The 57,401-nt window shown below is 60.4% G+C and carries 53 protein-coding genes and 1 pseudogene (1 of these 54 running past the window's edge); 24 read left to right on the top strand and 30 right to left on the bottom strand.

Going from position 1 to position 57,401, the window contains the following annotated elements; all coding sequences use genetic code 11:
- Positions 1-439, top strand: the 3' portion of a protein-coding gene (locus HX830_RS19980; RefSeq protein ID WP_177102113.1) for a DUF3108 domain-containing protein. It extends 275 nt beyond the left edge of the window; 439 of the gene's 714 nt are visible here — the last part of the coding sequence; its start codon lies beyond the left edge, outside the window; the stop codon is at positions 437-439.
- 463 nt (positions 440-902) lie between these two features.
- Positions 903-1,091, top strand: coding sequence for a hypothetical protein (locus HX830_RS19975; RefSeq protein ID WP_100940982.1), 189 nt, complete (start codon positions 903-905; stop codon positions 1,089-1,091).
- Positions 1,092-1,184: 93 nt separating this feature from the next.
- On the opposite strand, the gene HX830_RS19970 is transcribed toward HX830_RS19975, so the two are convergent.
- The 6 genes from HX830_RS19970 to HX830_RS19945 form a co-directional block, all read right to left on the bottom strand.
- Positions 1,185-1,730 carry a DUF2058 domain-containing protein gene (locus tag HX830_RS19970; RefSeq protein WP_152741510.1) on the bottom strand — a complete coding sequence of 182 codons (546 nt, stop codon included), beginning with the start codon at positions 1,728-1,730 and terminating at the stop codon, positions 1,185-1,187.
- A 25-nt stretch (positions 1,731-1,755) separates the two neighbouring features.
- Positions 1,756-2,589 carry a nucleoside triphosphate pyrophosphohydrolase gene (gene mazG, locus HX830_RS19965; protein WP_177102111.1) on the bottom strand — a complete coding sequence of 278 codons (834 nt, stop codon included), beginning with the start codon at positions 2,587-2,589 and terminating at the stop codon, positions 1,756-1,758.
- A 164-nt stretch (positions 2,590-2,753) separates the two neighbouring features.
- Positions 2,754-4,997, bottom strand: coding sequence for a GTP diphosphokinase (relA, locus tag HX830_RS19960; RefSeq protein WP_103497273.1), 2,244 nt, complete (start codon positions 4,995-4,997; stop codon positions 2,754-2,756).
- 119 nt (positions 4,998-5,116) lie between these two features.
- Positions 5,117-6,469, bottom strand: coding sequence for a 23S rRNA (uracil(1939)-C(5))-methyltransferase RlmD (gene rlmD / locus HX830_RS19955; protein WP_152741512.1), 1,353 nt, complete (start codon positions 6,467-6,469; stop codon positions 5,117-5,119).
- Positions 6,469-7,371 (bottom strand): cysteine synthase CysM, encoded by a 903-nt coding sequence (gene cysM, locus HX830_RS19950; RefSeq protein ID WP_100944188.1) that lies wholly within the window; start codon positions 7,369-7,371, stop codon positions 6,469-6,471. Before cysM ends, rlmD begins: the two co-directional genes overlap by 1 nt.
- 197 nt (positions 7,372-7,568) lie before the next feature.
- The gene (locus tag HX830_RS19945; RefSeq protein ID WP_177102109.1) at positions 7,569-7,961 is read right to left on the bottom strand and encodes a hypothetical protein; all 393 of its coding nucleotides are present in this window, start codon (positions 7,959-7,961) and stop codon (positions 7,569-7,571) included.
- A gap of 329 nt (positions 7,962-8,290) precedes the next feature.
- Here HX830_RS19945 and HX830_RS19940 point away from each other — a divergent pair, with 329 nt between their 5' ends.
- The 3 genes from HX830_RS19940 (at position 8,291) to HX830_RS19930 (ending at position 12,018) form a co-directional block, all read left to right on the top strand.
- Entirely contained in the window at positions 8,291-11,044 is a 2,754-nt protein-coding gene (locus HX830_RS19940) for a response regulator (RefSeq protein ID WP_103497271.1), read from the top strand.
- 135 nt (positions 11,045-11,179) lie between these two features.
- Positions 11,180-11,614, top strand: coding sequence for a hypothetical protein (locus HX830_RS19935; RefSeq protein WP_103497270.1), 435 nt, complete (start codon positions 11,180-11,182; stop codon positions 11,612-11,614).
- Entirely contained in the window at positions 11,614-12,018 is a 405-nt protein-coding gene (locus tag HX830_RS19930; protein ID WP_103497269.1) for an META domain-containing protein, read from the top strand. Before HX830_RS19935 ends, HX830_RS19930 begins: the two co-directional genes overlap by 1 nt.
- A gap of 3 nt (positions 12,019-12,021) precedes the next feature.
- Here the strand turns inward: HX830_RS19930 and HX830_RS19925 are convergent, their stop codons facing one another.
- On the bottom strand, positions 12,022-12,483 hold the full coding sequence (locus tag HX830_RS19925) for a TlpA family protein disulfide reductase (protein ID WP_152741514.1): 462 nt from the start codon (positions 12,481-12,483) through the stop codon (positions 12,022-12,024).
- A gap of 115 nt (positions 12,484-12,598) precedes the next feature.
- On the opposite strand from HX830_RS19925, the gene arsC reads away from it, so the two are divergent.
- The 3 genes from arsC to HX830_RS19910 are packed head-to-tail and all read left to right on the top strand — an operon-like array spanning position 12,599 to position 13,972.
- Positions 12,599-12,952, top strand: a complete 354-nt coding sequence (arsC, locus tag HX830_RS19920) for an arsenate reductase (glutaredoxin) (protein WP_177102107.1) — start codon at positions 12,599-12,601, stop codon at positions 12,950-12,952.
- A complete protein-coding gene (gene wrbA / locus HX830_RS19915; RefSeq protein ID WP_177102105.1) occupies positions 12,949-13,554 on the top strand; it encodes an NAD(P)H:quinone oxidoreductase in 606 nt (201 codons plus the stop codon). Before arsC ends, wrbA begins: the two co-directional genes overlap by 4 nt.
- On the top strand, positions 13,547-13,972 hold the full coding sequence (locus HX830_RS19910) for a DUF2069 domain-containing protein (RefSeq protein WP_177102103.1): 426 nt from the start codon (positions 13,547-13,549) through the stop codon (positions 13,970-13,972). Before wrbA ends, HX830_RS19910 begins: the two co-directional genes overlap by 8 nt.
- 148 nt (positions 13,973-14,120) lie before the next feature.
- Here HX830_RS19910 and HX830_RS19905 read toward each other — a convergent pair whose 3' ends face one another.
- Both HX830_RS19905 and ttcA read right to left on the bottom strand, forming a co-directional pair.
- Entirely contained in the window at positions 14,121-14,792 is a 672-nt protein-coding gene (locus HX830_RS19905; protein WP_152741516.1) for a DNA-3-methyladenine glycosylase I, read from the bottom strand.
- On the bottom strand, positions 14,793-15,617 hold the full coding sequence (gene ttcA, locus HX830_RS19900; protein ID WP_100944198.1) for a tRNA 2-thiocytidine(32) synthetase TtcA: 825 nt from the start codon (positions 15,615-15,617) through the stop codon (positions 14,793-14,795). It lies immediately after the preceding gene.
- A 376-nt stretch (positions 15,618-15,993) separates the two neighbouring features.
- Between ttcA and HX830_RS19895 the strand changes: the two genes are divergently transcribed.
- Positions 15,994-16,596 carry a Yip1 family protein gene (locus tag HX830_RS19895; RefSeq protein WP_100944199.1) on the top strand — a complete coding sequence of 201 codons (603 nt, stop codon included), beginning with the start codon at positions 15,994-15,996 and terminating at the stop codon, positions 16,594-16,596.
- Positions 16,597-16,731: 135 nt separating this feature from the next.
- A complete protein-coding gene (locus HX830_RS19890; protein WP_177102101.1) occupies positions 16,732-17,226 on the top strand; it encodes a SprT family zinc-dependent metalloprotease in 495 nt (164 codons plus the stop codon).
- A 148-nt stretch (positions 17,227-17,374) separates the two neighbouring features.
- On the opposite strand, the gene HX830_RS19885 is transcribed toward HX830_RS19890, so the two are convergent.
- Both HX830_RS19885 and HX830_RS19880 read right to left on the bottom strand, forming a co-directional pair.
- Positions 17,375-18,556, bottom strand: coding sequence for a CaiB/BaiF CoA transferase family protein (locus HX830_RS19885; RefSeq protein ID WP_177102099.1), 1,182 nt, complete (start codon positions 18,554-18,556; stop codon positions 17,375-17,377).
- A 149-nt stretch (positions 18,557-18,705) separates the two neighbouring features.
- Positions 18,706-20,037 (bottom strand): dicarboxylate/amino acid:cation symporter, encoded by a 1,332-nt coding sequence (locus HX830_RS19880; protein ID WP_177102097.1) that lies wholly within the window; start codon positions 20,035-20,037, stop codon positions 18,706-18,708.
- Between the two features lie 333 nt (positions 20,038-20,370).
- On the opposite strand from HX830_RS19880, the gene HX830_RS19875 reads away from it, so the two are divergent.
- Positions 20,371-21,369 (top strand): AraC family transcriptional regulator, encoded by a 999-nt coding sequence (locus HX830_RS19875; protein WP_103497259.1) that lies wholly within the window; start codon positions 20,371-20,373, stop codon positions 21,367-21,369.
- A gap of 15 nt (positions 21,370-21,384) precedes the next feature.
- On the opposite strand, the gene HX830_RS19870 is transcribed toward HX830_RS19875, so the two are convergent.
- Complete coding sequence (locus HX830_RS19870; RefSeq protein WP_177102095.1) at positions 21,385-22,731, bottom strand: ATP-binding protein; 1,347 nt, start codon at positions 22,729-22,731, stop codon at positions 21,385-21,387.
- The gene (locus tag HX830_RS19865; RefSeq protein ID WP_100944205.1) at positions 22,728-23,405 is read right to left on the bottom strand and encodes a response regulator; all 678 of its coding nucleotides are present in this window, start codon (positions 23,403-23,405) and stop codon (positions 22,728-22,730) included. Before HX830_RS19865 ends, HX830_RS19870 begins: the two co-directional genes overlap by 4 nt.
- A gap of 218 nt (positions 23,406-23,623) precedes the next feature.
- Here HX830_RS19865 and HX830_RS19860 point away from each other — a divergent pair, with 218 nt between their 5' ends.
- Positions 23,624-24,349, top strand: a complete 726-nt coding sequence (locus HX830_RS19860) for a 4'-phosphopantetheinyl transferase family protein (protein WP_218171336.1) — start codon at positions 23,624-23,626, stop codon at positions 24,347-24,349.
- A 9-nt stretch (positions 24,350-24,358) separates the two neighbouring features.
- On the opposite strand, the gene HX830_RS19855 is transcribed toward HX830_RS19860, so the two are convergent.
- Positions 24,359-25,969: an ATP-binding protein gene (locus HX830_RS19855; protein WP_177102091.1), complete on the bottom strand. Its 1,611-nt coding sequence runs from the start codon at positions 25,967-25,969 to the stop codon at positions 24,359-24,361.
- Entirely contained in the window at positions 25,966-26,688 is a 723-nt protein-coding gene (locus HX830_RS19850) for a response regulator (protein ID WP_177102089.1), read from the bottom strand. The genes HX830_RS19855 and HX830_RS19850 overlap by 4 nt, the downstream gene beginning before the upstream one ends.
- A 144-nt stretch (positions 26,689-26,832) precedes the next feature.
- On the opposite strand from HX830_RS19850, the gene HX830_RS19845 reads away from it, so the two are divergent.
- Positions 26,833-27,405, top strand: a complete 573-nt coding sequence (locus HX830_RS19845; RefSeq protein WP_177102087.1) for a hypothetical protein — start codon at positions 26,833-26,835, stop codon at positions 27,403-27,405.
- Positions 27,406-27,422: 17 nt separating this feature from the next.
- The gene (locus HX830_RS19840) at positions 27,423-30,323 is read left to right on the top strand and encodes a ribonucleoside-diphosphate reductase subunit alpha (protein WP_177102085.1); all 2,901 of its coding nucleotides are present in this window, start codon (positions 27,423-27,425) and stop codon (positions 30,321-30,323) included.
- A gap of 190 nt (positions 30,324-30,513) precedes the next feature.
- Here the strand turns inward: HX830_RS19840 and HX830_RS19835 are convergent, their stop codons facing one another.
- The 9 genes from HX830_RS19835 to HX830_RS19795 form a co-directional block, all read right to left on the bottom strand.
- Positions 30,514-33,735 (bottom strand): beta strand repeat-containing protein, encoded by a 3,222-nt coding sequence (locus HX830_RS19835; RefSeq protein ID WP_177102083.1) that lies wholly within the window; start codon positions 33,733-33,735, stop codon positions 30,514-30,516.
- A gap of 54 nt (positions 33,736-33,789) precedes the next feature.
- The gene (locus HX830_RS19830) at positions 33,790-35,100 is read right to left on the bottom strand and encodes an HlyD family type I secretion periplasmic adaptor subunit (RefSeq protein WP_177102081.1); all 1,311 of its coding nucleotides are present in this window, start codon (positions 35,098-35,100) and stop codon (positions 33,790-33,792) included.
- Entirely contained in the window at positions 35,100-36,839 is a 1,740-nt protein-coding gene (locus HX830_RS19825; RefSeq protein ID WP_177102079.1) for a type I secretion system permease/ATPase, read from the bottom strand. Before HX830_RS19825 ends, HX830_RS19830 begins: the two co-directional genes overlap by 1 nt.
- A 242-nt stretch (positions 36,840-37,081) precedes the next feature.
- On the bottom strand, positions 37,082-38,395 hold the full coding sequence (flgE, locus tag HX830_RS19820) for a flagellar hook protein FlgE (protein ID WP_177102070.1): 1,314 nt from the start codon (positions 38,393-38,395) through the stop codon (positions 37,082-37,084).
- Between the two features lie 31 nt (positions 38,396-38,426).
- Positions 38,427-39,155, bottom strand: coding sequence for a flagellar hook assembly protein FlgD (gene flgD, locus HX830_RS19815; RefSeq protein WP_177102068.1), 729 nt, complete (start codon positions 39,153-39,155; stop codon positions 38,427-38,429).
- Positions 39,156-39,170: 15 nt separating this feature from the next.
- A complete protein-coding gene (flgC, locus tag HX830_RS19810) occupies positions 39,171-39,614 on the bottom strand; it encodes a flagellar basal body rod protein FlgC (protein ID WP_103497251.1) in 444 nt (147 codons plus the stop codon).
- 3 nt (positions 39,615-39,617) lie between these two features.
- Positions 39,618-40,025, bottom strand: coding sequence for a flagellar basal body rod protein FlgB (gene flgB, locus HX830_RS19805; protein WP_177102066.1), 408 nt, complete (start codon positions 40,023-40,025; stop codon positions 39,618-39,620).
- Between the two features lie 240 nt (positions 40,026-40,265).
- Complete coding sequence (cheR, locus tag HX830_RS19800) at positions 40,266-41,093, bottom strand: protein-glutamate O-methyltransferase CheR (RefSeq protein ID WP_152741524.1); 828 nt, start codon at positions 41,091-41,093, stop codon at positions 40,266-40,268.
- 54 nt (positions 41,094-41,147) lie between these two features.
- Positions 41,148-42,074, bottom strand: a complete 927-nt coding sequence (locus tag HX830_RS19795; RefSeq protein ID WP_103497248.1) for a chemotaxis protein CheV — start codon at positions 42,072-42,074, stop codon at positions 41,148-41,150.
- An 80-nt stretch (positions 42,075-42,154) separates the two neighbouring features.
- On the opposite strand from HX830_RS19795, the gene flgA reads away from it, so the two are divergent.
- The 4 genes from flgA to HX830_RS19775 all read left to right on the top strand — a co-directional run bounded on the left by flgA (position 42,155) and on the right by HX830_RS19775 (position 44,744).
- A complete protein-coding gene (gene flgA, locus HX830_RS19790; RefSeq protein ID WP_177102064.1) occupies positions 42,155-42,916 on the top strand; it encodes a flagellar basal body P-ring formation chaperone FlgA in 762 nt (253 codons plus the stop codon).
- 152 nt (positions 42,917-43,068) lie between these two features.
- On the top strand, positions 43,069-43,389 hold the full coding sequence (gene flgM, locus HX830_RS19785) for a flagellar biosynthesis anti-sigma factor FlgM (protein WP_103497246.1): 321 nt from the start codon (positions 43,069-43,071) through the stop codon (positions 43,387-43,389).
- 48 nt (positions 43,390-43,437) lie between these two features.
- On the top strand, positions 43,438-43,905 hold the full coding sequence (locus HX830_RS19780; protein WP_177102062.1) for a flagella synthesis protein FlgN: 468 nt from the start codon (positions 43,438-43,440) through the stop codon (positions 43,903-43,905).
- A 95-nt stretch (positions 43,906-44,000) separates the two neighbouring features.
- Positions 44,001-44,744 carry a flagellar brake protein gene (locus HX830_RS19775; RefSeq protein WP_177102059.1) on the top strand — a complete coding sequence of 248 codons (744 nt, stop codon included), beginning with the start codon at positions 44,001-44,003 and terminating at the stop codon, positions 44,742-44,744.
- A 65-nt stretch (positions 44,745-44,809) separates the two neighbouring features.
- Here the strand turns inward: HX830_RS19775 and HX830_RS19770 are convergent, their stop codons facing one another.
- From HX830_RS19770 to HX830_RS19745, 6 genes are all read right to left on the bottom strand, one after another.
- Positions 44,810-46,150 (bottom strand): MFS transporter, encoded by a 1,341-nt coding sequence (locus HX830_RS19770; RefSeq protein WP_103497243.1) that lies wholly within the window; start codon positions 46,148-46,150, stop codon positions 44,810-44,812.
- A 72-nt stretch (positions 46,151-46,222) separates the two neighbouring features.
- Positions 46,223-47,464 carry a glutamine synthetase family protein gene (locus tag HX830_RS19765; protein ID WP_177102185.1) on the bottom strand — a complete coding sequence of 414 codons (1,242 nt, stop codon included), beginning with the start codon at positions 47,462-47,464 and terminating at the stop codon, positions 46,223-46,225.
- Positions 47,465-47,697: 233 nt separating this feature from the next.
- On the bottom strand, positions 47,698-48,390 hold the full coding sequence (locus HX830_RS19760; protein ID WP_100944222.1) for a sensor histidine kinase: 693 nt from the start codon (positions 48,388-48,390) through the stop codon (positions 47,698-47,700).
- Positions 48,387-49,991 (bottom strand): tetratricopeptide repeat-containing response regulator, encoded by a 1,605-nt coding sequence (locus HX830_RS19755; protein ID WP_177102051.1) that lies wholly within the window; start codon positions 49,989-49,991, stop codon positions 48,387-48,389. The genes HX830_RS19760 and HX830_RS19755 overlap by 4 nt, the downstream gene beginning before the upstream one ends.
- Before the next feature lie 331 nt (positions 49,992-50,322).
- On the bottom strand, positions 50,323-50,745 hold the full coding sequence (locus HX830_RS19750; protein ID WP_177102049.1) for a DUF6691 family protein: 423 nt from the start codon (positions 50,743-50,745) through the stop codon (positions 50,323-50,325).
- Complete coding sequence (locus tag HX830_RS19745) at positions 50,742-51,182, bottom strand: YeeE/YedE family protein (protein WP_177102047.1); 441 nt, start codon at positions 51,180-51,182, stop codon at positions 50,742-50,744. The genes HX830_RS19750 and HX830_RS19745 overlap by 4 nt, the downstream gene beginning before the upstream one ends.
- Before the next feature lie 201 nt (positions 51,183-51,383).
- Here HX830_RS19745 and HX830_RS32565 point away from each other — a divergent pair.
- The 6 genes and pseudogenes from HX830_RS32565 to pstB all read left to right on the top strand — a co-directional run.
- Positions 51,384-52,205 (top strand): annotated as a pseudogene (locus HX830_RS32565) (cache domain-containing protein); the annotation flags it as partial.
- A gap of 15 nt (positions 52,206-52,220) precedes the next feature.
- A complete protein-coding gene (locus tag HX830_RS32560) occupies positions 52,221-53,063 on the top strand; it encodes a methyl-accepting chemotaxis protein (protein WP_370868298.1) in 843 nt (280 codons plus the stop codon).
- Between the two features lie 185 nt (positions 53,064-53,248).
- Positions 53,249-54,265, top strand: a complete 1,017-nt coding sequence (gene pstS, locus HX830_RS19735) for a phosphate ABC transporter substrate-binding protein PstS (RefSeq protein WP_177102045.1) — start codon at positions 53,249-53,251, stop codon at positions 54,263-54,265.
- A gap of 103 nt (positions 54,266-54,368) precedes the next feature.
- Entirely contained in the window at positions 54,369-55,337 is a 969-nt protein-coding gene (gene pstC / locus HX830_RS19730; protein WP_370868299.1) for a phosphate ABC transporter permease subunit PstC, read from the top strand.
- The gene (pstA, locus tag HX830_RS19725) at positions 55,334-56,206 is read left to right on the top strand and encodes a phosphate ABC transporter permease PstA (protein WP_103497235.1); all 873 of its coding nucleotides are present in this window, start codon (positions 55,334-55,336) and stop codon (positions 56,204-56,206) included. Before pstC ends, pstA begins: the two co-directional genes overlap by 4 nt.
- Positions 56,206-56,985: a phosphate ABC transporter ATP-binding protein PstB gene (gene pstB, locus HX830_RS19720; protein WP_100944227.1), complete on the top strand. Its 780-nt coding sequence runs from the start codon at positions 56,206-56,208 to the stop codon at positions 56,983-56,985. Before pstA ends, pstB begins: the two co-directional genes overlap by 1 nt.
- Positions 56,986-57,401: the final 416 nt, after the last annotated feature.

Genomic DNA, 57,401 nt, shown 5'->3' with positions numbered 1-57,401 from the left:
GGGCAAGGCGAAGAAGATCAACCTGGACTTCGACTGGGCGTCGAAGATGGTCACCGGCAGCGATCGCGGTGATCCGGTCAAGGTGCCTCTGAACAGCGGCATGCTCGACAAGTCGACTTATCAGTTGGCCCTGCAACGTGATGTCGCGGCCGGCAAGAAAAGCATGAGCTACCAGGTGGTCGAAGGTACCGACACCGACACCTACGACTTCCGGGTCCTGGGCGCGGAAAAAGTCAGCACCAAGGCCGGCTCGGTCGATGCGATCAAGGTCGAGCGCGTGCGCGACCCGACACAGAACAAGCGCACCACCGTGATGTGGTTCGCCAAGGACTGGGACTACCTGCTGGTCCGCCTGCAACAGGTGGAAACCGACGGCAAGGAGTACAACATCATGCTCCAGGAAGGCACCGTGGCCGGCAAAGAGGTCAAGGGCAGCTGATTCAAGCGGCCAGAAAGAGCCCCGCGAACGCGGGGCTTTTTTATGCCTGCTCGCTGCTGCATGCAAGCGGATGTTGCAAGGCTCAAGGGCCTCTTCGCGGCGGTGCGGCGTCCCGACAAGCCCTGCTCCTACAGTCTCGTGTCCTATATAAAACCAGTGAACGACACAAGACTGTAGGAGCAGGGCTTGCCCGCGAAAGCTATCTCACATTCACCGCCACCCTCTTGCATAACCACGCTTGCAAGCGTCTGGGACGCTGTTTTGCAGCATAGCCAAGATGAAACTTTTGTCAGAAAACTTTCGCTCGAAAAGCGCAAACCCAAGCAATCCGGGCCTTCGGCCATTATTGCGTTTCTCGCAAGAATAAATTCCGTCCGTTACCGATTTACGTAGGAGGCTAATGAATCATATAACAGAGGCCTGCGACGCGTTGCCGCAGTTCAACAGAGACTGGAGCTTGCAGATGACCGTAAAAGTAACCGAACGCGATGATGCACACATGTCCCATGAAGGCGTTGCCCACGGCATTCGAATCTGGGATGTACACCAGCAGGACCTCCTGGTAGGCATGTTTCACAACGAGACCGACGCTCATAATTATAAGAACGAGCTGGAAACCCTCGAGAAGAAACGCGAGATGCAGGCGTCCTGAACGCCTGGCAGTGACAGACTTGTAAAACGACAAACCCCGCTGCCTGGCGGGGTTTGTCGTTTCTGGCCGTCTCCTTTCAGCAGGACTGGCGGGTTACCACATCAGATCGTCAGGGATCTGGTAGGCCGCGTACGGATCATCCTCGTCCGGCACCTGGGCTTCGCTCAGGATGTTGAGCTGGACGATACATTCAGGCGCCCGCTCCTGGATCTTCAGCGCCGCTTCACGGGGGATCACCTCATAACCGCCACCGTGATGGACGATCGCCAGGGAGCCATTGCTCAGCTTGTTGCGCATCAAGGTGTTGACCGACAGGCGCTTGACCTTCTTGTCGTCGACGAAGTTGTAGTAGTCCTCGGTGGTCAGCTTGGGCAGGCGCGAGGTTTCGATCAATTGCTTGACCTGGGCCGCGCGGGCCTTGGCCTCGACCTTTTCCTGCTGCTGGCGGTTCAGCTCCTGGTCGCGCTTGACCTTCTCGGCCTGCGCTTCCTGGGCCAGGCGCGACTGGGTGTCGTCAGCCTCGATCTGGCCCTTGTGGACCAGGCGCTGCTGCTTCTGTTTCTCTTTGCCGACCTGTTTGGCCTGCTTCTGGTTGACCAGTCCTGCTTTGAGCAACTGGTCGCGAAGGGAAAGACTCATGGTGCTTACTCACTTGGGCAACGGCTCAGCCGCAGCTGGGCCTATTCTTTTCCTGACGTTTGGCTTCGCCCCACAAGGCGTCCAACTCTTCGAGGGTGCAATCTTCCATGGGACGGTGGGTGTCGCGCAATGCCTGTTCGATAAAACGGAAACGTCTGTCGAATTTGCCATTGGCGCCCCGCAAGGCATTTTCCGGGTCGACCTTGAGGTGCCGGGCCAGGTTGACCACCGCAAACAGCAGGTCGCCGACTTCATCGGTGATCGCCGCCGGGTCGTTGTCGGCCATGGCTTCGAGCACTTCGTCGAGCTCTTCGCGAATCTTGTCCACCACCGGCAAGGCGTCCGACCAGTCGAAACCGACCGTGGCTGCGCGCTTCTGCAACTTCGCCGCCCGGGACAAGGCCGGCAAGGCGGCCGGTACGTCGTCGAGCAGGGAAAGCTGTTCGGGCGCGCGGTGGTTCTCCGCACGCTCCTGGGCCTTGATCTCGTCCCAGCGCAACTTGACCTGCTCCTCGCTCAAGCGCGGCAGGTCCACGGGTGCGTAGAGATCGCCGGTGGGAAAGACGTGGGGGTGACGACGGATCAGCTTGCGGGTGATGCTGTCGACCACGCCGTCGAATTCGAAGCGTCCCTCTTCCCGCGCCAGCTGGCTGTAATAGACCACCTGGAACAACAAGTCGCCCAGTTCTCCCTGCAGGTGCTCGAAGTCGCTGCGCTCGATGGCGTCGGCGACTTCGTAAGCCTCCTCCAGGGTGTAGGGGACAATCGTCGCGTAGGTCTGCTTGATGTCCCAGGGGCAGCCGTATTGCGGGTCGCGCAGACGGGCCATGAGGTGGAGCAGGTCTTGAAGGCTGTACATCGGTGATCTCATTCGGTTTTGTCACTACCCGGAACACACCGCGAACCTTGTAGGAGCGGCCGGTCGACGCTCGATTGCCCGCGAAGCTTTTGGCGCCCTCAAGGACGCCTTCGCGGGCAAGCCCTGCTCCTACAGTTTTACGGCGTATTCAAGGCCGCGGATGATCAAGGGGTGCGATTGCGCCGGGTTTCGATAATGTTCGGCAACTGGGAAATCCGCCCCAGCAACCGCCCCAATGCATCCAACCCCGGGATCTCGATGGTCAGGGACATCAACGCGGTGTTGTCCTCCTTGTTCGAGCGGGTGTTGACCGCCAGCACGTTGATCCGCTCGTTGAGCAGCACCTGGGACACGTCGCGCAGCAAGCCGGAACGGTCGTAGGCACGGATGATGATATCCACCGGATACGTCAGCACCGGCACCGGGCCCCAGCTGACCTGGATGATCCGCTCCGGCTCGCGCCCAGCGAGTTGCAGCACCGCGGCACAGTCCTGGCGGTGAATGCTCACGCCACGGCCCTGGGTGATATAGCCGACGATGGCATCCCCCGGCAGCGGTTGGCAGCAGCCGGCCATCTGGGTCATCAGGTTGCCGACGCCCTGGATCTGGATATCGCCACGCTTGCCCGGCTTGTAGCCGGTGGCCTTGCGCGGAATCAGTTCCAGCTGTTCGTTGCCGCGCTCCGGCTCCACCAGTTGCTGGGCGGCATTGACCAGTTGCGCCAGGCGAAGATCACCCGCGCCGAGGGCGGCGAACATGTCCTCGGCGGTTTTCATGTTGGCCTTGTCGGCCAGCTTGTCGAAATCCACCTGTGGCAGGCCAAGGCGTGCCAACTCGCGTTCGAGCAGGGTCTTGCCGGCCGCGACGTTCTGGTCGCGGGCCTGCAACTTGAACCAGTGGACGATCTTCGCCCGTGCCCGGGACGTGGTGATGTAGCCCAGGTTCGGGTTCAGCCAGTCACGGCTCGGCGTACCGTGCTTGCTGGTGATGATCTCCACCTGCTCGCCGGTCTGCAGGCTGTAGTTGAGCGGCACGATCCGCCCGTTGATCTTCGCGCCCCGGCAGTTGTGGCCGATCTCGGTGTGCACCCGGTAGGCGAAGTCCAGCGGTGTCGCGCCCTTGGGCAGGTCGATGGCATGGCCGTCAGGGGTGAAGATATAGACCCGGTCCGGCTCGATATCGACCCGCAACTGCTCGGCCAATCCACCGATATCCCCCAGCTCTTCGTGCCACTCGAGCACCTGACGCAGCCAGGAAATTTTCTCTTCGTAGTGATTGGAGCCGGATTTGACGTCGGTGCCTTTGTACTTCCAGTGCGCGCAGACCCCCAGCTCAGCCTCTTCGTGCATGGCGTGGGTGCGGATCTGCACTTCCAGGACCTTGCCTTCCGGACCGATCACCGCCGTGTGCAACGAGCGGTAGCCGTTCTCTTTCGGGTTGGCGATGTAGTCGTCGAACTCTTTCGGAATATGCCGCCACAGGGTGTGGACGATGCCGAGCGCGGTGTAGCAGTCGCGCATTTCCGGCACCAGCACACGGACCGCGCGCACGTCATAGATCTGGCTGAATTCCAGGCCCTTGCGCTGCATTTTGCGCCAGATCGAATAGATGTGCTTGGCCCGGCCGCTGATATCGGCCTTGACCCCGGTGGCCAGCAATTCGTTTTCCAGCTGGTTCATCACCTCGCTGATAAAACGCTCACGGTCCAGCCGCCGTTCGTGCAGCAACTTGGCGATCTGTTTGTACTGGTCGGGCTCCAGGTAACGGAACGACAGGTCTTCCAGTTCCCACTTGATATGGCCGATGCCCAGGCGGTGGGCCAGGGGCGCGTAGATATCGAAGACTTCGCGGGCGACACGGTTGCGCTTCTCGTCGTCGGCGGTCTTCACCGCACGGATCGCGCAGGTGCGCTCGGCCAGCTTGATCAAGGCCACGCGGACATCGTCGACCATGGCGACCAGCATCTTGCGCAGGTTTTCCACCTGGGTCTGGCTGCCCAGTACCTGGGACTGGCGTGGACTGAGGCTGGCACTGATGGCGGCCATGCGCAGCACGCCGTCGATCAGCTTGGCCACCACCGGGCCGAATTTCTGGCTGACCGCGGTCAGGGGAATCTGCCCCTCGCGCACGCAGCGATACAGCACCGCCGCCACCAGCGAATCCTGGTCCAGCTTGAGGTCGGCGAGGATCTCGGCGATCTCCAGGCCAGTGCTGAAACTGGAACCGCCTTCGGGCCAGAGGTTCTGCGCCGCGTTGGTCTGTTGTTCGGCAAGCCGTGCGTATTCGCAGGCTTGTTTCAAGGCCTCACGGTCCAGCGCCAGATCGACGCTCACCGTATGATCGAGCCATGCCTCGAGATTGATACTGCCGTCGGTGTTGATCGGCTGGTGTGCTCTCACCTGTACCATCTTGCTTACCTTCCCTACGACGCAGATTCTATGCGTCAAAATCGCTGACCTGTTGTAGCCCCCGCAGTCTGGCTGGGCTGGCAGAATACGGCGGCAGTCAGTCGGACCAGACGAGCATCCTAGCTCGCTTCAAATAACGCCATGGCCTCGACATGCGCGGTCTGCGGAAACATGTCGAGGATCCCGGCACGTTTTAACCGGTAGCCCTGCTTGATCAATTCAACCGTGTCCCGCGCCAGCGTCGCCGGATTGCAGGACACGTACACCAACCGTTCGGCCCCCAGGGCGGCGAGCTTGCCCACCACCTCGAACGCACCGTCACGGGGTGGGTCCAAGAGTACCGCAGAAAAGCCGTCTTTGGCCCAACCGGCATCACTCAAAGGCTGGGACAAATCGGCCTGAAAAAAATGCGCGTTATGCAGATTATTGCTCAAGGCATTGGCGGCGGCCCGTTCGACCATGGTCGCCACGCCTTCCACCGCCACCACTTCGCGCACCTGACGAGCCAGGGGCAACGCAAAGTTGCCGAGCCCGCAGAACAGATCCAGGACCCGCTCATCGGCTGCCGGCTTCAACCAGTCCAGCGCCTGGGCGACCATGGCCTCGTTGACCCCGGCATTGACCTGGACGAAATCCCCCGGCCGATACGCCAACTCCAGGTCCCAGGTCTCCAGGCGATAGCCCAGGGACAACGACGGGTCCACCGGCTGCGGGCCGTCTTCGCCATGCAACCAGAGTTGCGCATCATGGGTGACACAGAAATCCTGAAGGACTTGCAGGTCCTGCTCCGACAACGGCGCCATATGCCGCAACAACACCGCCACCGCCGAACCGCTGAACAATTCCACATGGCCGAGGGCCTGGGGTTTGCTCAAGCGCCGCAGCATGGCCGGCAATTCGCGCATCAGCGGTTGCAAGGCCTGTACCAGTACCGGGCAATCGTCGATGGCGACGATATCCTGACTGGAGGCGGCGCGGAAACCCACTTCCAAGGTCTTGGTCCTGGCATCCCAGCGCACGGCCACACGGGCCCGTCGCCGATAGCCGAATTCCGGACCGGTCAGGGGCGCTGCCCACTCCAGTGGTTCGACGCCCGCGACACGCGACAGTTGCTCGGCGAGCATGCTCTGTTTCAGGGCGAGCTGATCGTCGTGGGGCATATGTTGCACGCTGCAACCGCCACAACGCCCGGCATGGGCGCAGGGCGCGGGACGGCGTTGCTCGCTGGCGAGAAACACCCGCTCGGTGCGCGCCTCGACCACCTTGCCGTGGGCACCCAGCACCCGCGCTTCGACTTCTTCACCCGCAAGGGCCCCGGCGACAAACCAGGTACGGCCTTCAATAAAGGCAATGCCACGGCCGTCGTTGGACAGCCGCTCGATGGTCAGGCGCTGCTTCTTGCCGGTCGGTACCTGTGGCGCCCGGCTACCGCCAGTGGGCTGGAAGCGCAGGCCGCGTTCATGCTTGGCCATCAGTTGGGCGCGTCGTAGATGCCGGTCGACAGGTAGCGGTCGCCTCGGTCACAGATGATCGCGACCATCACCGCGTTCTCGACTTCGCGGGACAGGCGCAACATCGCCGCCACCGCACCGCCCGAGGACACACCACAGAAGATCCCTTCTTCACGGGCGAGACGACGCATCACGTCCTCCGCCTCTTCCTGGCCCATGTCGACGATACGGTCGACACGGTCGGCCTGGAAAATCTTCGGCAGGTACTCATGGGGCCAGCGGCGAATACCCGGAATCGAGGCGCCTTCCATCGGTTGCAGACCGACGATCTGCACCTCGGGGTTCTGCTCTTTCAGGTAGCGCGACACGCCCATGATGGTCCCGGTGGTGCCCATGGAGCTGACGAAATGGGTGATCGTGCCCTGGGTCTGGCGCCAGATTTCCGGGCCGGTGCTGGTGTAGTGGGCTTCGGGGTTGTCGCCATTGGCGAACTGGTCGAGCACCTTGCCACGGCCTTCGGCCTGCATGCGCTCGGCCAGGTCACGGGCGCCTTCCATCCCCTCCTCGCGAGTCACCAGGATCAACTCGGCGCCATAGGCGGTCATCGCCGCCTTGCGTTCGGCGGTGGAGTTGTCCGGCATGATCAGGATCATCTTGTAACCCTTGATCGCGGCGGCCATGGCCAGGGCGATCCCGGTGTTGCCCGAGGTGGCTTCGATCAGGGTGTCGCCGGCCTGGATCTGCCCACGCAATTCGGCGCGGGTGATCATCGACAGTGCCGGACGATCCTTGACGGAGCCCGCGGGGTTGTTCCCTTCAAGCTTGAGCAGCAGGGTATTGCTGGTGGCGCCGGGCAGGCGCTGCAAGCGGACCAGGGGCGTGTTGCCGACGCAATCGGCGATGGTAGGGTACTGCAAGGTCATGGCGTATTCGCAATCCAGACTGCGGGGGCTGACATCATACCGGCAAATGTCAGCGCTCCATATCACTCAAAATGCAGTACCTATAACTGAACGATATAACCCGAGCAAACCCAGCGCCCCGCTCGCCTGTCGTCATGACCTGCCCACACTCTTTTGAAACCCTTGGGCGACGGTATCCATTGGCGTTGCCGGCGACGTCATTTCTTCTTGATTTCAAAGGCGCCGTGTACGTGTTGCCCTGTCGAAAAAAGTACAACGTTGAAAGTGCCCTTCGCCTGCTGCCCCTCGACATAGCTTTCAAAAATAATCTCGCCGCTCTCCGCAAAATTTACAAATGGCTCACCAATACTAAAGTGAATATCAACGGGTTTTCTAAAACCGACCGCGTACTTGCCTGGACCGCTTACGTCATTGGGGTCAATAGAAACAAAATTAATATCTTTATCGAGCCCAATAAAACGATTGGTAAAATCCGAAAAATAATTAACCTCCACGGAGGAAAACTCAAACTTCGGATGACCTTCAACAATATGAGCAGTTATTGAACCTGTTGCATTACCTGGCGACTTGAAGGTTTTTTTTGCGTTCATGATCCATGACTCCTCTTGAGAAAATAGAAAAAACAAGACTGCCTTCCAAGACTAAACATCCAGAGCGTTTTGCCTACCTGTCAGAAATGACAGTCCCGACAAACGGTTCCCACCATGCAAGGACGTCCGATCGTTCAGAACCGACAGGAAAAGAATCGATCCGCGGCTCTCAACGGATCACAAGCCATCACTTGTCCAAACACAAACTTTGCGAGATTTCGCCCCCCGCAAATGGCTACACTGCGCAAGTGGAGCGGGCGCAGGATGCGCGCGCCGATAATCGAAGATGGGCGTATCTGCCGGACGCTGTATCTGACGGAGACTGTTGCGTGCTTAAAAACCTGGGCATCAAGGGCCGCGTACTGCTGCTCACCCTGCTGCCAACCACGCTGATGGCGTTGGTGCTGGGCGGCTATTTCACCTGGCTGCAACAGTCGGACCTGCAGACCCAACTGCTGCAACGCGGCGAGATGATCGCCGAACAGCTCGCGCCGCTGGTCGCGCCGGCCCTGGGCCATAACGATGTCGACCTGCTGGAGCGCATCGCCACCCAGTCCCTGGAACAGGCCGACGTGCGCGCCGTGTCCTTTCTCGGCGCCAACCGCGAGCAACTGGCCCATGCCGGTCCGAGCATGCTCAACCAGCCGCCCATCGGTAACAGCAGCCACCTGCTGCAACGCACCGGCAACGATGCCACCCGCTATCTATTGCCGGTCTTCGGCCGCCACCGCAATATTTCCGGCGACGTGATCCCGGAAGAAGCCGACCGCCTGCTGGGCTGGGTCGAACTGGAGCTGTCCCATAACAATATGTTGCTGCGCGGCTATCGCAGCCTGTTCGCCAGCCTGCTGCTGATTGCCACCGGCCTGCTCGGCACCGCCTTGCTGGCCCTGCGCATGAGCCGCACGATCAACGCGCCGCTCGGCAAGATCAAGCAAGCCGTGGCCCAACTCAAGGAAGGCAATCTGGAAACCCGCCTGCCGCCACTTGGCAGCCAGGAGCTGGATCAACTGGCCTCGGGCATCAACCGCATGGCCGAGACCCTGCAGAACGCCCAGGAAGAATTGCAGCACAGCATCGACCAGGCCACCGAGGACGTACGGCAGAACCTGGAAACCATCGAGATCCAGAACATCGAACTGGACCTGGCGCGCAAGGAGGCCCTGGAGGCCAGCCGGATCAAGTCCGAGTTCCTCGCCAATATGAGCCACGAGATCCGCACCCCGCTCAACGGCATCCTTGGTTTCACCCACCTGCTGCAGAAAAGCGAACTGACCCCGCGCCAGCTCGACTACCTGGGCACCATCGAGAAGTCCGCCGACAGCCTGTTGGGGATCATCAACGAAATTCTCGACTTCTCGAAGATCGAGGCCGGCAAGCTGGTGCTCGACAGCATTCCGTTCAATCTACGCGACCTGCTCCAGGACACCCTGACCATCCTCGCCCCGGCGGCCCACGCCAAGCAGCTGGAACTGGTCAGCCTGGTCTATCGCGACACCCCGCTGTCGCTGATCGGCGACCCGCTACGGCTCAAGCAGATCCTCACCAACCTGGTGAGCAACGCGATCAAGTTCACCCGCGAAGGCACCATCGTCGCCCGGGCCATGCTCGAGGAAGAACACGAAGACAGCGTGCAGTTGCGCATCAGCGTGCAGGACACCGGTATCGGTTTGTCGAGCCAGGATGTCCGGGCGCTGTTCCAGGCCTTCAGCCAGGCCGACAACTCGCTGTCGCGGCAACCCGGCGGCACCGGCCTGGGCCTGGTGATCTCCAAGCGCCTGATCGAACAGATGGGCGGCGAGATCGGCGTCGACAGCACTCCGGGCGAAGGCTCGGAATTCTGGATCAGCCTGAGCCTGCCCAAGACCCGCGACGATATCGAGGACCTGCCCGCCGCGCCATTGCTCGGGCGCCGCGTGGCGGTGCTGGAAAATCACGAGTTGTCACGTCAGGCTCTCCAGCACCAACTGGAGGATTGCGGCCTGGAAGTGACCCCGTTCAACAGCCTGCAAAACCTCGCCAATGGGGTGACCGGGGCGCACCAGACCGACCAGGCCATCGACCTCGCGGTCCTCGGCGTCACCGCCCAGGAAATGCCGCCGGAACGCCTGAGCCAGCATATCTGGGACCTCGAGCACCTCGGCTGCAAAGTGCTGGTGCTGTGCCCGACCACCGAACAGACGCTGTTCCAGCTCTGCGTGCCCAACCCCCACGGCCAGCTCCAGGCCAAGCCGGCCTGTACGCGCAAATTGCGTCGGGCCCTGGCGGAACTGATCACCCCGCGCCCGGCACGCCTGGAGCCCGTCGAGCCCCTCGGCAGCCGGGCACCGCGAGTGCTTTGCGTCGACGACAACCCGGCCAACCTGCTGCTGGTGCAGACCCTGCTCGAAGACATGGGCGCCTGGGTGCTGGCGGTGGACAGTGGTTACGCAGCCATCGACGCCGTGCAACGCGAAGCCTTCGACCTGGTGTTGATGGATGTGCAGATGCCCGGCATGGATGGCCGGCAAAGCACCGAGGCGATTCGCCAATGGGAGCATGAGCGGCAAAGCACCCCGCTGCCCATCGTCGCTCTCACCGCCCACGCCATGGCCAACGAAAAACGCGCCCTGCTGCAAAGTGGCATGGACGACTACCTGACCAAGCCCATCAGCGAGCGGCAACTGGCCCAGGTGGTGCTCAAATGGACCGGCCTGGCCCTGCGCAACCAGGGGCCGGAACGGGCCGGCGAACAGGGCCGCGTCGGCAGCGAGCTGCTGGTGCTCGACCCGGACGAAGGCCTGCGCCTGGCCGCCGGCAAGCCCGATCTCGCCGCCGATATGCTGGCGATGCTGCTGGCCTCCCTGGAAGCCGACCGCGAAGCGATTCGCCAGGCCCGCAACGCCAACGACCACAACGCCCTGATCGAACGGGTGCACCGCCTCCACGGCGCCACCCGCTACTGTGGCGTTCCGCAATTGCGCGCGGCCTGCCAGCGCAGCGAAACCCTACTCAAGCAAGACGCGCCCAATGCCCGCCAAGCCTTGGACGAACTGGACGTCGCCATCGCCCGACTGGCCGCCGAGGCCCGTGTCAGTGCCTGATCCATGGCAAGGGCCGGGCACGGCCCGCGTACCATGATCGTCAGCGCCCCCCCCGTCACCGGATCGAAGGTCATACACCCCTGCCATTTGCGCGGCGTCTGCGTGCTAGCATACCGGCCATAATTTGGAGGCCCCATGGTCGAACACGATTTCCGCTACAGCCTGATGAACCCGCAGCACACCCTGACCGAATGCCGCGCCCTGGTGCCGGGACGCTATCAGGTCACCGGCAACGGTGGCTCGATCCGCGCCGACGATGTCCTGCTGGTGACCCTCAAGGGCAGCAAGGACCTGTCCATGCGCCTGACCGTGGACACCGTTCGCCATCTGATCAATCCGCCCGGCCAATGGGTTGCGGTCGCCAAGGGGCCGGTCTTCGGCGAACTGGCGATCCACCAGTGGCAGGTCAACTGCGACAGTTGCGCCAAGGAACTGAACTTCGAATTCGCGGTGGACGCCAAGCTCGGCACCCCCGCGCAAAAACCAGCCGCCACGGCGCGTATCGCCGAGCTGGGCTGGAAGACACAGGGCGAGAAACATCTGTGCCCGAGATGCCAGGAGGCAAAGTAATGAAACGTGTGGTGATTCTGGGAATGTTGGGCGCCGGCCTGTACGGCTGCGCCGGCGAACAGGTGCACTTGCAGCAGGATCACAGCTACGTGCTGGAGTGGATCGGCGAACGTCCGTTGATCGACAACAGCCATCTGACCGTCACCCTCGGCGACGATGGCCGGGCCTATGGCACCGGCGGCTGCAACCACTGGTTCGCGCCCTACACCCTGGAGGGCGGGAACCTGAGCTTCGGCAAAGTCGGCAGCACTCGCAAACTCTGCGCACCGGCGTTGATGGAGCAGGAAAAACGCTTCCTCCAGGCGCTGGAGAATGTCCAGCGCTGGGATATCTCGCCCATCGAGCAGGTGCGTTTCTGGCCGCAGGAAGGCCAGCCGCTGCGGCTGTGGTCGGAAGAAGGCTGAAGCTCAGCCGCGCAAGGCCTTGAGCTTGGCCAATACGCCTGCCGCGGTCTGCTCGCCCATCAACTGCTCGCGAACCTTGCCCTTGTCATCGATGATGTAGGTCACCGGCAAGGCTTCGCTGCGCGGCAGGTCGAAGAAGTCCGCCGGATCCTGGGCCAGTACCGTGAAACGGATGCCCAGGGTTTCACCGGCCTTGCGCAGGTCATCGCCCTGCAAACCGTCGAAATTCACCCCGAACACCTCCACCGGCTGGCCCTTGAGCTGCTCGGACAAGGCGTTCAATTGCGGAATCTCGGTACGGCACGGGCCGCACCACTCTGCCCAGTAGTTGACCACCTTCCACTGTTTGTCCAGGCGCTCGGACGCGACCTTCTGGCCGTTCTGGTCGACGCCGTAATCGTTGCCGCAACCGCTCAGCAGCAACGCCCCCATCATCGCCAATGCGGCGGCCAATCGCCTTGCCATGTGCACAATCCCCCATCAAATACGTTATCGACCGCGACCCTTTACCTCACAAGGTTCAGGAGCGCTCGCCAGGCAGGTAGAATACCCGCCACCTTACGCAAGATGCGACCCGCACATGACCGATCTGACGCTTTATCACAACCCGCGCTGCTCGAAATCCCGCGGTGCGCTGGAACTGCTCCAGGGCCGTGGCCTCACGCCCACCGTCGTGCACTACCTGGAAACCCCACTGGACGCCGCGCAGCTCAAGGCGTTGCTGGGCAAGCTCGGCATCGGCGCGCGGCAATTGCTGCGCACCGGCGAGGATGAGTACAAGCAGTTGAGCCTGGCCGACAGCCAGCTCAGCGAAGAACAACTGATCGCCGCCATCGCCGCACACCCCAAGCTGATGGAGCGGCCGATCCTGGTGGTCGGTGACAAGGCGGTCATCGGTCGTCCACCGGAGAATGTGCTGGAGATCCTGCCGTGAGTGCACCTTACGTTCTGGTGTTGTTCTACAGCCGTAACGGCTCCACCCGCGAAATGGCCCGGCAGATTGCCCGCGGCGTCGAGCAGGCCGGACTGGAAGCGCGCCTGCGCACCGTACCGGCGATTTCCAGCCAGTGCGAAGCCGTGGCGCCGGAAATCCCCGAGGAAGGCGCGCTGTATGCCAGCCTCGATGATCTGAAAAACTGTGCGGCCCTGGCCCTCGGCAGCCCGACCCGCTTCGGCAATATGGCGGCGCCGCTGAAGTACTTTATCGACGGCACCAGCAACCTGTGGCTGACCGGTGCCCTGGTGGGCAAGCCGGCCGGGGTCTTTACCTCGACGTCGAGCCTGCATGGCGGCCAGGAAAGCACCTTGTTGTCGATGCTGCTGCCGCTGTTGCACCACGGCATGCTGGTCACCGGCCTGCCCTACAGCGAGTCGGCCTTGCTCGACACCCGTGGTGGTGGCACACCCTATGGCGCCAGCCACCATACCGGCGTCGACGGCAAGCGCGCGTTGGACGAACATGAAATCGCCTTGTGCCGGGCACTCGGCCTGCGTCTGGCGAAGACTGCCCTGAGCCTGGAGAACGGCCGTGGCTAGGAAGCCCAAGGTGTTGCCGCCCCAGGCCTGGCTGGAGCCGCGCGTGCGTTGGAGCCGTGGCCTGGCGCTGGCGTGCTTTCTCGGCCTGATGGCCTTTCTGAGCATCTATTACCTGATGTTCGCCGACCTGCACGGTGCGCGGCCCTGGGTGATCCTGTTGATCGAACTGGTGCCGTTGTTACTCTTGCTGCCGGGCATGTTGCTGGGTAGCGCGCGTGGACACTCGTTCACCTGCTATGTGGTGAACCTGTACTTCATCAAGGGCGCGTTGGCGGCGTTCGATCCCAATCGACAGCTGTTCGGAGTGCTGGAGATGGCCGCGAGCGTGGCGGTGTTCTGCAGCGCGATGGTCTATGTGCGCTGGTGTCATCAGTTGAATCGGCGGTTGGCCGGAGAAGGCCAGGCTCAAGCCGTGTAGCGCCTGGACTGACGTTTTCGCGGGCAAGCCCTGCTCCTACAGGATTGTGGTGGATACAAGATTTGTGTTCGACGCAGAACTGTAGGAGCAGGGCTTGCCCGCGAAGAACGATAACGCGGTCTATCGCCCGAACCGAAATCAATGTTCTTCAATGATTGGTGGTGTACGCCAACATCATCGACAGCTGGCACATCGGCCGCCCGCTCTCGGCATGCCACTGGTTGAAGGCGTCCTGCACAATCGCCAGATCCCGCAGGCTGGTGGGCACCTTGTCGACGATCTTCTGCGCATTCAGCGCCGCCACCACGTCATAGGTCGGAACGAAGGTGTCCTTGCCGACCATCCGCAGAAAACGCGGCGCCGATAGCCCGCCCAACTGATGGCCGTGCTTGGCCAGGTACTTCCACAACCCGGTGATTTCAGTGACCGGCCAATCGGCGATCAACGCGCCAAAACTGCCCTTCTCCCTGGCCACGTCCAACACCATCTGCGCATTGCGCGGCACGCTCTTGAGCTTGCCCAGGTGACGAATGATTCGCGCATCCTGCATCAGGCGCTCCAGATGCTCGGCGCCCATCAACACCACTTTTTCCGGGTCGAAGCCGAAAAACACCTGCTCGAACACCGGCCACTTGGCGTCCACCAGGCTGTGCTTGAGGCCGGCGCGAAAGACCCGCAAGGCGATCATCGACAGATAACGGTCGTCCGGCAGTTCACGCAGTTGCTGCGAACTGGCCGGCACCGGTAATTCAGCCTCCAGCGCGGCGGCCGAACCGAAGCGGTTCAGGCAGTACTCATGCAACCATTTGTAATCGCGCATTCAGAGGTTCACTACGTTGACGAAGCGCGATGCGGCGGTCTCATCGATTCGAAGGTGGGTAAAGTCGAACAGATTGCGGTCGGCCAGCTGCGATGGCACGACATTCTGCAAACCACGGAAGATGCTTTCGGTACGCCCGGGGGTCTTGCGCTCCCACTCCTGGAGCATGTCCTTGACCACCTGGCGCTGCAGGTTTTCCTGGGAGCCGCAGAGGTTGCAGGGAATGATCGGGAATTGCTTGAGGTCCGAATAGGCCTGGATGTCCTTCTCGCTGCAATAGGCCAGCGGCCGGATCACCACGTTACGTCCGTCGTCGGCCCGCAGCTTGGGCGGCATGGCCTTGAGCGAGCCGTTGTAGAACATATTGAGGAAAAAGGTTTCGACGATATCGTCGCGGTGATGCCCCAGGGCCATCTTGGTCGCGCCGATCTCGTCGGCGAAGGTGTACAGCGTGCCCCGACGCAGGCGCGAACACAGGGAGCAGGTGGTCTTGCCTTCGGGGATCAGTTCCTTGACCACCGAGTAGGTATCCTTCTCGACGATGTGATACTCCACGCCCAGCGCTTTCAGGTAGGCGGGCAGTACATGTTCGGGGAAACCGGGCTGCTTCTGGTCCATGTTCACGGCGACGATGTCGAACTTGATCGGCGCCACTTTCTGCAAGTGCATCAGAACGTCGAGCATGGTGTAGCTGTCCTTGCCGCCGGACAGGCAGACCATGACCTTGTCACCCTCTTCAATCATGTTGAAGTCGGCGATCGCCTCACCCGCTTGGCGGCGCAGGCGTTTCTGCAGTTTGTTCTGATTGACCGAAAGAGTGCCCATAGCTCTTGCCCTAACCCTTGAAATCCGCGCGAGGTGTGTCGAAAAGCCGATTATTTTACCTATAAACCCACGGCAGGCGAAGACTCCATGGCGGGAGCAGTGCTTGTGTGGGAGCGGTGCTTGCCCGCGAAGCTTTTAGCGCTCTCAAGGGCCTTTTCGCGGGCAAGCTCCGCTCCCACAGGTTCGGCTTCCATAGAAAACAAATACGACAATGCGATTACAGTCCCGCCCGACAGTTCGATTTGCTCTAAAGCGTGCGGCTCGCCCTCCCTATACTGCGATATAAGGTCGCATATAAATCCAGACCTGACTTCGGCCACTTGGCCCGCAGGCGCTCCACCGGGGGGCGATGGCAATAACAAAAGGAGTGACTGGCATGATCCATCACGTAGTCGGACTGTTCACCCACCCTGATCAGGAATGGCGACAAATCCGTGGCGACGCCGAGGAAAGCATCGGCCATATGTACCTCACCCACACCCTGATCCTCGCCGCCATCCCGGCCATTTCGGCCTTTATCGGCACCACCCGGATCGGCTGGGTCATCGGCAACCGCGCGCCAGTGATGCTGACCCAGGACAGCGCCATCTGGATGACCCTCATGTCCTATATCGCCATGCTCGGCGGTGTGGCGGTAATGGGCGCATTTATCCACTGGATGGCCCGCACCTACGACGCCAATCCGAGCCTGGCCCGTTGCGTGGCCTTCGCCACCTACACCGCCACACCGCTGTTCATCGGCGGCCTGGCGGCGCTCTACCCGCATATGTGGCTGGGGATGATCGTCGGCACGGCGGCCATCTGCTACACCGTCTATCTGCTGTACGTCGGCCTGCCGACCTTTATGAACATCCCTTCGGACGAAGGCTTCCTGTTCTCCAGCTCCGTCCTGGCTGTCGGCCTGGTGGTGCTGGTGGCGATCATGGCCTTTACCGTGATTGTCTGGGGGCTGGGCGTCGGCCCGGTGTACACCAACTGAATAAAACAAAGCCATAACTGCCAACACAGGCCGCCGCAAGGCGGCCTTTTAACGCGCCACGACCATTCGGCGCCTGGCGGATTCGGAAATCCCCGGGTTTACGGCATACTCGACGCCTCTGGAGATCCGTACAGCATGCCCGAGCAACTCAAGACCCGCGTCGAAGACTGTTTCCAACAAGCCGAATCCTTTTTCAAACGACCTTTCAAGCGTCCTGTGGTCAGCCTCAAGCTGCGTGGCCAGAAGGCTGGCGTGGCGCATTTGCATGAAAACCTGCTGCGTTTCAATCCGCAGCTGTACCGGGAAAACAGCGAAGACTTCCTCAAGCAGACCGTGGCCCACGAGGTCGCGCACCTGATCGCCCATCAGTTGTTCGGCGAACGTATCCAGCCCCATGGCGAGGAATGGCAGTTGATCATGCGCGGGGTCTACGAACTGCCGCCCAATCGTTGCCACACCTATGAGGTCCAGCGCCGCCGGGTGACGCGGTATATCTACCGCTGCCCGTGCGCTGAAAGCGACTTTGCGTTTTCGGCCCAGCGTCATCGGTTGGTGAGCGAGGGCCGGCGTTATCTGTGCCGGCGTTGTCGGCATACCCTGGTGTTCAGTGGTGAAATGCGGGTGGAGTAAATTTTACAAGTGATGGTGGCCTTACTGGCCTCTTCGCGGGCAAGCTCCGCTCCCACAAGGTTCCTGGGTGTATCCGGATTTTGTGTACGACCGAAAACCTGTGGGAGCGGTGCTTGCCCGCGAAAACGATAGAACAGGCGCAACATCATCAGGCCATGACACCGGCCTCCCGCAACACCGCTATCCGCTCTTCGCTGTACCCCAGTTCGCGCAACACCTCATCACCATGTTCACCCAACCGTGCGCCGATATGCCTCGGCGTCGGCAACCCCTGGGAAAATTTCAGCGGACAGGCCATCTGCGCCTGCGTAGTGCCATCGCCGCGGGGCACCTGCACCACCACCTCCCGGGCCTGCAACTGCGGATGCCCGACCGCCTCGCCCAAGCTGAGCACCGGCTCGACGCAAGCATCCAGCCCGGCAAACAAAGCGCACAACTCATCGAAATCACGTTGTTCAAACTCGCTCTGCAACGCCTGCTTCAACGCCTGTTGCACCTCAGGCTCGGGCGACAGCCCTTGAACCGCCAACTCCGCTCGCCCCAATGCCCCGCACAACTGCTGCATAAACGCCGGTTCCAGACTCCCTACGGCAAACCAGCGCCCTTCCCGACTACGGTAATAGTCGTAGAAACTGCCACCATTGAGCATCTGCCCCTCGGGCGCAGGTGCTACCCCGCAAGCGAGAAACCCCGCCCCGGCCATGGCATTCAGGCTGAAGGCACAGTCGGTCATGCTGACATCGACGTATTGCCCCAACCCCGTCTGCTGCCGGGCGATCACCGCCGCCAGCAAGCCGATCACCCCGTGCAACGAACCGCCCGCCACATCCGCCACCTGCATCGCCAGGGGCAGCGGCCCGTCCTCCCGGCGCCCGGTGTAGCTGGCCAACCCCGACAACGCCAGGTAGTTGATGTCATGGCCGGCGCGATCACGGTAAGGACCGGTCTGCCCGTAGCCGGTGATCGACACATAGATCAAGCGCGGATTGATCGCCTTCAGGGCTTCATAACCCAGCCCCAGCCGATCCATCACCCCGGGACGGAACTGCTCCAGGACGATGTCATGCTCGCGCACCAGGTCATGGATCACCGCCACCGCTCCGGCCTGCTTCAAATCCAGGGCCAGGCTGCGCTTGTTGCGATTGAGCCAGGCGTGGCTGGCGGAAATGTCACGGTCGTGGGGCGGCCATAGCCGCAGCAGGTCCAGGCGCGCGGGTGATTCGATGCGTAACACCTCGGCACCCATGTCCGCCAGCAACAACGAGGCGAACGGCCCCGGCAGCAATGTCGAGAAATCCAGCACCTTGAGTGACGCCAACGGACCTTGCATGGGCTTTCCATTTTCCAGATCGACGGATCTCCAGACTAGGCAGCCCACCACTCGGCGGCAAGCACCACAACGCTCAGAAAACCTGACACAAACGCCCAGGCATAAAAAAACCCATCCGAAGATGGGTTTTCTCAACTTACCGCTGAAGCTTACTTGGCGCTTGGCGCCGAGCCTTCGGCTACGCCCAGGTCGTCCAGTGCGCGTTCGTCTTCAATACCACGACCACCGGAAGCCAGTTCCGTGTGCAGTTTGTCTTCGTCCAGTTCCTTGACCCACTTGGCCACCACCAGGGTCGCCACGGCGTTGCCCACCAGGTTGGTCAGGGCACGGGCTTCGGACATGAAGCGGTCGATACCGAGGATCAGTGCCAGGCCGGCCACCGGCAGGTGACCTACGGCCGACAGGGTCGCCGCCAGTACGATGAAACCACTGCCGGTCACGCCCGCCGCGCCCTTGGAGGACAGCAGCAACACCAGCAACAGGGTGATCTGGTGGGTGATGTCCATGTGGGTGTCAGTCGCTTGAGCGATGAACACGGCCGCCATGGTCAGGTAGATCGAGGTACCGTCGAGGTTGAAGGAGTAGCCGGTTGGGATCACCAGGCCAACGACCGATTTCTTCGCGCCCAGGCGTTCCATCTTGACCAGCATGCGCGGCAGGGCCGATTCCGAAGAGGAAGTCCCCAGTACGATCAGCAGCTCTTCACGGATATAACGAACCAGTTTCAACACGCTGAAGCCGTGTGCGCGGCAGATGGCGCCCAGCACCACCACCACGAACAGGATGCAGGTGATGTAGAAGCAGATCATCAGCTGGCCCAGTTGCACCAGGGAGCTCACGCCGTAGGCACCGATAGTGAAGGCCATGGCACCCAGCGCACCGATGGGCGCCAGCTTCATGATCATGTTGATGATGTTGAACATCACGTGGGCGAAGCGATCGATGAACTCCAGCAGCGGCTTGCCATAGGCACCCAGGCGATGCAGGGCGAAACCGAAGATCACCGAGAACATCAGCACTTGCAGGATATCGCCGTTGGCGAAGGCACCGACGATGGTGTTCGGGATCACGTTGAGGATGAAGCCAACCACGCTCTGGTCTGCGCCAGCGGTGACGTAGGCCGCGACTTTCGAAGCGTCCAGGGTGGCCACGTCGATGTGCATGCCGTTACCCGGCTGGATCACGTTGACCACGACCAGGCCGATCAGCAGGGCGATGGTAGAAACCACTTCGAAGTACAGCAGCGCGTAGCCGCCGGTCTTGCCGACCGCTTTCATGCTCTGCATGCCGGCGATGCCGCTGACAACGGTGCAGAAGATGATCGGGGCGATGACCATTTTGATCAGCTTGATGAAGCCGTCACCCAGTGGCTTGAGGGCCACGGCGGTCTGTGGGTAGAAATGGCCGAGCAGGATGCCGATAGCGATGGCTACGACCACCTGGAAATACAGGGATTTGTACAGTGGCTGACGAGTCGTCATTGCAAAGTTCCTCAAGAGATCACACGCCCGTTATCCATCAGCGGCCATGGGACCTGAAGCACGAACCCTCCTGCACCGGAGGGATTTTTGTTTTTTGTCGAACTGCGTGGGCAGACCTCTTATCTCTTCGCAAAGCCCGTGCCACTTTTACAAAATCGCGGCAAAGCCTTTAGCCATCATCCCTTGCGGGGGTTATCGCGCTCCGCCCCTATAGCATAGATGGCGGATTTCCGCCCATCCACCCCAAAGCACCCGAGGTTTTGGCGGATATCCGCCTTGTCCCTGCGTCATTTCCATGACTAACATCGGCCACCCAATGGACGGAAGCGCCCCATGCGTGAACGCAGTATCGCCAGCCACTTCGCCCGCGCCGCCCTGGAAGGGGCACGTCGTCAGGGTCACGACTGCGCGCCGCTGCTGCAACGCCTGGGCATCGCCGCGCAGTGGCTCGACGAGCCGCGGGCGCGCCTGGCGCCGGAGCAGTTCACCCAGTTACTGCAAGGGCTCTGGCTGGAGCTGGACGACGAATACCTGGGGTTCGGCCAGAGCCGCTGCCGACGCGGCACCTTCGCCATGATGATGCATGCGCTGATTCATTGTCCGACGCTGGAAAAGGCCCTGGACCGTGGCCTGCGGTTCTACGGCCTGTTCCCCGACGCCCCACGCCTGCAGCTCAGCCGCGAAGGCGACTGCACGCGCCTGAGCCTGGATGCCTCGAACCTGTGGGACCCGGATCACTTTCTCAGCGAATGCCTGCTGGTGGTCTGGCACCGCCTGGGCAGTTGGCTGATCGGCCAGCGTATTCGCCTGCTTGAGGCCGACTTCGGTTACCCGAGGCCCGACCACGCCAGTGAATACGACCTGTTGTTTCCCTGTCCCCTGACCTTCGACGCCGCCAGCAGCAGCCTGCTGTTCAGCAGCCGTTACCTGGGCCTGCCGTTGCAACAGGATGAACGCACGCTCAAGCAGTTCCTCGGTCGCGCCCCCGCCGACCTGCTGGCCCGTCCCGACGACGGCGACAGCCTGAGCAGCCAACTGCGGCGCCTGCTCAGTCGGGATGCCAGTCGCTGGCCGGACCTGGAGGCGGTCGCCCAGCACCTGCATATCAGCCCGCAAACCCTGCGGCGGCACTTGCGCGAAGAAGGCACGAGTTTTCAGGAACTCAAGGATCAACTGCGGCGGGACATCGCCATCTACCACCTGGGCCGCAGCGAACTGTCATTGCAACAGATCGCCGAACAGCTGGGTTTTTCCGAGCCCTCGGCCTTTCACCGGGCCTTCAAGAAATGGACCGGCCTGACCCCCGGCGCCTATCGCGCCCAGGAACTGTAGAGGCGCGCCCGGCGGTTATTGCGGCGGGAAATGAATGCGGAACGATGCGCCCCCCAGGGTCGAATCCCCCAGGGTCATCTCGGCGTCGTAGCTCTGGATGATGTCCTGGACCACCGCCAGGCCGATGCCCTGCCCCGGGTGCTGGCGGTCCAGGCGCTCGCCACGTTGCAGAACACGCGCCCGCTGGTCGGGTGGCACCCCCGGCCCGTCGTCCTCGACATACACCTCGATGCCCTGCAAACCTCGGCGCAGGCTGACCCGCACCTTGCCCAGACACAGGCGGTAGGCGTTCTCCAACAGGTTGCCCAACAGTTCCAGCAACGCCCCCTGCTCGATCGGCACATGACTGAACTGCGGCACGTCGATGGCGACCACCACCTGTTTGTCGCGATAGACCTTGTCCAGGGTGCTGCACAGACTGTCGAGCACCGGACGCAGTTCGACCTGGTGCCGGACCAGACCGCTCTTGCGCAGGCTGGCGCGCTGCAACTGGTAGCTGATCTGCTGGTTCATCCGTTCGATCTGGCTCTGCAGGACCCTGGCCTGATCGCGATCCTGGGGCCGCTGCGCCATCCCCTCGCTGACCCCTTGCAGAACCGCCAGGGGCGTTTTCAAGCTGTGGGCCAGATCGTCCAGGGAATCGCGATAACGGCTGCGCTGTTCGCGCTCGCTGCGCAACAAGCGGTTGAGGGAACCGGTCAGGCGCAGCAGTTCCCGCGGATGCTCCTCGCTGAGGCTTTCCAGCTCGCCGTTCTCGATCTGGTCCAGTTCCTGGCTCAACCGCCGCAGCGCGCGCAGGCCCCAGGTCAGGCCGAGCCAGAGCAGCGCCAGCAGCACGGACAAGGCCGCGCCGAAGCCCAGGTAGAGTTTTTCCCGCAGGCCGGCCAGGGTCATGTTGTATTCGCGCATCGGCTGCAGGGCGACAAAGCTGTAGGCGGCGCTCTTGCCGCCGAGCAACTTGACCTCGACGTCGTAGACGAAGAACTCGTTGCCGTTGTCCTCGCGGATTTTCGCGAACTCGTTGCCGCGCCCGTCATACCGCGGACGGTAGTTGATGTGCTCTTCCTGGGTTGCCCGCGAACGCCAGACCAGGCGCCCGTCGCGGTCGAAGATATAGCCCAGCAGGCGGCTGTCGGGCAGGTTGAATCGCTCGTCGGGGAGCAGATCGGGCATCTGCAGTTTCTGCTTTTCGATGCGCGCCGCGGAAATCAGCGTGGTCACATCCGAAGCCAGGCGTTGCTCGATGGAGTCCTGCAAGGCCAGGCTGAACGCCCCCTGCATCGCCGGCAACAAGGCCAACATGAACAATATCGCCAGGATGGTGGCGGCCAGCATCAGCCGCACCCGTAGCGAACGAATCACCGGCAGCGCTCGTTGAACAGGTAGCCCAGGCCCCGCACGGTATCGATAGGTTTGAACCCGACCGGCCCTTCCAGCTTGCGCCGCAAGCGCCCGACCAGTACCTCGATCACATTCGGATCACGCTCGTCGTCGTCCGGGTACAACTGCTCCATCAGACGATCCTTGGCCACCACCTGCTGGTGGTGACGCATCAGGTATTCGAGAATCCGGTATTCGTAGGCCGTCAGCGCCAGGGGCTGGTCGTCGAGGGAGGCCTGCTTGCGATTGAGGTCCAGCAGCAGGGGGCCGGCGGTGATGGTCGACTGGGTGAAACCGCTGGAGCGCCGCAGCAAGGCATTCATCCGCGCCTCCAGTTCCTCGAACTGGAAGGGCTTGACCAGATAGTCGTCGGCACCGGCGGCCAGGCCTTCGACCTTGTCCTGCCAGTTGCCACGCGCGGTGAGGATCAGGATCGGGAAAACCTTGCCGCGCGAGCGCAGTTGGCGGATCAGGTCCAGTCCGCCCATGCCCGGCAGGCCGAGATCGATCACCGCCAGGTCATGATGGAACTGCTCGGTCTGGTACAGCGCCTCTTCGGCATTGCCCACCGCCTCGACCACATGACCACTGTCGCTCAAGCGGGTCTGCAAGTGATGGCGCAACAACGCTTCGTCTTCTACCACCAGCAATTTCATAATGCTCTCCCAACGCTACCGGCATCGCTTCGCCCATAACGGTAACTCAGTTCAGCCAAAGTGTTTCATGAAAGACACGGCCGACCGGCCAGGAGCAGATTTGCGCATCATCATTGTTACAGAGTAAACAAGTGGCCCTGAACTCCCCCTGAACACATTTGGATGGACAAGGGAATCGGCTCTGGAAAGCGCCGTTCCAACCCGGCAAAATGCCCGCCATGAACAAGCTCCCCGTCCTGCCCGTTTGCTGCACGCCCCTCGACGCCCATTGGCCGTTGCCCGAGGCTCTGGCGCATAGCGTCTTGCTCAGCACCCGATTCAACCCGTCGCAGCTCGCCGCGGACGACTTCCAGCGTAGCCGCATCGATCCGCCGGCCAGTATTCAGCGCTCGGTGGCCAAGCGCCAGGCCGAATTCCTCGCCGGGCGCCTCTGTGCCCGCGCCGCCCTGCGGCAGTTGGACGGTACCGACAGCGTTCCGGCCATCGGTGAGGACCGTGCGCCGATCTGGCCGGCCCATATCACCGGCTCCATCACCCATGGCACCGGCCGCGCCGCCGCCATCGTCGCGCCTAAATCCCACTGGCGGGGCCTGGGGATGGACCTGGAAGACCTGCTGAGCGCAGAACGAGCCGAGCGACTGGCCGGCGAAATCCTCATTCCAGCCGAAATGCAGCGCATGGCCGCAGGTTCCGCCGAGCAGATCGCCCTGCTGGTGACCCTGACCTTCTCGGTCAAGGAAAGCCTGTTCAAGGCGCTCTACCCGCTGGTGCAAAAACGCTTTTACTTCGAGCACGCCGAAGTGCTGGAGTGGGATATCAGTGGGCAGGTGCGCTTGCGCCTGCTGACCGACCTGTCCAGTGAATGGTGCCATGGCACAGAGTTGCAGGCGCAGTTCGGCCTGCATGACGGGCAATTGCTGAGCCTGGTCGCCATCCCGGCGTGAACCGCCGTGTCAGGCCTTGTCCTGATAACGCGGCCAGCTCAGGCTGAAGCACGCGCCATCAAGCAACTGGCTCTTGCCGATCAGCGCCCGGCCGTCGTGCCAGTGGATGATCCGACGCACGATGGACAACCCCAGGCCATGCCCGCCCGAAGCCCGGGTCCGGCTGTCATCCAGGCGCATGAACGGCGTGAAGATCCGCTCCCAGGCACTTTCCGGCACGCCGGGGCCGTCATCCTCGACATCCACCCGACAACGCAAGGGCCCGACCTGGTAGCTGATGCAGACCTGCGACTGCGCATGGCGCATCGCGTTGCTGACCAGGTTCTGCAAAGCCCGGTGCAGGTAACGCGGCTCGGCCTCGACCCACACCTCGTCCCCGGCGGCCAACGGAAAGCACAGCCCGCGCGTCACCCGCACCTCCACCCGCAACGGTGCCAGCTCGCCGATCACCTGGTCGACCAGGGCACTGAGGTCGATCCGCTGGAAACTCAACGCCGGGGTGCCTTGCTCCAGCCGGGCGTAGGTCAGCATCTCGTCCACCAGCCGGTCGAGGTCCTGGATATCGCCGTCCATGCCTTCCATATACTTGTGCCGCGCCTCGGGCGTCTGCGCATCGCCAATCATTTCCAGGCCGAAACGCAGGCGCGCCACCGGTGTGCGCAGTTCGTGGGACACCGCTCGCACCAATTCGCGCTGGATCATCAGCGAGCGTTGCAAGTGCTCGGCCATGCCATTAAATGCCGCGGCCAGGCGTCCGATGGAGTCCGCGCCAGCGGCCGGCACGCGGGTTTCCAGATTGCCCTGGGCCAGCCGCGTGGCCGCCGACTCCACTGCGCGCAGGCGCCGTTCCAACTGTCGCACCAGCAGGTAGACGATCAGGCCGATCAGGCTCAAGCCGAGCACGGCAATCAACACCAGCCATTGCGCCGGATAGGGGTTCATCTGGTACAGCGGACCGATTTCCAGGACCCAGGGCGTACCGGACAGGCCGGCAAACACCCGGATCGAATCGCCGCCCTTGCCCAGGGCCATGACCGTATCGCCTTCGCTGATCCGCCGGCGCTGGTCTTCATCCATATCGGCCTGGTCCGGGGTGAGCAGCTTCATGTCGAAACCAAAGCCCTTGTCACGTTTGAGCGCCGCCAGGCGTGCCGGCTGCTCGGCATCGGGGTAGCGCACCAGTTCGTCGGCCAACAGGTAGATGGTCGCCCGGGCCAACTGCTCGCTGATCTGCTGGACCTCGCCTGTTAATACCAACTGCTCCGAGCCACTGAGCAATCGATAGATCTTCGCCGCATAAGGCCCGGTCTGTTCCACCAGGGCCTGGCCGCGCAGCACCCGGGTACGCTGGCCGAGATCCAGGTGCACATCGGCCAGCGGCTGCAAGGACAGTGGAATACCCAGCAGTCGCTCCCATATCGCCAGGGCCCGACGGCGCTCGATTTCGTCCATCGGCCGCAGGTTGTCGGCCATCAGCGAGAAGGTGCCATGGGCCAGGTGCTCGCGGTATTGCTCGCCGCGCACCTGGTTGAGCAGGTGCAGGGCCAGCACCCCGAGCAACGCCACCAGCACCAGGGCGGCACACATGCCACCGTAGATGCGCAGGAAGATCGAGTTCACGACGGCAGGTCTGCGAACGCTTCAGGGACAAATAGATAGCCTTTGCTGCGAACGGTCTTGATCAGCCGCGGGTGCTCGGGGTCATCGCCGATTTTCGGGCGGATGCGCGAAATACGCACATCGATGGAGCGGTCCTGGCCGTCATAACCGATGCCGCGCAAGGCGGTGAAGATTTCTTCCCGCGAGAGGATCCGCCCGGCATTCGCCACCAGCAGCCAGAGCAGATCGAACTCGGCACTGGTCAGTTCGATCCCCGCCCCGCTCAGCCAGGCCTCGCGCAAGGCGTTGTCGATCAGCAGCGGGCCGAACTGCAGGCGCCGGACCTTTTCCTCGGCCGCGCCCTGGAGCGGCTCGCCGCGCCGCAGCAGCGCGCGGATCCGTGCCAGCAACAGGCGCGGGCGCACCGGCTTGCAGACATAATCATCGGCCCCCAGGTCCAACCCCTGGATCTGGTCGAGGTCGTCGGTGCGCGCGGTCAGCATCAGGATCACCCCGTCGTAGCGCTCGCGCACCTTGCGGCAGATGCTCAGGCCATCCTCGCCGGGCAGCATCAGGTCGAGAATCACCAGGTCGGGCTGCTCGGCGATAATCCGTGCGGCGGCCCGGGCACCGTTGCCCTCGATGGAGACCCGCAAGCCGTTGCTCTCCAGATACTCGCGAGTCAACTCGGCCAGACGCTGGTCATCCTCGACTATCAATACCTGCCAGGCTTGCTCCACGGGCGACCTCTGCGTGCAAATGTTCAGCGTTGAAAGGCTCCGCCCGTCTTTTTGTCATGATTGAGGCGGATATAGAAAGGGTAAGGCCGGCCGATTGTAGCAACGACCGGGTCATCGCACACACGTCAGGATTCGCGCTCGGTCATGGGCTTTTTTTGTGATAGGGTTCGCGCCCGCAAAAATCCACGCACGTGGTCCGCAGCGGTAAAAAACAATGACAGGCGGCGTAATCCCGGCCTGCCGCGGCCTACGCGCGGTTTCAGGCTTTCATACACAAATTACGCACAGATTTATCCACAGGCAGTACATTGCAATCATCCCCCAAAACGCATTATCTTGTATCTCGGCAGCAAAAAAACCCAACATGTAGGGTTTTCGCCCAAAATCCCCAACCACATTTCGCGTCAGGAACTCAAGCTCTTTTCTTGCATCCGCGGGGTTGAACTAAACACCGATTTGAAAGCCCAAACCGCATACGCGGATGGCAGCCGTTCTTCCTTCTTGCGTGGGAAAACGGTACGGGTGTTGCAGGACAAAACTGTCACCCATCAGGAATACCGTTTCGGGTCAGCGACCCGCAGCGTTGCAAACTTCGGCAAGGAAGCGGCGCCCGAAAGCCCTCTTCCCCTGTCCCGAAGTGGTTATGCCCGACATCGTTCGGTTGTAGTGCTTCAGGACAGAACGGTGGGCACCTTCATGGTGCCCAAACAAACATAGAGAACGTGGAGACACCCATGCAAACCGACACAACTCGCGAGAACCCGCAAGGCACCGTGCCGCAGGCCGCCGATTCGAATCTGGATCTGTCCGCCACCGCGCCGGGCCAACTGCGCGTGATCAAGCGTAACGGCACTGTCGTTCCTTATACCGATGACAAGATCACCGTCGCCATCACCAAAGCGTTCCTCGCAGTTGAAGGCGGCACCGCCGCCGCCTCGTCGCGCATCCACGACACCGTTGCCCGCTTGACCGAACAGGTCACCGCGACCTTCAAACGGCGCATGCCTTCGGGCGGCACCATCCACATCGAAGAAATCCAGGACCAGGTCGAACTGGCCCTGATGCGTGCCGGCGAGCAGAAAGTCGCCCGTGACTATGTGATCTACCGTGATTCGCGGGCCAAGGAACGCGCCATCCGCGCCCCTTCCGAAGAGCCGGTCAACGCTCACCCGTCGATCCGCATCACCCGCGCCGACGGCAGCGTCGCGCCACTGGACATGGGTCGCCTGAACACCATCGTCACTGAAGCCTGCGAAGGCCTGGAAGAAGTCGACGGCGACCTGATCCAGCGCGAAACCCTGAAGAACCTCTACGACGGCGTGGCCCTGAAAGACGTCAACACCGCCCTGGTGATGACCGCCCGGACCCTGGTGGAGCGCGAGCCGAACTACTCCTTCGTGACCGCTCGCCTGCTGATGGACACCCTGCGTGCCGAAGGCCTGAGCTTCCTCGAAGTCGCCGACAGCGCCACCCACCACGAAATGGCCGATCTGTACGCCAAGGCCCTGCCGTCCTACATCGCCAAGGGTATCGAATTCGAACTGCTGAACCCGGTCCTGGCCGAGTTCGACCTGGAAAAGCTCGGCAAGGCTATCAACCACGAGCGCGACCAGCAGTTTACCTACCTGGGCCTGCAGACCCTGTACGACCGTTACTTCATCCACAAGGACGGCGTGCGTTTCGAACTGCCACAGATCTTCTTCATGCGCGTGGCCATGGGCCTGGCGATCGAAGAGAAACAACGTGAAGAGCGTGCCATCGAGTTCTACAACCTGTTGTCGTCCTTCGACTACATGGCATCGACCCCGACCCTGTTCAACGCCGGCACCCTGCGCCCACAGCTGTCGAGCTGCTACCTGACCACCGTGCCGGACGACCTGTCGGGCATCTACCACGCGATCCACGACAACGCCATGCTGTCGAAATTCGCCGGTGGCCTGGGCAACGACTGGACGCCGGTGCGCGCACTGGGTTCGTACATCAAGGGCACCAACGGCAAATCCCAGGGCGTCGTGCCGTTCCTCAAAGTGGTCAACGACACCGCCGTAGCGGTCAACCAGGGCGGCAAGCGCAAGGGCGCGGTCTGTGCCTACCTGGAAACCTGGCACATGGACATTGAAGAGTTCATCGAGCTGCGCAAGAACACCGGTGATGATCGTCGTCGCACCCACGACATGAACACCGCCAACTGGATCCCTGACCTGTTCATGAAGCGCGTCTTCGATGACGGCAAGTGGACCCTGTTCTCGCCATCGGAAGTGCCGGACCTGCACGACCTGACCGGCAAGGCTTTCGAAGAGCGCTACGAGTACTACGAAGCCCTGACCGAGTACAACAAGATCAAGTTGTTCAAGGTCGTCCAGGCCAAGGACCTGTGGCGCAAGATGCTGTCCATGCTGTTCGAAACCGGCCACCCATGGCTGACCTTCAAGGACCCGTGCAACCTGCGCAGCCCGCAACAACACGTGGGCGTGGTGCACAGCTCGAACCTGTGCACCGAGATCACCTTGAACACCAACAAGGACGAGATCGCCGTCTGCAACCTGGGCTCGATCAACCTGCCGAACCACATCGTCAACGGCCAGCTGGACAAGGCCAAGCTGCAACGCACCGTGAACACCGCCGTGCGCATGCTCGACAACGTGATCGACATCAACTACTACTCGGTGCCGCAAGCGAAGAACTCCAACTTCAAGCACCGTCCGGTCGGCCTGGGCATCATGGGCTTCCAGGATGCGCTGTACCTGCAGCACATCCCCTACGGTTCGGATGCCGCCGTCGACTTCGCCGACAAGTCCATGGAAGCGGTCAGCTACTTCGCGATCCAGGCGTCCTGCGACCTGGCCGACGAGCGTGGCGCCTACGAGACGTTCCAGGGTTCGCTGTGGTCCAAGGGCGTCCTGCCGCTGGATTCGCAACAGATCCTGATCGAGTCCCGTGGCCAGAAGTACATCGATGTCGACCTGACCGAAAGCCTGGACTGGGCACCGGTTCGCGCCCGTGTACAGAAAGGCATTCGTAACTCCAACATCATGGCCATCGCACCGACCGCGACCATCGCCAACATCACTGGCGTTTCGCAGTCGATCGAACCGACCTACCAGAACCTGTATGTGAAATCGAACCTGTCGGGCGAATTCACCGTGATCAACCCGTACCTGGTTCGCGACCTGAAGGCTCGCGGTCTGTGGGACTCGGTCATGATCAACGACCTGAAGTACTACGACGGTTCCGTGCAGCAGATCGAACGCATTCCGCAAGAGCTCAAGGAGCTGTATGCGACCGCGTTCGAAGTGGAAACCAAGTGGATCGTCGATGCCGCCAGCCGTCGCCAGAAGTGGATCGACCAGGCGCAGTCGCTGAACCTGTACATCGCTGGTGCTTCGGGCAAGAAACTCGACGTGACCTACCGCATGGCCTGGTACCGTGGCCTGAAGACCACCTACTACCTCCGTGCCCTGGCCGCGACCAGCACCGAGAAGTCGACCATCAACACCGGCAAGCTGAACGCTGTTTCCAGCGGCGGCAACCACGGCGACGATTCGGTCCTGGCGGCACCTACCGCGCCAGCCGGCCCGGCGCCAGTGCCAAAGGCCTGTGCGATCGACGAGCCGGATTGCGAAGCTTGCCAATAAGCTGAGCCAGACCCGCGCCTTACCGCGCGGGTTGAGAAACCCCCGTCAGGCCTTGGGCCTGGCGGGGGTTTTCTTTTGCCTGCAGAAAAATCAACGCCCGAAAAAAGCGGCAAAGCCTGCTTGCGCAGTCTTTACCGCTTCCGTTGACGATAGCTTGCCTGAAGGTAGGCTGCCGATGGTTTTTCGTTGTTCAGGCTGGAATGGTGAACGTATCTCCATTAGCAGTCTGGAACGACTCGATGGTGCTGGAGCCTGCATACCAGTCCTGCAAGACCACGGCAGGATGTTCATTGCCCGCATTCAAGGCAGCGGCCGAGAAAATGTAGGAACTCGTGCCATCCGTCTTGATCACCACATCCTGAAAGCTCTGGATATTCTGGAGCTTGACCAAGTCATTGCCTGTCAGACCATCGTCCTTGATCAGTACGGTTGAGGTCGAGAGAACAATGTACGTGTCGCCGCCCTCTCCACCATAGGCATAACCACTGCCCGACAAGGTCAACTGGTCAGCGCCGGCACCACCGAACAACTGGTAGTCACTCCCCGTACCGGTCAACTTATCGTTACCCTCGTCACCGTAAGCCGTGCCGTGATAGACAGTAATGCTATCGTCGCCAGCATCACCGTGAATAACGGTCCCGGTGTCATTATTAGCGCTCAGGATCGTGTCGTTGCCATTACCACCAAACAGTTGGTCTGCTTCCGCCGGCCCATCATGGCTGGGTCCATTGAGGCTGGCAGGCTCATACTTCCCGCCCACGATAAAATCATCACCGTCCCCGCCATAGACCCAATCATTACCTCCGCCCCCGTAGAGCTGGTTGCTACCGGAGCTGCCGGCCAGCGTGTCATCGAACTCCGAGCCATGCAGGCTTTCGATATTGACCAGCACATCACCTGTCGCATCGCCGCCATTTGCCGTCCCGGCCTGCAAATCCAACTGCACTGCAGCCGAGCTGGTCGTGTAGGAAGCCATGTCGTTGAGGCCGGCACCGCCATCGATAAAATCGGCACCGCCGCCCCCGATAAAGGTATCCGCCCCAGCACCACCAATGAAAGTGTCGTTGAAGGCTGTTCCTTCAAAGACTTCAATGGAGGTGTAGGTGTCTCCGGCGGCAGCTCCCGTGAACGGTTTGGTGAGATCCAACGTGATCGCCGAGTCTTCTAATGCGAAGCTCACAGTATCGCGCCCGGCCCCACCATCGAAGTTATCCGCAGCCCCTGTACCAACGAAAATATCATCCTGCATCGACCCGACAAATTTTTCGATGCTGTTGAACACGTCCCCCTTGGCAATACCGGTATGCACACCGGTCTTGAGGTTGATGGTAACCCCCGTTATCCGACTGTCGTTGTAGCTGACCGTGTCGATACCGTCTCCACCGTTAAACGTATCGCCGCCATCACCGCCCAGGAAGATGTCATTACCTGCACCACCCGTGATGACGTTGTCGATAGCGTTGCCGTAACCAGTGAAGTTACCGGTGCCGGTATATGTCAGGCGCTCGATTTCAGCCGCCAGACTCATTTGGCTCTGATTGGTACGAATCTCATCATCACCACCGCCCGCATACTCAAACAGGCTTGGAGCAGCAGTACCATTGACCACATAGACGTCATTACCCTGCCCACCGTAGATCGTTGTCGTGCCGAGGCTCAGGTTGAAAACGTCGTTATAGGCTGTGCCAGTAATCACCTCCATATTGGTGAGCACATCCCCCTGAGCGTCACCGCCAACGCCCGTGCCAGAGGTGGCGTTGGTCATGGTGATATTGATCGCTTGCGCGGACGTGGAGTAATCCACCCGGTCAAAACCGCCGCTACCATCAAAGGTTTCAGCACTGGCACTGGCAACAAAGACATCGCTGTAAGCCGTTCCCTTGAAGATTTCGATACCACTGAAAGTATCGCCCTTGGCAATACCGGTATGCTCACCAGTCTTCAGATTCAGGGTCACACCATTACCGCTCACGTCATCTTCATAACTGGCAGTATCAATACCCGCGCCACCAATCAGTTGATCAGCGCCGGCACCGCCGATCAGCAGGTCATTGCCCGCGCCGCCGGCAATGATGTTGTTGCCAGCATTACCATAACCGGTGAAGTTGCCGCTGCCGGTATACGTCAGACGCTCAATTTCTGTCGCCAGCGTCATTCGGCTCTGATTGGTACGAATCTCATCATCACCACCGCCCGCATACTCAAACAGGCTTGGAGCGGCAGTACCATTGACCACATAGACGTCATTACCCTGTCCACCGTAGATCGTTGTCGTGCCGAGACTCAGGTTGAAAACGTCGTTGTAGGCTGTGCCAGTAATCACCTCCATGTTGGTGAGCACATCACCCTGGGCATCACCACCAACACCCGTGCCAGAGGTTGCATTGCTCATGGTGATATTGATCGCTTGCGCGGACGTGGAGTAATCCACCCGGTCGAAACCGCCGCTACCATCAAAGGTTTCAGCACTGGCACTGGCAACAAAGACATCGCTGTAAGCCGTTCCCTTGAACACCTCGATACCACTGAAAGTATCGCCCTTGGCAATACCGGTATGCTCACCAGTCTTCAGGTTCAGGGTCACGCCACCGCTCACACTATCCTCATAGCTGGCGGTATCAGTACCCGCACCACCAATCAGTTGGTCGGCACCGGCACCGCCGATCAGCAAGTCATTGCCTGCACCGCCGATAATGATGTTGTCGCCAGTATTACCATAACCAGTGAAGTTGCCACTGCCGGTATACGTCAGGCGTTCGATTTCAGCCGCCAAAGTCATTCGACTCTGATTGGTACGAATCTCATCATCACCACCGCCCGCATACTCAAACAGGCTTGGAGCAGCAGTACCATTGACCACATAGACGTCATTACCCTGCCCACCGTAGATCGTTGTCGTGCCGAGGCTCAGGTTGAAAACGTCGTTATAGGCTGTGCCAGTAATCACCTCCATATTGGTGAGCACATCCCCCTGAGCGTCACCGCCAACGCCCGTGCCAGAGGTGGCGTTGGTCATGGTGATATTGATCGCTTGCGCGGACGTGGAGTAATCCACCCGGTCGAAACCGCCACTACCATCAAAGGTTTCAGCACTGGCACTGGCAACAAAGACATCGCTGTAAGCCGTTCCCTTGAAGATTTCGATACTACTGAAAGTATCGCCCTTGGCAATACCGGTATGCTCACCAGTCTTCAGATTCAGGGTCACGCCATTACCACTTACGTCATCTTCATAACTGGCAGTATCAATACCCGCTCCACCGATCAGTTGATCAGCACCGGTGCCGCCAATCAGGAGGTCATTACCGTCACCACCATTCAATATATCGTCGCCCGCCAAGCCACGTATCTGATCATCCCCCGCAGTCCCGATAAGGGTATCTGCCCCGCTGGTTCCGTTAATAACTGCCATTACATCGTCCTTGTGGTGTTGAAAAGCCATATTGAAACGACCAAGCAGAAGGGCTCAACCTTCTCTGAATGCCCGCTGCGCGTGGTCGCTGATCGGTTTGAACAGATAAGACAGCACGGTTCTGTCTCCGGTTTTTATGAGCGACTCAACCGGCATTCCTGGCACCAGCGTAAGTCCGGATAATCGCCCCATCTCCTCTTTGGAAATTCGAATACCGGCTCGATAGAACCCCGCACCCGTGCGCTCATCGGTAATCAAGTCGGCGGATAGCCTGACCACCGAGCCTTTGAGCTCCGGCGTGGTGCTTCGATTGAAAGCGCTTAGACGCAAAGTGGCTGCCTGACCCAGGGTGATCTGATCAATGTCCTGGGCACTGACCTTCGCCTCGACCAGCAATTCATCATCAAGCGGCACTATCTGCATCAGGCTTTCCGCCGGTGAAATCACCCCGCCGAGCGTATGCACCGATAACTGCTGCACGCGCCCGGCAATCGGCGCAATGATGTCGATCCGTTTAAGCTGGTCGTTGGCGGTAATTTCGCGCTCAACCAACTCGCCCTGACGCGCCAGCAGGTCCCGCAGCTCCTGAGACACTTCACTGCGAAAGGTCTGATCGACCTGAAGGCGTTGCAACTCGGTTTCAGCAATTTTCCCCCGGGCCTCGGCGATAGAGGCCATGAGCTGTCCGCGCTCTCCCCGCAAGCGGGCAATGCCACGAGCCAGCGCATTGATCCGGTCCAGGGTCATCATGCCCTTGTCGAACAGAATCTTGACCGCCCGGTACTCCATGTCGATCAACTCGATTTCTTCGGACTTGGTTTTTTGCTGAATATCGTGACCGAGGATAGTTTCGTTGAGCTGCTGCACACGCTCTCGCAACTGCTTTTTCTGCCCTTCGCGAGCGGCCCGACGATCAAGAAACAATTGCCGCTCGCTGGCCATGACCAACCTGGCGTCATCCATGCTCATTCGTGCCAACAGTTCTTGAGGCACTATCACGTCACCCGCATTGTCACGTTCGGCTTCCAAACGTGCCTGGCGTGCCCAGGCCTGGTTCAACGACTTCGACACGATTGCCTGACTAGCGGCAGGCAGCGTCGCATCGAGACGAAGCAGCACATCCCCGGCAGCCACTTGCTGCCCCTCCTTGACCAGTAACTCGGCCACAACGCCACCGGTGGGATGCTGGATATTTTTGACGCTGCCCTCTACTGCGACAGCCCCGACGGCAATCACAGCTCCAGACAAATCGGTCAGTGCCCCCCAGGCCAAACTGCCCCCCAGTAACACCACGAGAGAGATCACGCCTAAACGTACATGACGAGACAACGAGTGAGTCAAGGTGCTTTCTTGATCGACAAACATCAGTTGCCCCCTCCCATTTCCACCGAATGGCCCATGGGTCGGGTGGCCGCTAATACCGGCTTTCTGAGAACGGTGTCCTTGGGGCCGAACGCTACTTGCACGCCGTTTTCCAGAATCAATACCTGGTCAATGACCGACAGAATATTGGTGCGGTGAGCGATGACAACGACAATGCCTCCTCGTGCCTTGACCGCCAGGATTGCCCTGGCCAATGCCTGCTCACCTTCGGCATCAAGATTGGAGTTGGGCTCGTCCAGCACCAGTAGAAACGGATTGCCAAACAATGCCCTCGCCAGGGCAATACGTTGACGTTGGCCTGCCGACAGATTAAGTCCGCCCTCACCGACTTGAGTTTCATACCCCTGAGGCAACTGCAGGATCAGTTCGTGTACACCCGCCTGTTGCGCTGCCGAGACGATTGCACTGTCCGGCGCGAATGGGTTCAGCCGCGCAATATTCTGCGCAACATTCCCGCTGAACAGAGCAACACTTTGTGGCAGATACCCAATCAACTTGCCCCTGGACTGATCCGTCAAGAAATCAAGCGGAGCCCCATCGAGTCGAATGTGGCCACGTGCCAGTTGCCAGGCGTTAACCAGTACACGTGCCAGTGAAGATTTGCCCGATGCACTCGGCCCCACCACCCCGATGGCAGAACCCGCCAAAATCGAAAAGTTGATGTTCTGCAACGCCAAGCGCTGAATCCCAGGAGGAGATGCAAAAACACCTTCGACCTGAAGTGTTCGATGAGCCGCCGGTAACTCAGTCTTGCTGGGCTGCTCAGGAAATAAATCAAAGACCTCATGCAACCGTTTCCAGGCAACGTGAGCCCCCAACAGGCTTCTCCAGGTCGCAATCACCTGCTCGGCGGGCACCAGAGTTCGTGCAACGATAATCGACGCCGCAACGATCGTGCCTCCGCTCAGATCTCCCGTGATCACCAGATAGGCCCCAAGGGCCAGAGAGCCAGACTGAACAATCTGACGCAGCGTTTTCGAGATACCACCGAAGAGACCGCCGATGTCCGCAGTTCGTCGTTGCAGTGTGGTGTAAAGACTGTGATGAGCTTGCCAAATGCCAGACGCATCGGCAGTCATCCCCATGGCCATCAATGCTTCGGCATTCTGATACGCTTGATGGCCGTGGTGATTACGCCTGTTCAAGGCATCCGCTGAAGCTCGCATCAGCGAGCGGGTCTGACGATCAGTCAGTATCGTCAACACAATCAGAATAATCATCAAGCCGGCGGTCAAGAGGCCGAACATGGGATGAATATAAAAGCAGACCGCTAAATAAACCGGCATCCAGGGCAGGTCGAAGAAGGCAACAAGTCCCGGTCCGCCAATAAAATTCCGGATCTGATCCAACTCGTGGGCAGGCTTGAGCGCATCACCGGTAATGGGTGTTTTTAACGACACTCCGGAAATAACCTTGAAGACCCTGGAAGACAAGGCCAGATCCAGCGAAGAGGCGACCCTGACCATGATTCGAGAGCGAAGAACATCCAACAGTCCGGACAATGCATAGACACCCAGAACCAATAGCCCCAGAGCCACTAGCGTCGGAACACTCTGGCTTGGGATGACCCGGTCGTACACTTCCAACATGAACACCGGGCCAATTAGCGCGAGGATATTGATCACCCCAGAAAACAGGGCTGCGCCGATCAGGCTTTTACGCAGGAGGGCTTTCAACGGCGCCGCCACGACAGGCGCATTGAGGGCGTGACTTCTCTTCAATTCTTGTTCCGTCCCTAGATATTGCATCGCTCCATGCAGTCAGAACGAAAGGTTCTGCTCTGATGACGCAGATATAACGAAATGTTGACGCCATTCGTTAGCACGCACGTAAAAAGCAAATTCCACACCACCTCGTGCAATCGCACAGACAAACCTAGCCAAAAGATGAGGCAGCTCAAACGTCAGGCAAAAAAAATCCGGCACCCAAGGGGCCGGATTTTTGAAGTACCAGAGAAGCCGTATTACGCCATCTGGATAATAGTCTGCATGATGGAGCTCTGGGTGGAGATGGTCTTGGCGTTCGCCTGGTAGTAGCTCTGGCCCTTGATCAGATCCACCAGTTCGCTGGTCAGGTCGACGTTCGAGGCTTCCAGGGAACCGGAAAGGATCGAACCGTTGGTGCCGACCGTACCGCCGTCATAGGCCGGCTGGCCGGACGCGAACGTCTGTTTCCAGCTGGTGCCACCGACCGCCTGCAGGCCCTGCTCGTTGGTGAAGCTGGCCAGGGCCACCTGGCCGATCGCCTTGTGCTGCTGGTTACTGAAGTTGGCGGAGATCACACCGGTGGCATCGATGGTAACGTCAGTGATCTGGCCGGTCGCGTAACCGTCGCTGGTGATGTTGCTACGAGCGGTATCGGCGTTGAACTGGGTGGTTTTCGAAAAATCGACGGCAATCCCCGCTGGGTTCGCAGCCGCCTGGTTCGGCGTCCAGACCCCAGCGACCATCCCACCGGGAATCCAACCTGAAACCACGATGCTGGTCTGGCCAGCAACACCGCCAATGCTCTGCAATTTGCCCGAGGAGTCAAAGACCACTGGTACCGGCACGGGATCGGGGGCTGCTGGCGCAGCAGGAGGTACTGTAACCGTCGGCGCCGTGCCGTCAGGATTACGACCGTCAATCAACGAATAGACATTCCAGGTATTGGCACCGGTCTTGACCGCATACTGGTCCAGGGAGTGGGAATTGCCCTGGGTGTCATAGATCGTGGTGCTGAACGGCTTGGTGTAGGTCGCGGTATTAGTGACATCGAACGGCACGGAAATCACCGGCGACGTGGAGTCGAGGTTGAGCGTCGAACCGATCTGGGTAGTGGTCTGCGGCGACAGGTTGGAGGTGTCGATCCGCAGGTTGGTCAGCACACCCGGAATGATGTTGCCGTTGGCATCGGCGGCAAAACCTTGCAGTTTCGCGGTGCCGTCGGTGTTGGTGATGTAGCCGTCCTTGTCGGTCTTGAAGGTACCGGCACGGGTGTAGCTCAGCGAGCCGTTGCTGCTCAGGACGAAGAAGCCGTTGCCCTGCACGCCCATGTCCAGCACGTTGCCGGTGCTGTCCATGCCGCCGTTGCCGAAGTTTTGCGAGACGTTGGCCAGGTTTACACCGTTACCGATGGTCTTGGCACCGGTGCCCAGCTTGGTCGCCGAGTACACGTCGGCGAATTCCGCACGGGACGACTTGAAGCCGGTGGTGTTGACGTTGGCAATGTTGTTGCCGGTGACGTCAAGTTGCTTGCTGGCCGCAGAGAGACCGCTCAAACCGATATTGAAAGACATGGTTCACTCCTTACTTCGTGTTGGTCGGCTCTTACAGGCCAATGGTCTGGACTTTGGACAGAGCAATACTGCCCAGGCCCGCCAGGTTGAGCATCATTTCGCCGCCGTTCTGACCCAGGGTCACGCTGCTGACAGTCGCCGGCAGGTTGGTCGTGAGCGCCGTGGCCGTGCCACTGATCGGCGCGGTGGCAGCGAAGGTGTAGGTACCACTTGACAGCAAGGTGCCGGAATCGTCCTTGCCGTCCCAGGCAAAGGCGGCATTGCCGGCCGATTGCGCGCCCATGTCGATGGTGCGGACCACCTTGCCAGTGGAATCGCTGATCTTCAGGGTCACATCACTGACAGAACTCGGAACCGTTGCCGTCCCCGTGAAGGTCTTGGTGGTATCGACCACGGCCTGGGTGGTCGGCACGATGACCGAACGCCCGACCATCGACGAGGCCTGCAGCGCCTGGGACGAGGTGAAGGAGCTGGCAATATTGTTCACGCTGGTGTTGAGCGTCTGGATACCTTCCAGGCTGCTGAACTGGGCCAACTGGGCGACGAAGGCACTGTTGTCCTGGGGATTGAGCGGGTCCTGGTTCTGCAGCTGGGTCACCAGCAGTTGCAGGAAGTCGTCCTTGCCAAGGGTCTGGCCGCCGGCGGCGCTGCTGATGGCATTACCCAGCGCATCGGTACTGCCGGTGTTCGCCGTCTGGGAGTTGGCAATGATCGTATCAAGTGTCGAGTTGCCACTTGAGGTAGTACTGGAAACCGTCATAGGAATCGCCCTTTATCACTGACCGAGGGTCAGGACCTTCTGCATCATGGTTTTGGCGGTGGTCATAATGTCCGCGTTGGTCTGGAACGAGCGGCTGGCGGAAATCATGTCGGCCATTTCCTGAACCACGTTGACGTTGGGGTAGTAGACATACCCATTGGCGTCAGCGGCCGGATGGTTCGGCTCATAACGGGCTTCAAGGTTGCTGGGGTCCTCGACCACGCCGGTGACCTGCACGCCGGCACCCGCCCCGTCCTGGTTCTGGAACAGCGAGTTGTCAGTCTGGCCCTGGCCGTTCTGGAACATGGTGGCGAACACCGGATGCCGGGCGCGATAGGTCTGGTCCATGCTCGAGGAGACGGTATCGGCGTTGGCGATGTTACTGGCGACGGTGTTCAGGCGAGTGGTCTGGGCACTCATGCCGGTACCGGCAATGTTGAAAACACTGGCTAGGGACATGACTTATTCTCCACGCAGGGCTGAAACCAGCCCTTTGAATCGTGCGTTCAGCAGCGTGAAGCTGGCCTGGAAATCGACCGAGTTCTGCGCATAGTTCGACTGCTCGATCTGCGCATCCACGGTGTTCTGGTCCAGCGACGGCTGCATCGGTGTGCGGTACTGCAGCGCGGCATCACCGTTGCTCAGGCCTTCAGCTTCGATATGGCGGCTGTTGGTGGTGTTCAACGCGAAACTGCCGTTCTTGGCCTTGTCACTCTGTTCAGCGAGCACCGAGGAAAAGTCCATGTCCCGCGCCTTGTAGTTCGGGGTATCGGCGTTGACGATGTTGTTCGCCAGAACTTCGGCGCGCTGGGCGCGGAAGGCCAGTGCTTGCTCATGAATGCCGAGCGCTTTATCGAAGTTGATGCTCATGTCGGGGAACCTTTAGCGGGTTGACCTGATTTTGTGGAACAGGCTTTTCGTTGCAAGAGACAAAGCAAGGCCCATGCCAATTTTTCGATACAGGTAAATCAAGGGCTTGCGGGCAGGTGGCGAGCGGCAATGCCAGAAAAGCGGCAAGGCATTTCCGCCGGATGCCGGTAAAGCGGCAAAAGCGCCGTAAAAAAAACGGGAACCCCATTGGGGTTCCCGTTTTGTGTGAGGCTTGGCGCCTTACTTGGCCTGGTAGATGATCCCCGGGCTGCATTGCACCATCTGGTAATGGTCCGGCAGACCGTTCAGGGCTTCCGAGGCCCCGAGGTACAAATAGCCACCCGGCTTCAGGGTGCCGTGGATACGCAGCAGGATGTCTTTTTTCACTTCGGCGGAGAAGTAGATCAATACGTTGCGACAGAACACGATGTCGAACTTGCCCAGGCTCGCATAGCTGTCCAACAGGTTGAACGAACGAAACTCCACGCGACTGCGGATCGGCGCCTTGATCGCCCAGCGTCCCGGCCCCTTGGGGTCGAAGAAGCGTTGCAGGCGCTCGGGCGACAGGCCGCGGCCAATCGCCAGGCTGTCGTACTCACCGCTTTTGCAGTTGGTGAGCATCAGCCCGGACAGGTCGGTGGCGACAATCTGCGCACCGCCCTTGAGCTGGCCCATGTTGGTCCGCTCGAACTCATCGATCGACATCGAGATCGAATAGGGTTCCTGCCCCGACGAACACGCCGCCGACCAGATCCGCAGACGCTGGCCGGGACTGGCCTTGATCATTTCCGGCAACACCTTGTTCTTCAGGACCTCGAAGGGGTAGGTGTCGCGAAACCACAAGGTTTCGTTGGTGGTCATGGCATCCACCACCTGCTCGCGCAAACCGCTGCGGGGCTGGGTCTGGATGCGCTGGACCAGCTCGCCAAGGGATTTGAGCCCTTGCTGCTCCATCAGTTTATTGAGACGGCTGGAAACCAGATACTGCTTGTTTTCACCCAGCAGGATGCCACAGGCCTTTTCCAGGAAGACCCGGAACTGTTCGAAATCCAAATTACCCGTAGACAAATGATGCCGCCTCTACAATCGTTCGTACCGCCAGGAACGGAGGTCCCTGATCGCTTATTCTGCTGCCTTGATCCGCCCCACTACCCGGGCTGCCAGGTCATCGGGTCGGAACTTGGCCAGGAAATCATCGGCGCCGACCTTCTTGACCATTGCCTGATTAAAGACCCCTGACAAGGAAGTATGCAGGATGATGTGAAGTTTTTGCATGCGTGGGTCGTTGCGGATCTCGGCCGTCAGAGTGTAGCCATCCATTTCAGGCATTTCGATGTCGGAAATCATCATCAGAAATTCCTCTTCCGGCTTCTTGCCCTCCTCGACCAGCTTACGCAGGTAGTCCAGCGCCTGCCGGCCGTCGTTCAACGCCACCACTTCCACGCCCACGGTCTGCAGGCAACGCGTAACCTGCTTGCGCGCCACCGAGGAGTCATCCACCGTCAGCACCCGCATGGAAATCGCCTTGGCCTGGGTCTCGACATCGACCACCCCGTGGGAGATGGATTCGGAGGTCGGCGAGACTTCGGCGAGGATCTTCTCCACGTCGATGATTTCCACCAACTGGTTGTCGATCCGGGTCACCGCGGTCAGGTAGTGATCGCGTCCGGTGCCCTTGGGCGGCGGATGGATCTCTTCCCAGTTCATGTTGACGATGCGCTCCACCGACTTCACCAGGAAACCCTGGGTCTTGGTGTTGTACTCGGTAATGATCACAAACGGATTACTTTGATCCTTGAGACCGCCCGCCCCGGTGGCCATCGCCAGATCCAGGATGGGAATGGTTGCCCCACGGATATTCGCCACGCCACAGACCACCGGGCTGGATTTGGGCATCAGGGTCAGCTTGGGGCACTGCAGCACCTCCCGCACCTTGAACACGTTGATCCCATACAACTGCTGACCGTCCAGACGAAACAACAACAACTCGAGGCGATTCTGCCCGACCAGTTGCGTACGCTGGTTCACCGAATCCATTACACCCGCCATGCCAGCCACCTCTCACACAAGCTTCATGATCCGACGCCTATTCAGCATTAAACGGCACGAGCCTTGCTTTTTATACTGTTATGAAAGCACAAACGACATTTTTTCGACGCCTGACATCACAGTACCGCAGATTGCTCTGGGTCTTGGCGGTTTTATGCAGTCTGAACCCCGGCGGCCCTGCCTTTGCCGACTCGGCGACCCTGCCTGATCAGCTTATCGGCGTGACCCAAGGCTTTCTTGAGTTCACGGTAGAAGACTATCTGGCTACCAGTCAAACCGAAGGACGCTACGAAATCCAGGTCAACCAGCTCGACCCGCGCCTGCGCATGGCGGCTTGCGACAAGGAATTGACAGCCAACCTGGAAAGCCCGGCCACGCCGATTGGCCGGGTCACGGTCAAGGTCCGCTGTGAAGGCAGCTCGCCCTGGACCGTGTTCGTGCCGGCCCAGGTCAAGCTGTTCCGCAATGTGGTGGTCACCACGCGCCCGTTGAAACGCACCGGAATCATTGAGCCCGGCGATGTCACCCTGCGCGAGCGCGACATCAGCCTGGCCGGCCAGGGCTTCCTGACGTCCACGGATGAGGCTATCGGGCAGAAACTTGTCCGACCAATGGTCATGGATCAGGTCATCACCCTGGTTCATCTGGAGCAGGCCGAGGTGGTTCGCAAGGGCGATCAGGTGGTCATCAGCGCGACAAGCGGTGGCCTGGTGGTCAAGATGCCGGGTGAGGCCTTGTCCAATGGCGGCCTGAACGAACAGATCAGGATCAAGAACCTGAACTCCCAACGGGTGATCAAGGCACGGGTGACCGCGCCGGGACAGGTGGAAGTCGCGTTGTAGAGAACTGGCGCTAAGCCGCAGCTTTTCCTAAACTGTGCTGCACCAAGGCGCACCGCCAACACGTGCCGGCTCATTCTTATCTGAGCCTAAAGTTTTTCCGGGTATGGCCGAAAACAAGGCAAGCGTCCAAATACCCAGAGGTTTTTTTCATCATGGTCATCGATTTCAGTCGTTTGAATAACCCCCCGTCACTGACTGGCAGTACGCGCACCAGCGCCAGCAAGGAAGCCGACGGCTCCGGCAAATCCGCGTCTGTGAGTACTCCGGCCGCCTCCGTCAGCCAGAGCGGGGAATCGGTACACCTCAGTAATGAGGCTCAGCAGTTGCAACAAGTCACTGACAAGCTGCGTGACCAACCTGTTGTCAACAGCGCCCGCGTGGCCGAGTTGAAGCAGGCGGTTGCCGATGGCAGCTACAAAGTCGACAGCAACCGCGTCGCCAGCAAATTGCTCAACTTCGAAGCCCAACGCTAGGCTCCGGCCTGCGTCAGGCTTTTGGACGCTTAAAAACCAAGGCCAGCCATGCACGACACCACTCTGCTGCAACTGATCATCGACGATTTTGCCCCGGCTCAAGACCTGCTTGAGCTGCTGCGTGCCGAATCCCTGGCGCTCCATGGTCGCAATATGTTCGAGCTGGAGGAGATTCTGGCGCGCAAGCAAGCGCTGATCGTTCTGCTGGAACAGCATGGTCGCAAGCGCAGCCAGTTGCTCGCCAGCATCAATTTGCCCACCAGCCGTGCCGGCCTGGAACAACTCGCCGCGCAGTCCAGTATTGGTGAGCAATTGCTGAGTCAGAGCGATGTGTTGACCCAGTTGCTGGCCGATTGCCAGACCGCCAACGAGCTCAACGGTCGTAATATCCAGGTTCAGCAAGCAACCACCGCAAACCAGTTGAAGATCCTGACCGGCGGTGAAACCCCCGCCCTCTATGATGCGCGCGGCTCAACGGCCAGGTCCATGAAACCGCGCCCGCTCAGTCAGGCTTGAACCAGGCCTTGCGCGTGCTCTATCAAGGCGCGCAACATGCTGGCAAAATGCTAGCTCTTGCGTGCAGTTGTATTTTGTCTGGAGATTGATGAACCGTGTCCAATGCCCCAAGCGCGGAAGATGCTCCGCAGCCACCCAAGGTGCTTAGCACGCCTCTGGAAATTTCCGCCAACCTGCGGATGCTGCAGGAAAGTCACGACCCGCTGATCATCACCTTTCATGAGCGCAGCCAGCGCTTCCAGAGTTTTGTGATCGACGTCAACCGCGAAGCCGGCACCCTGGCCCTGGACGAAATGATGCCGCGCGATGGCGAACGCTTCCTGTTGGCCGGCGAGCCGTTCCGGGTCGAAGGTTTCCATGAGGGCGTGCGAATCGCCTGGGAACAGCCGCAACCCATGACCATCGACGAGACCAATGGTTGCTACCGTGGCTCGATGCCCGATGAAGTGGTCTATCACCAACGTCGCAATGCCTTCCGTGCCGCCCTGAAGCTGGCCGCGCTGGTCAATGTCGAGCTGGGTGGCGAAAAGCTCAAGGCGCCGTTGACCGGCAAACTGCTGGACATCTCCGCCACCGGTTGCAAACTGCGTTTCGACGGCGATATTTCCGACCGCCTGCAACTGGGCCAGGTCTACGAGCGTTTTATTGCCGCCCTGCCCTTCGGCCCGATGACCGCCCCCGTGGAACTGCGCCACCTGCACTTCGAGGAAAGGATCAACACCACCTTCGCCGGCGTGCGCTTCCACAACATGAGCGGTCTGGTCCAGCGCCAGGTCGAGCGCTTCGTCTATCAGTTGCAGCGTGAAGCACGGCGCTTCGATAAAGACGACGACTTCTGATCCAGCAGTCGCCATAAAAAACGGGCCACCCTTATCAGGTGGCCCGTTTTTTTACGTTCAACGTTTCAGTTGCTCGACTTGTGCGCCGGCTCCGGGTCCGACTCGTCCACCTCGGGCACGACCTCAGCCTCGGGCGGTGTCGGCACGACGCTGTCACACATCTGATCCAGCACGATCTGCTCATCGACCCGTGGGTCAAGCGCCGCGCCAAGGGGCGACATGGCTTCCGGCATGACCACGTGTTGCAGCGGCGCATCCTCGACCTGATGCAGGTTGGTCACCGCCTTCGGCCGGATCCGCCACACCAGCATCAAGGCGAAGAAGCTGAAAAACGCGTAGAGCATCTGGCTGCCGAACAGTTTCATCAGCACACCCGCCACCAAGGGCCCGATACTGGCGCCTATGCCATAGGTCATCAGCAGCATGGCCGTCAGCGAGACACGGCGATCGCCTTCGATATGATCGTTGGAAAAGGCCACTGCCAGCGGATACAGGCAGAACTGCAGCAGGGAGACCATGAACCCCGAGGCGAACAGCACTTCCAGCGGCGCATGGGACATGATTGCCAGGGGCAATGAGGCCAACGCCAGCAAGAAGGCAATGCTGCGAATCAGCACCGCCCGGTCATAACGATCCGAGATCCAGCCCAGCGGCCACTGCACCAGGAAACCGGCGAAAATGCAGCAGCCCATGAACAGACCCACCTGCTCGGTGGTAAGCCCCTGCTGGGACGCATACAAGGGGGCCAGGCCGTAAAAGGAGCCGACGATGATCCCGGCGCCCAGGACGGTGGTCAGCGACTGCGGCACCCGCTTCATGAAGAAACGCGGCTCCAGCGGCGCCGGATGCAGCGGTGCAGGGTGAATCCGCCGGGTCATCGCCACGGGCACCAGGCACAGGGCAAAGCACATTGCCACTGCCATCAGCAGTTCCAGGCCCAGGGCCGGATGCAGGACCAGGATCATCTGCCCGAGGATCAGCCCCAGGTAGGAGGCAATCATGTAGCCGCTGAAGACCACGCCGCGCTGCTTGGCTTCCGCCTGCTCGTTGAGCCAGCTCTCGATGACCATGTACTGGCACATCATCCCCAGGCCCACGATCATCCGCAGGAACAGCCAGGCCGGCAGCCAGTCGATCAAGCCATGGCCGAGCACCGCCGCACCGACAATACCGGCACAGGTGGCATAGGCGCGGATATGGCCGACCCGGGCAATCAACCGGTGGCCGATCTTGCCGCCCAGCACCAGGCCGAAGTAGTTGGCGGCCATCAAGGCACCCACCCACAGGCTGTCGACATGTTCGGCGGCCAGGCGCAGGGCCAGGTAGGTACTCAGCAGGCCGGAGCCGATCAACATCATCAGCGAGGCGAAATACAGTGCTCGAAAGGGTTTCCAGATTTGGCGCATCGGCGTTCCGAGCGGCTCCTTGAATAGGGTATCGGACTATCCGACAAGATAGCCCGAACGGGACGGCTACAGCTATGCCTGGGGGGCCAGAACACGACGCTCCCAGGGGGTAATTTCATCCAGGAAACTGGTCAGCTCCATGCTCTTGGAAGCGATATAGCCTTCAATGAACACGCTGCCGAACAACTCCCTGGCCAACGGACTACGTTTCAGACGTTCGAGCGCGGCATGCAAGGTACATGGCAACGACAAAGAATCCGGAACTTGGAATTCACCCTGGATCGCCGGCGTCGGTTCCAGCTCGTGCTCGATCCCGTAAAGGCCCGCCGCCAGGCTCGCGGCAATCGCCAGATAGGGATTCGCATCGGCTCCCGGCAAGCGGTTTTCTACCCGCCGCGCCACTGGAGCGCTGGCCGGAATACGCAAACCGGCCGAGCGGTTGTCATGGGACCAGCAAGCGTTGTTCGGCGAGGCAAAGGGATGGCACAGCCGCTGGTAGGAATTCACGTTCGGCGCGAACAGCGCGGTGAAGTCCGCCAGGCAGGCCTGCTGCCCACCGATGAAATGCCGGAAGGTCGTGGTCGGCTCGCCGTTGGCATCGCTGAACACATTGCGCCCGCTGTCGGCCGCCACCACGCTCTGATGAATATGCATGGAACTGCCAGGGGTGTGAGCCAGCGGCTTGGCCATGCAGACCACGGTCAGGCCGTGCTTGAGGGCGACTTCCTTGAGCAGGTGCTTGAACAGGAAAGTCTGGTCGGCCAGCAGCAACGGGTCGCCATGCAGCAGGTTGATCTCGAACTGGCTGACGCCCATTTCGTGCATGAAGGTATCCCGGGGCAGTCCCAGGGCGGCCATGCATTCGTAGACTTCGCTGAAGAAGGGGCGCAAGCCGTTGTTGGAACTGACGCTGAACGCCGAATGGCCCTCCTCGCGTCGACCGTCCAGGCCCACTGGCGGCAGGAAGGCCTGGGTCGGGTCGGGGTTCGGGGCAAAGACGAAGAACTCCAGCTCGGTCGCGACCACTGGCGCCAGGCCACGGGCCGCATAACGCGCGATCACCGCCTTGAGCTGGCCACGGGTCGAAAGGCTGGAGCTTTCGCCACTCAGTTCGTCCGCATCACAAATGGCCAGGGCACGGGGTTGCCGGCTCCAGGGCAGGCGGTGAATCTGCTGGGGATCGGCGTTGAGCGCCAGGTCGCCGTCGTCACTGCCGTAGAAACGTGCCGGCGGGTAACCGCCCATGATGCATTGCAGCAAGACCCCGCGAGCCATCTGCAGGCGTCGCCCTTCGAGAAAGCCCTCGGCGGTCATCACCTTGCCGCGGGGTACGCCATTGAGGTCCGGGGTGACACACTCAATCTCATCAATGCCGGTCAGTCGCTGGGCGAGTGAACGCTGGCCATCGGTCGTCATGACTCAATCCTTGTTGTTGTACGGGCCGCTAACGGCGTCCTGTACAAAATACGCATCACCCGTTCAGGATTTCAAGCAGGGAATACAGAAAAGACTGACCGAACAATCAGGGTACGCCCTGGCGATTGCACTCACGGCAGATAAAGACTGAACAAGGCCCCGCCCAAGGTCCCGCCATTGGCGATCTCGATCCGCCCGCGCACGCCGTTGCGCTCGTGCAGCCCGGCAATCCGCGCAGCGAAATACAACCCCAGGCCGGTACTGCCGGTCGCCGGGTTGATGCCCTGGACATAATCGGCCTGGCGCTCGACCATCTGTTCCGGGTAACCGGGACCGTCATCATTGATGGTCAGCACCAATTGCTCGCCCTCTTCGCGGACACTGATCAACAGCGCATGACAGGCGTAGCCGATGGCATTGGTGACGATATTGCCGACCACCGAACCGATCAGTTCCCGGTCGAAGAAACCCAGCGGACTGAAATCACCGACCTCACAGCTGGCGACGATCCCACGGCTGCTCAGCAGCTCCTGGCGCCCAGCCAGTTGCGCGCCGATAAAATCGTCCATCTCATGGTAATCCGGGCGCAGCGGCAGCTGATTGACCCCTAGCTTGTACAGTCCGAGCAGTTGCACCAGCATGGTATTGAGATGCGCGAACTCATACTCGATCACACTGTGCTCGGGGGTTTCGCGCTGGGCATCGGGCAAGCGCGCCAACCACTGGCCATGGGCCTGTGTCAGCATCGCCAGGGAGTTCTTCATGTCATGCACGGTGGAGGCAATCACCGTGGAAAAATCCAGCCCCTCGTGAGTCTCACTCATTCGCCAAATGCCCGGGTACGCAATTTCTGATACCTCTCATAACGGGGGTCGCTGTCCGGCATCTTGCCGACCATTTTCAGACAGCCGCGACACTCCTCGAGCACTGCGGCATCACTGCCCTTCTGGGCGATGACGAGCAGGGCCTGGGCCGCGTTCAAGGCAATACTGATGTTCTTCGGCTGCAGCGCCAGGGCGCGGCGGAACAGGTCCACGGCCTCGTCCAGGTTGCCGCCCTTGTAGCTGCGCACGCCCTGCACGTTGAGATCGATGGCCGCCTTGCCGCCGCCAAGGATCTCCGGGTCGGAGGTCAGCTTGGCGATCCCTTTCATCACCGTCGGATCGTCGCCGTAGATTTCCACGCAGTTCTTCAGCATCGAAGCGCCGGCATCGGCCTGGCCCAGTTGCTGCAGCTGCTTGGCCACCAGCAGCGCGGCCTCGGCGCTCATGAAGTTCTCCATGCCATCCAGGCGCGACATCGCCTGCTCGGTGAGCTTGTCGGCGGTTTCGGCATCGTTGAGCAGCAGGCTGGTGGCCTTCATCAAGCGCGCCCGCACCTGCAAGCCCTGGTCGTTGGCGTTTTCCTTGGCGACCGCGCTCAGGGTCTGGTTGATCTCCAGCCGGGTACGGGTGTCCAGGCCACGCTCGCTGCCCTTGCTGATCAGCGCATGGGCCAGGCCGAGGTTGCTCTCAGGGTCCTTGAAACGCGATTGCTCGCCCTGGGACACGGCCTGGCGATAAGCTCGGGAAGCACTTTCAAAATCTTCGTTGGCCAAGGCCAGCTTGCCCAGCATCGACTGTCGGCGCACCGCCAGCGGCGAGAGGCGTACAGCCTCTTCCAACACGCTCTGTGCACGCCGGGTATCGCCTTCCTGCACCAACACCTCGGCCAGGCCGTCATAGAGCGCCGGCATCATCGGAAACGCCTTGAGCGCGGTCTCATAGAGCGCCTTGGCCTGGACGATCTGGTTGCGTTTGAACAGCAACTGCCCCATGCGCGCATAAGCCCAAGGCAACGGACGGTCGGCGAGGATGCCGGTGAGGAAACGTTCCAGGGGTTCGAACTGATTCAGGTTCCACATCGCGTCGGCGCGGTAGCGCAGGCACAACGGAGCGAAACGGCTGTCCTGCTGGGTCAGGCGGGTGCAGGCGGCCAGCACCTCGGCCGGCTTGTCGCGGTCCAACGCCTCCATGATCGGCTTGAGCAGGTTCTTGCGCTGCACCAGCTTTTCCAGGCGCTGGGCCAGGCTGGCACGGTTGAACGGCTTGGTCAGGTAGGCATCGGGCTCGTGTTCGAGGGCCGAGAGCACCATGGCCTGGCTGCTTTCGGCGGTGACCATCACAAACACGCTTTCATGACTGATCAGCTTGTCGGTCATCAGGTCTTCGAGCACCTGCTGGCCGTTCTTCTTGCCATCGCCCAGGTGGTAGTCATGCAGCACGAAATCGTAACGTTTCTGGGCGCACATGCGCAGCGCCTGTTCCCCGGTGTCGGCGGTGTCCACTTCCTTGACCCCCAACTCCCGCAGCATGGACCGGACTGAACTGCGGAAATCGGAGAAATCATCGACGATAAGAAAGTTTTTTTGGTGATACGCCAGCATCGAGATTCCTGTCATGGGAAATAGAAGATGAGCCCGTGGGCAATCACCAGAGCGGGTTCAGCTTCCCTGCCACCTTCGCGCGCAGATAATAACTAACAGCATTTTGCCATCAAGCGACTTTACAGCATCGTACAAAATCCCAGGCAAAAAGCGACCTTTTGCCAAGCGTAGCGGCAAAAGCTATAGAGGCTTGATCAACCAGTTGAGACACACCCTCAGCCCACGGCAGCGGATTCTACGGTTGTCTCCAACAGGGTATCGTCAGGCGCCGCGAAAACCTGAGACTCGGACGAAGGGTTGTCAGCATCGACCACGGCAAGTAGGCAACCCGTTAACGACCCACCTGGCGTTTTTCCAGCAGCGCAAACAGCTGGATACCGGCCAGCATGGCCAGCACGAATACGATGACCTGCCAATGCCAGGTCAGCAGAATCGCCACCGCCGGTCCCGGGCAGATGCCGGCGATTCCCCAGCCCACGCCAAACAGCAGGCTGCCGCCCACCAGGCGGACATCCAACCCGCGTTTGAGCGGTATCTGCATGGGCGCTCCCAACAGGGAGTGCTTGTGTTTGCCGGCCCATCGGAATGGCAAGGCCGCCACGACCACGGCCCCCAGCATGACCAGTCCCAGGGAAGGATCCCAGGCCCCCGCCAGATCAAGAAACCCCAACACCTTGGCCGGGTTGGCCATACCGGCCAGCAGCAGGCCGATGCCGAATATCAGACCGCCCAAAAAAGCCGTCAGCTTGGTCATAGCCAGACTCCCAACACATGGCGAAGAACATGGACCGTGGCAAATCCCGTGGCCATGAAGCACAGCGTGGCCACAATGGAGCGTGGCGACAGCCGTGAAATGCCACACACACCGTGCCCGCTGGTGCACCCCGAGCCATAACGGGTTCCCAATCCCACCAGCAGGCCCGCCAGCACCAAGCCGGGGACTCCGGTCTCGAAGCGGATCGTCGGCAGCGCATGGAACGCCCCCCACAACAACGGCGCCAGCAGCAGACCCAGTAGAAACAAGGCCTTCTCGCCCCACCCTTCGCTGCCGCGCTGAAGCAGGCTGCCGAGTAAGCCGCTGATGCCGGCAATACGGCCGTTGGCGAGGATGAACAGAGCCGCCGCCAGCCCGATCAGCGCGCCTCCAGCCAGTGCCGACCACGGCGTAAAGTCAAGCCAGTCGATAGTCATATCGCCCCGTCCGCTGAATAAAGAGAGTATGCATGGTCGTGAGTGCAGTCGACCTGCGTCAATGTTTCGGCCCCCATGGGCGGATATGGTCACAACAGTAGCGACTCTCCTTGAAAAAACCGACTCACGGAGCTGAACAATCATGCCAGTGAGTCGATATAAAAAAACATAACAAGCTTGCTCCTCGACCCGGGATTTCCTATGAAGTGGAAAATACGCAACAAGGTTCTGCTGCTATCTGTGATTCCTGCCCTCCTGCTGGCTTTGATTATTCAACTGCTGGCCTTTTCCGAGCAGCAGGCCATGGGCGAGCGAAGTATCGAGGAGACGCGCCAGACCTTGATAAAAACCCGCAAGGACGAGCTGGTGCATTACCTCGATCTGGCCTACAGCGCCATCAAGCCGCTTTATGAAGGGGCCGATGCCATGAGCCCCGCCACCCAGGAAGAGGCCAAGCGTCGACTGCGCGACCTTCACTATGGGCAAGACGGTTATTTCTTCGGCTACAACGACAAGGGCGACAGGATTTTCCTGGCCGCCGGCAAGGACGATGGGAAAAATTTCTGGGACCTGAAAGACAGCCACGGCACTTACCTGATCCGAGAGCTGATCGGTGCCGCCAAGCGCGGCGGTGATTTCGTCACGTACTACTTCCCCAAACCGGGCAATGACGACACCGCCTACCCCAAGCTGTCCTACGCCATTTACCTGGACAAATGGAACTGGATCGTCGGTGCCGGGTTTTATGTCGACGGCCTGGACGCCCTGATCGCCACGCAAACGCAACACCAGCAGCAGGCCATGGATGCCCTGCGCTGGAAGCAATGGGGCATCATGGGGGTGCTGCTGATCGTGCTCAGCCTCGTCGCAGCCTATGTCGCTCGCAGCATCGTCAGACCACTCGGCCTGCTGACCCGCAGCTTGCAGGACTTGGCCAGCGAAGACGGCGACCTCACCCGTCAGCTGCCCATCGATGGCAATGAGGAAACCGCCGAGCTGGCCAGTGCCTTCAATCAGTTCGCCGGAAAAATCCGCCATATGGTGCTGGAGCTGGCCCGCTGCGCCCAGCAGTTGCAGGAGCGTAACGAACAACTCAAGCAAAGTGCCCAGCATGCCGCCGATGCGCTGACACGCCAGACCCGTGACGCCGAGCAGGTCACCCACGCCATGGAGCAGATGGCCCTGGCCACCCACAACGTGGCGGAGTCGGCGCAGAATGCCGCCCAGGCGACCCGCAATACCGATGAGCAGGCCCAGGCCATGCAAACCAACGTGAGCGACACCGTCAATGCCATTGGCGGTCTGGCGCGGGATATCGAAAAAGCCGCCCAGGATATCCAGACCCTGGGCAGCGATGTGGAGTCCATCGGCTCCATCCTCGATGTGATCCGCGGCATTGCCGAGCAAACCAATCTGCTGGCCCTCAACGCCGCCATCGAAGCCGCCCGCGCGGGAGAACAGGGACGTGGGTTTGCCGTGGTCGCCGACGAAGTCCGCTCGCTGGCCCAGCGTACCCAGCAAAGCACCCAGGAAATCCAGGCCAAGATCACTCAACTGCAACAAGGCGCCCGAGCGGCGGTCAGCACCATGCAGAGCAGCCTCGGTGGCAGCGAGCTGGCAGTGACCAAGGTCAACGGTACCGGCCAGATCCTGGCCCAGGTCAGCAATGCGGTGTCCGAGATCAACGGCATGAACAACCAGATCGCGACCGCCGCGGAAGAACAGTCGAGCATTGGCGCCGAGGTGAACCAGAGCCTGGCGCAAATCAGCCAGCACATCAACGACACCCAGGCCATCACCACGCGCAACAACGAAATGTGTGTCGAGCTGGATCAGCTGTCGCGGGAATTGGGACTACTGGTCAAGCGTTTCAGGGTCTGACGGTTCGAAAAGGGCGCTGTCCATCCTGACGCGCCCAAGGGAACCGAGACAAATGAATGATTCTTCATTTCAAAATATTACTAAAAATCACACTACAGTCATCAGACAGAAATATTTCAGGAATTAAATCGTAACGTCTCTTTATAGGTGGGTCACTCCACTTAACCCTTTCATTGAGGTGTTTGATGTTGCTGACTAAAAAAGGCCTGTCTGTCCTGCTGGCTTCTCTGTGCCTGAGCGGTGTCGCTCACGCGACCGATGTGACCGGCGCTGGCTCCAGCTTTGTCTATCCGGTCCTGTCCAAGTGGTCCCAGGACTACAGCAAAGACTCCAGCAATCGCATCAACTACCAGTCGATCGGCTCGGGTGGCGGTATTGCCCAGATCAAGGCGGCGACCGTGGACTTCGGCGCTTCCGACGCCCCACTGTCGGCGGATGACCTCAAGGCCGGCGGCCTGGGTCAATTCCCTAGCGTGATTGGCGGCATCGTGCCGGTGATGAACATCGACGGCGTCGCAGCGGGCCAATTGAAGCTCGACGGCGAAACCCTGGCGAAAATCTTCCTGGGTGAAATCACCGAGTGGACCGACCCGGCCATCGTTGCCCTGAACCCGGGCGTGAAACTGCCTGGCGGTAAAATCACCGTGGTTCACCGTTCTGACGGCTCGGGTACCTCGTACAACTTCACCAACTACCTCGCTAAAGTGAGCGATGGCTGGAAATCCAAAATCGGCTTCGGTACCACCGTGCCTTGGCCAGTCGGCGTCGGCGGCAAAGGCAACGAAGGTGTCTCCGCCTATGTGAAGCAGATCAAGAACTCCATCGGTTATGTCGAGTACGCTTACGCTCTGCAGAACAAGATGACTCACGCACAGCTGAAAAACGCCGCCGGCAAGTTCATCCAGCCTAACGCCAAAGCGTTTGCGGCGGCTGCCGACACCGCCGACTGGGCCAACGCCAAAGACTTCAACCTGATCATGACCAACGCTCCTGGCGATGGCGCATGGCCGATCACGGCGACCACCTGGATCATCATGTACAAACAACCGAAGAATGCCGAGCAGAGCCAGGCAGCCTTCAACTTCTTCAAATGGTCGCTGGAAAATGGCCAACAACAGGCCTCGGCGCTGGACTATGTGGCTTTGCCTGACTCCCTCGTCAAGCGCATCGAAGGTTATTGGAAGTCTGACTTCGCCCATTGATCCAGCAATAGCTAAAACACCCCTTCCTCGAGCAGTCTTTGTCGAGTGAAGGGGTTTGTTTGTGAGCAGACTTCTGATGAACGATATAGTGCAACCTCCGACCATGACCATTTACGCTGGCGAAGTGGCGAGTGATGCGCGTGCGACTCGCGATCATCGTCATGATCTCTGGTTCAAGCGCTCGATGATGGGCGCCGCGATGCTGGTGCTGCTACTCCTGGCAAGCATCGCAGCGTCGACACTCTGGGGCGGCAGTCTTGCGCTCAAGACCTTCGGTTTCGGTTTTCTTACCAGCACTGAGTGGGATGCGGTCAATAACCACTTTGGTGCCCTGGTGCCGATTTACGGCACCCTGGTGACGTCCTTCCTGGCGTTGCTGATTGCGGTTCCCGTCAGCTTCGGCATTGCGATTTTTCTGACAGAGGTCGCACCACCTTGGCTACGAATGCCCGTCGCCTCGGCGGTTGAATTGCTCGCGGGGATTCCATCGATCATCTACGGCATGTGGGGCCTGTTCGTATTCGGCCCGTTCATGGCCGAACATCTGTCTCCCTGGATCAACGATTACCTGGGTTCGCTGCCTTTGGTCGGTTCGCTGTTTCAGGGGCCGCCCCTGGGTATCGGCATGCTGACCGCCGGCATCGTCCTGGCAATCATGATCATGCCCTTCATCACCTCGGTCATGCAGGAAGTGTTTCGTAGCGTTCCCACGCCACTCAAAGAGTCTGCTTACGCGTTGGGCGGCACTACCTGGGAAGTGGTCTGGGACATCGTCCTGCCTTACACCCGCTCTGCGGTGGTCGGCGGCATTTTCCTCGGGCTGGGACGGGCATTGGGCGAAACCATGGCGGTGACTTTCGTACTGGGTAACGCTCAACAGTTCTCGGCCTCCTTGCTGATGCCAAGCAGCTCCATCGCTTCGGTCATCGCCAACGAGTTCAGCGAAGCCTATACCGACCTGCATCGTTCGGCGCTGATTGCCCTGGGCTTCTTGCTGTTTATCGTCACCTTTATCGTATTGGCGCTGGCGCGACTCCTGCTGATGCGGCTTTCACGCAAGGAGGGTGTATGACCGGTAACGAACGCCTCTACCGAATCCGTGCCTTCAAGAATCAGTTGGCGATGGTGCTCAGTTGTGGCGCCACGGTCTTCGGCCTGGTCTGGTTGGTGTGGATCCTGCTGACCACGATCATCAACGGCTTTCAGGCGCTCAATCTTCGCCTCTTCACCCAGATGACACCGCCACCGGGTGTGGAAGGCGGCCTGGCCAACGCGTTCTATGGCAGCGCCCTGATGTCGGCGATCGCCCTGCTGATCGGCACGCCGATCGGCTTGATGGCGGGCATCTGGCTGGCGGAGTTCGCCCGTCACTCGCGCCTGGGCAACGTCGTTCGTTTCATCAACGACATCCTGCTCTCGGCGCCGTCGATTGTGCTGGGCTTGTTCGTCTACACGGCGGTGATCCTGCCATTGAACCTGCTGACCAATCACCAGTCCGGTTTCTCCGCGATCGCCGGGGCCCTGGCCTTGGCGCTCCTGGTGATTCCGGTGGTGGTCAGGACCACCGACGAGATGCTTCAACTGCAACCCACCACCTTGCGCGAGGCTGCTCTGGCATTGGGTGTCCCACAGTGGAAATTGACGCTGCAAATCGTCCTGCGCGCGGCGAAAGCCGGTGTGCTGACCGGTATCTTGCTGGCGCTGGCCAGGATCACCGGTGAAACGGCACCACTGCTGTTTACCGCTTTCGGCAACCAGTTCTGGAGCAGCAATCTGCTCAAGCCGATTGCCAGCGTCCCCGTGGTGATCTTCCAGTACGCCATGAGTCCTTTCGAGGACTGGCATTCCCTGGCCTGGGCGGGCGCATTGGTACTGACCTTGTTCGTACTGATCCTCAGCCTTCTGTCCCGTTTGATCCTTTTGCGCAATAGGTTGACTTGATGAATAGCCGTGACCTTGGCAACGAAAAAACCAAAATTCGCGTTCGTGGCCTGGAGTTTTTTTACAACAACCAGCGCTCACTGAAGTCCATCGACATGGATATTCCAGAGAAACGCATCACTGCGATCATCGGGCCTTCAGGTTGCGGTAAATCGACACTGCTGCGGGTATTCAACCGGATCTACTCCATGTATCCGAAGCAGGAGGCGCGTGGCGAAGTACTGCTCAACGGCGAGAACATTCTCGCGCCGGGCTACTCGATGAACCGCCTGCGCAGTCATGTCGGCATGGTCTTCCAGAAGCCGGTACCGTTTCCGATGTCGATCTACGACAACGTGGCCTATGCCGTGCGTCACCATGAGCAGCTATCCCGCCATGAGATGGACGAGCGTGTCGAGCAGGCCTTGAGTGGTGCCGCGCTGTGGGATGAGGTCAAGGATAAGCTCAAGCAAAGCGCACAGGGCCTGTCGGGCGGTCAACAGCAACGTCTGTGTATCGCGCGGACGATCGCCTTGCGGCCACAGGTCTTGCTCCTGGATGAGCCGACCTCCGCACTTGACCCGATTTCCACCGGGCGCATCGAGCAGTTGATCACTGAACTGAAAGAGCAGTACACCATCATCATCGTGACCCACAACATGCAGCAGGCGGCACGGGTATCGGACTACACCGCGTTCATGTTCATGGGTGAGCTGATCGAGCATGCGATGAGCGACACCATCTTCACCAATCCGAAGAAAAAGCAGACCGAAGACTACGTTACTGGTCGCTTTGGCTGATTCGGACGCGAATAGAGAGACCACCTGCAGAGGTGGTTTTTTTATGCCTGGGATTTAGTGGCCATGCCTGGCTATGGGGGGCGGGTTGCTGTCGAGGAGGCCTTGAGCCTTGTATCGCTCATACGGCCGTCATCGCTGGCAAGCCAGCTCCTACAAGAGCCAGGCACGACGATGTCCCTGAGGTGGAACACCGACCTGTGGGAGCTGGCTTGCCGGCGATGAGGCCCGCAAGCCTTGCAGCGCCTGAACCGGCCTCTTCGCGGGCAAGCCCGGCTCCTACAGTACGTCGTCGTTCACCGATCTTGTGTACGACATCACACTGTAGGAGCCGGGCTTGTCGGATCGCCGCACCGCCGCGAAGAGGCCCTTGAGTCTTGCGAGATTTCCGGCGCCACAAAAACAAAACCCCAACTGCT

The sequence above is a fragment of the Pseudomonas gingeri genome, from assembly GCF_013385425.1.
Taxonomy (GTDB): domain Bacteria; phylum Pseudomonadota; class Gammaproteobacteria; order Pseudomonadales; family Pseudomonadaceae; genus Aquipseudomonas; species Aquipseudomonas gingeri_D.
Note: the sequence above shows the minus strand (reverse complement) of the source record. Positions and strands in the feature narration are given on the sequence as shown.

What these genes read in the sequence shown, in the direction of transcription:
- arsC (WP_177102107.1), top strand. Translation starts at nt 12,599, where the DNA reads ATGACCGATCTGACGCTTTATCACAACCCGCGCTGCTCGAAATCCCGC.
- HX830_RS19935 (WP_103497270.1), top strand. Translation starts at nt 11,180, where the DNA reads ATGGTCGAACACGATTTCCGCTACAGCCTGATGAACCCGCAGCACACC.
- HX830_RS19840 (WP_177102085.1), top strand. Translation starts at nt 27,423, where the DNA reads ATGCAAACCGACACAACTCGCGAGAACCCGCAAGGCACCGTGCCGCAG.
- HX830_RS19795 (WP_103497248.1), bottom strand. Translation starts at nt 42,074, where the DNA reads ATGGCGGGTGTAATGGATTCGGTGAACCAGCGTACGCAACTGGTCGGG.
- pstA (WP_103497235.1), top strand. Translation starts at nt 55,334, where the DNA reads ATGACCGGTAACGAACGCCTCTACCGAATCCGTGCCTTCAAGAATCAG.
- flgD (WP_177102068.1), bottom strand. Translation starts at nt 39,155, where the DNA reads ATGACGGTTTCCAGTACTACCTCAAGTGGCAACTCGACACTTGATACG.
- HX830_RS32560 (WP_370868298.1), top strand. Translation starts at nt 52,221, where the DNA reads ATGGTGCTGGAGCTGGCCCGCTGCGCCCAGCAGTTGCAGGAGCGTAAC.
- cysM (WP_100944188.1), bottom strand. Translation starts at nt 7,371, where the DNA reads ATGACCTTGCAGTACCCTACCATCGCCGATTGCGTCGGCAACACGCCC.
- HX830_RS19905 (WP_152741516.1), bottom strand. Translation starts at nt 14,792, where the DNA reads ATGCGCGATTACAAATGGTTGCATGAGTACTGCCTGAACCGCTTCGGT.
- rlmD (WP_152741512.1), bottom strand. Translation starts at nt 6,469, where the DNA reads ATGGCCAAGCATGAACGCGGCCTGCGCTTCCAGCCCACTGGCGGTAGC.
- flgE (WP_177102070.1), bottom strand. Translation starts at nt 38,395, where the DNA reads ATGTCTTTCAATATCGGTTTGAGCGGTCTCTCTGCGGCCAGCAAGCAA.
- HX830_RS19925 (WP_152741514.1), bottom strand. Translation starts at nt 12,483, where the DNA reads ATGGCAAGGCGATTGGCCGCCGCATTGGCGATGATGGGGGCGTTGCTG.
- HX830_RS19945 (WP_177102109.1), bottom strand. Translation starts at nt 7,961, where the DNA reads ATGAACGCAAAAAAAACCTTCAAGTCGCCAGGTAATGCAACAGGTTCA.
- flgC (WP_103497251.1), bottom strand. Translation starts at nt 39,614, where the DNA reads ATGTCCCTAGCCAGTGTTTTCAACATTGCCGGTACCGGCATGAGTGCC.
- ttcA (WP_100944198.1), bottom strand. Translation starts at nt 15,617, where the DNA reads ATGGGCACTCTTTCGGTCAATCAGAACAAACTGCAGAAACGCCTGCGC.
- HX830_RS19765 (WP_177102185.1), bottom strand. Translation starts at nt 47,464, where the DNA reads ATGACCGCCGAGGGCTTTCTCGAAGGGCGACGCCTGCAGATGGCTCGC.
- pstS (WP_177102045.1), top strand. Translation starts at nt 53,249, where the DNA reads ATGTTGCTGACTAAAAAAGGCCTGTCTGTCCTGCTGGCTTCTCTGTGC.
- relA (WP_103497273.1), bottom strand. Translation starts at nt 4,997, where the DNA reads ATGGTACAGGTGAGAGCACACCAGCCGATCAACACCGACGGCAGTATC.
- HX830_RS19970 (WP_152741510.1), bottom strand. Translation starts at nt 1,730, where the DNA reads ATGAGTCTTTCCCTTCGCGACCAGTTGCTCAAAGCAGGACTGGTCAAC.
- flgM (WP_103497246.1), top strand. Translation starts at nt 43,069, where the DNA reads ATGGTCATCGATTTCAGTCGTTTGAATAACCCCCCGTCACTGACTGGC.
- HX830_RS19975 (WP_100940982.1), top strand. Translation starts at nt 903, where the DNA reads ATGACCGTAAAAGTAACCGAACGCGATGATGCACACATGTCCCATGAA.
- HX830_RS19760 (WP_100944222.1), bottom strand. Translation starts at nt 48,390, where the DNA reads ATGAGTGAGACTCACGAGGGGCTGGATTTTTCCACGGTGATTGCCTCC.
- mazG (WP_177102111.1), bottom strand. Translation starts at nt 2,589, where the DNA reads ATGTACAGCCTTCAAGACCTGCTCCACCTCATGGCCCGTCTGCGCGAC.
- HX830_RS19890 (WP_177102101.1), top strand. Translation starts at nt 16,732, where the DNA reads ATGCCCGAGCAACTCAAGACCCGCGTCGAAGACTGTTTCCAACAAGCC.
- HX830_RS19830 (WP_177102081.1), bottom strand. Translation starts at nt 35,100, where the DNA reads ATGTTTGTCGATCAAGAAAGCACCTTGACTCACTCGTTGTCTCGTCAT.
- HX830_RS19835 (WP_177102083.1), bottom strand. Translation starts at nt 33,735, where the DNA reads ATGGCAGTTATTAACGGAACCAGCGGGGCAGATACCCTTATCGGGACT.
- HX830_RS19750 (WP_177102049.1), bottom strand. Translation starts at nt 50,745, where the DNA reads ATGACCAAGCTGACGGCTTTTTTGGGCGGTCTGATATTCGGCATCGGC.
- flgB (WP_177102066.1), bottom strand. Translation starts at nt 40,025, where the DNA reads ATGAGCATCAACTTCGATAAAGCGCTCGGCATTCATGAGCAAGCACTG.
- HX830_RS19895 (WP_100944199.1), top strand. Translation starts at nt 15,994, where the DNA reads ATGATCCATCACGTAGTCGGACTGTTCACCCACCCTGATCAGGAATGG.
- pstB (WP_100944227.1), top strand. Translation starts at nt 56,206, where the DNA reads ATGAATAGCCGTGACCTTGGCAACGAAAAAACCAAAATTCGCGTTCGT.
- HX830_RS19860 (WP_218171336.1), top strand. Translation starts at nt 23,624, where the DNA reads ATGAACAAGCTCCCCGTCCTGCCCGTTTGCTGCACGCCCCTCGACGCC.
- HX830_RS19930 (WP_103497269.1), top strand. Translation starts at nt 11,614, where the DNA reads ATGAAACGTGTGGTGATTCTGGGAATGTTGGGCGCCGGCCTGTACGGC.
- HX830_RS19755 (WP_177102051.1), bottom strand. Translation starts at nt 49,991, where the DNA reads ATGCTGGCGTATCACCAAAAAAACTTTCTTATCGTCGATGATTTCTCC.
- HX830_RS19745 (WP_177102047.1), bottom strand. Translation starts at nt 51,182, where the DNA reads ATGACTATCGACTGGCTTGACTTTACGCCGTGGTCGGCACTGGCTGGA.
- HX830_RS19780 (WP_177102062.1), top strand. Translation starts at nt 43,438, where the DNA reads ATGCACGACACCACTCTGCTGCAACTGATCATCGACGATTTTGCCCCG.
- HX830_RS19885 (WP_177102099.1), bottom strand. Translation starts at nt 18,556, where the DNA reads ATGCAAGGTCCGTTGGCGTCACTCAAGGTGCTGGATTTCTCGACATTG.
- flgA (WP_177102064.1), top strand. Translation starts at nt 42,155, where the DNA reads ATGAAAGCACAAACGACATTTTTTCGACGCCTGACATCACAGTACCGC.
- HX830_RS19770 (WP_103497243.1), bottom strand. Translation starts at nt 46,150, where the DNA reads ATGCGCCAAATCTGGAAACCCTTTCGAGCACTGTATTTCGCCTCGCTG.
- HX830_RS19845 (WP_177102087.1), top strand. Translation starts at nt 26,833, where the DNA reads ATGGGCTTTTTTTGTGATAGGGTTCGCGCCCGCAAAAATCCACGCACG.
- HX830_RS19880 (WP_177102097.1), bottom strand. Translation starts at nt 20,037, where the DNA reads ATGACGACTCGTCAGCCACTGTACAAATCCCTGTATTTCCAGGTGGTC.
- pstC (WP_370868299.1), top strand. Translation starts at nt 54,369, where the DNA reads ATGACCATTTACGCTGGCGAAGTGGCGAGTGATGCGCGTGCGACTCGC.
- HX830_RS19865 (WP_100944205.1), bottom strand. Translation starts at nt 23,405, where the DNA reads ATGAAATTGCTGGTGGTAGAAGACGAAGCGTTGTTGCGCCATCACTTG.
- HX830_RS19875 (WP_103497259.1), top strand. Translation starts at nt 20,371, where the DNA reads ATGCGTGAACGCAGTATCGCCAGCCACTTCGCCCGCGCCGCCCTGGAA.